Origin of the sequence: Streptomyces sp. NPDC001270 (assembly GCF_042896695.1) — a bacterium.
In the GTDB taxonomy this organism is placed as follows: Bacteria; Actinomycetota; Actinomycetes; order Streptomycetales; family Streptomycetaceae; genus Streptomyces.
In genome coordinates, this window is sequence record NZ_JBIAXM010000016.1 from 113599 (window position 1) to 170882 (window position 57284).

Sequence of the window (57284 nt, forward strand, 5' to 3'; positions counted from 1 at the left end):
TGCGCAGGTGGGGGAGGGCGGCGCGGTTGACGCGCTGGGTGGAGAGGACGTTCACGTTGTAGAGCTCGGCGAGCTGTTCGGGTGTGAATGCCTCGACGGGGCCGGTGACCATGTGGCCGGCGTTGTGGATCAGGACGTCGATCCGGCCGTGCTCGGCGATGACCCGGGCGACGGCGGCGTCGACGGACTGCTGGGAGTTCACGTCGAGTTCGATGGAGCGCAGATCGACGTCGTGTTCGCGGCTGTAGTCGGCGGCGGCCTGGACCTGGGCCGCGTTGCGGGTTGTGGTCCGGCGCATGCCGGCGTAGACGGTGTTGCCGCGATCGGCCAGGGCGCGGGCGGTGAGGGCGCCGAAGCCGCTGGAGGCGCCGGTGATCAGGACGACGTTACGCATGGAAGGCTCCTTGAGACGGTCGTGTGCAGGTATGAGTGGACGGGGGAGCGGTGGTCTTTGCACCGGTCGTTGACACGTACGTGCTCAGGCGATGCCGCCGTTGGCGAACAGGATCTGGCCGTTGAGCCAGCGGGCGGGGCCGGCGAGGAACGCGACGGTCTCGGCGATGTCGTCGGGTGTGCCCAGGCGCTCCAGCGGGGCGGCCTTGGCCAGGCTGTCGATCGCGGTCTGGTCCTTGCCGTCCAGGAACAACGGGGTGGCGGTCGGACCGGGGGCGACGGCGTTGACGGTGATGTCCCTGCCGCGCAGCTCCCTGGCGAGGATCATGGTCATGCCCTCGACCGCGGCCTTGCTGGCCACGTAGGCGCCGTAGGCGGGGAATTGCAGGCGGGTGACGGAGGTGGTGAAGTTGATCAGCGCGCCACCGCTGCGGAGGCGGCGGGCGGCCTGCTGGGAAACGACGAAGGCGCCGCGGATGTTGGTGCGGTGCATCCGGTCCAGGTCGTCGAGGTCGAGGGTGGCGATGGGGGAGAGCAGCATGATGCCGGCGGTGTTGATGACGACGTCGATGCCGCCGAACTCGCTCTCGACGGCGTCGAAGGCGGCCGCCATCTGATTCTCGTCGGCGACGTCGCCGACGACGAAGGTGGCCTTGGCGCCCAGTGCGGTGACAGCGGCGACGACCTCGTGGGCCCGGCTCTTGTTGCCGGCGTAGTGGACGGCGACCGCGTAGCCCTCGCGGGCGAGGCGCTCGCAGACGGCGCGGCCGATGCCACCGGAGCCGCCGGTGACCAGTGCGACGCGGTTCGTGGTGTCAGTCATGACAGATGTCCTTCGAATCGGTGAGGAAAAGGGGCCGGGGTTCTGTGGGGATGTGCACTACCGGACTGCATCGCATCGGTGCTCACCAATGCGATGCATCGACGCTAACACATCGGTGCTCACTGTCAACTGTTATCGTTGATGCATGACAGAGGCTGAAGTGATCCCCCAGCCGCGCGAGCGGATCCTGCAAGCGGCCGCCGACCTGCTCACCCAAGGGGGTAGGGAGGCGGTGTCCACGCGCGCTGTGAGCGCCGCGGCCGGGGTGCAGGCGCAGACGATCTACCGCCACTTCGGCGATATGCGAGGACTCCTCGACGCCGTCGCGAAGCGCGGTTATGCCGACTACCTTGCGGCCAAGCAGGCTCATATCGGTGCAGGCGACCCGGTGGAACAGGTGCGGGACGGCTGGGATCTCCACATCGCCTTCGCCCTCGCGAACCCCGCCGTCTACCGGCTTCTGTACGCCGACCCCCGGCCTGATGCGGAGTCCCCTCTGACCGGGGAGGCACACAAGGTCCTGCTGGGACTGGTGGAGGGCATCGCGAAGGCCGGCCGGTTGCGCACGAGTGTCGAGTCCGCGGCAGCGATGGTCCACTCATCCGGTGTCGGCGTCGCGCTCACACTCATCGCCGCACAGGCGGGGGGACAACTGTCCCCGTACGAAGGCTTGGCCGACAGCGTCCGCGATGCGGTGCTCGGCTCCGTCCTGGTGCAACCGCAGAGGGGCCAAGCCGGCGACCTGGCGAGCAAGGCGGCTGTCCACGCCATCGCGCTCAAAGCCCTGCTCAGCGACGGCGTGCGGCACCTCACCCCCGGTGAACGCATTCTGCTGGGCGAATGGCTGGACCGGATCGCCGACGATGGCAGTGCAGCTGAGACGACGGACTGAGCACATACCCATTGCCGGGGGAATGCTGCAGCCGCCCTCGGAGGTCCTCGCAAAGCCATGGGCTCACCCTTCATCCGCCCGGCGCCCGGTCGCGCCGGTGAGACAGGCATTCCGTTCGGTTGCGCCGCCAACATCCGGGAGGACACCGACGTCGCTGTTGGGCAGCACCTGCCTGCGGCCGTGGCCGCCCCGAGGAACCGCAGGTGGGCAGAGCCGGCACGGCGGCCCGTCCTGTGAACGCCGAGGCCATATCGGCGCCGAGGGAAGTGGGCATCCCTGGCCCTGGCCAACAGCGCTGTCGGCACACCCGAGGCGGTGAACCAGTGGCTGGTCGAACGCGGCCTGGCTCCGGTCGGCGTAAGGATCGACATGCGGGAGATGTGTGCCGCGCAACTGCGCTCACTGCGGGAACAGATCAGGTCCCTGCTGGCCTCGCGTATCGGCGCGTTGCCCGCCCTCCCCGCCGCCGTCGCCGCCCTCAATGACGCGATGACCAAAGTCCGGGCCAGGATCCGGATCATGCTGGTGAGCAGTGAGGACGCGGCTCGCAGCCGTTTGCTGTAGCCGGACTGCCGGGGCACGTAGGGGAACAGGCCGCGGAAGTCCCGGTCGACGCGGCGCAGCCAGCGCCGCTCGGAGGTGTAGCCGAGCAGCGCCGACATCACCGCGAGCGTGAGCAGTTCCGCGTCACTGAGAGTGGGCGCGATCCCGGTCTTCGGCCGCCAGGGGGCCAGCCACGGTGAAGCCTTCAACTCGTCGTCGGTTCGGGCATAGAGTGCCGTTGCGAGGGTGTCCAGGTCTTTCGTCACACATCGACAATGGGCGCCCTCGCGCCATGCCCGCAGGCGAACCCTTGGACTCATTCATCTAGCCGTCAACTCCTGCGCAGCTCACTGGCCGGTGACGCCGGGCCGGAGGGTGCCGGGCATCTGGCACGATGATCGCGTGATGGGTGAACAGGACGTGATCGCGGTACTCGACGAACTCACGGACGCGGCCGTGACGGCGTGGGTGGACGGCGGCTGGGGCGTCGAAGCCCTGCTGGGCACGGTGTCGCGGCCCCACTCGGATCTTGATCTGGTGGTGCTGCGCACGGAGTTGGACACGACCCGTGCGGCGCTGGCAGCCGCCGGATTCACCCGGGTGCTGCGAGACGTACTGCCGACCGCGCTGGCCCTCGCGGACCAGGCTGGACGGGAGGTGGATCTGCACCCGGTCGACGCGACGGAGGACGGCGGCGGGGACCAAGTGCTGCCCGACGGAGGCACGTTCCACTACCCGGCTCCGGTACCCGGCAGGATCGGCGGGCACACGGTCCTCTGCGTCGACACTGCCACCCAGTTGCGGGCCCACCAGGGCTACCCGCTCACGGACAAGGACCGAGGCGACATCGCCCGGCTGACGGCCCACACAGGAGTCCGTTGAGGCAGCCGTATTCCTCCCACGACGCCCGCCGACGGCGACGCAGGCGAGGCGGGCATCGGTGCCGTTGTCGCGACGTGCAGGGTGCTCCTGAGCGCGTAGGCACGCTGGAGGTCGTCGCCACGCGCGTAGTAGACGTCCAGGAACCGCCTGTCCACGATGTTGAAGAGGCGTGATGGGAAGTCGTAGGCCGCCCGCAGCAGCGGATCCCGGCGCTGACTCATCAAGTCCTGGTGCTCGGCGAGCCTCAGCTGATCTGTTCTCTGCCGTTCCAGCGTTGCTGCGAACAGTGTCTGGTTCCGGCTGAAGCGGGAGCTGAGCAGGACGCTTGAAAGGGCGACCGCCCCGGAGACCGAGGCCACCACCAGCTCGGTGTTCATGAGTCGTCAACCTATCGCGTACCGCGACTGGCTGGACAAGAGGCGGCGGGGGTGCCCGAACTCGGGCACGGTTGACGAGGCACGCCGTCGCCCGTACGGCAGCGTCAATCCGACCGAGCTGACAACACGCCGGCTCGCAGTCGGGCCGGCGTGCCGGTTGGGTGAGCCGCCCGGCGCGTATCGCGTCCATCCGCGGGGGGAGGCGGGAGTATGCCGGGGAATCGCTCCGACAGAGAGGCAATTGCCGTGCACCGTGCATTGATCGTCGTCGATGTGCAGAAGGACTTCTGTGAGGGCGGCAGCGTTCCGGTGAAGGGCGGCGCGGGGTGCGCCGTCGCCATCGCCGACTTGATCCGAAGTGGCGGAACCGGGTACGCGTACGTGGTGGCCACTCGCGACCACCACATCGATCCGGGTGGCCATTTCTCCGAACACCCCGACTTTCAGGACTCTTTTCCCGTGCATTGCGTCGCCGGCAGCGAGGGAAGCGGGTTTCATCCGGGCTTCGCCTCCGCGCAGGAAGCTCTCGACGAGGTCTTCTTCAAGGGCGCGCACTCGGCCTCGAAGAGCGGTTTCGAGGGCGCAGCCGCGGACGGGACCGCGCTGGCCGACTGGCTGCGTGCCCGCCAGGTCGGCGCCGTCGACATCGTTGGTATCGCCACCGACCACTGCGTGAAAGCGACGGCACTGGACGGCGTGCGCGCGGGCTTCGAGGTGCAGGTACTGCTCGACTACACCGCCGGTGTCGCCGCCGACACCACCGATACCGCAATCACGCAACTGCGTCAGGCAGGAGTCGAGCTGAGCGGCCAGCCGGTCGTCCTCACCTGAACCGACCTCCTGCCGTCCAGGGGCTGCTCCGGGTGGGGATCACGGATCGGTCATTTCGGCTTCAGGAGGGGGCGGCTGCGGTGGAAGGGTCGCGTGACTCGTGCTGATCTGACCGATGCGGAGGGGGAGTTGACCGGGCCGCACTTCCCGCAGGGAGGCGTTCGGATCGCGGCCGTGAGTCGCCAGTTCTGAGTTCCCGCGAGATTTACGCGTCAGACGTGTGGCCGAGCCGGGTTCCCCCTCCTCCGCCACCGCATTCCCCTCCGGTGATCGCCACGAGGGCAACCACCGATTACGCGACGAATCCATTGAATTGACACACCCGCAGGGGGGCACGCCCCCGTCACCGGTGCGCTGAGCACCGGGCCGTGGTGTCACCGGGTACACCCCGGATCCGCCAGCAGGCCCCGCTGCCAAGCCGGCCGCTCCCGCCTAGCGTCGAAAGCACAGCACCCAACCACAAGGGGGACAGCATGAGTTCGACAGGTTCGACAGGTTCGACAGGTTCGACAGGTTCGACAGGTACGACAGGTTCGGCAGGCAGGCCCGGCAGGCGCGCAGTCTTCCTCGCGGCGGCGGCCGCGGGCGCAGGGACGGCGCTGGCCCCCTCGGTGGCCTCGGCGGCGGTCCCGGGGGGCGGCGCGCCCACCGCGTGGCTACCTGAAGGTCCCCTTCGCGTCTCACCCGGGGACCCCCGCTACGCGTATCTGATCGCGCGGGGAGCGAGCAACCGTTTCCAAGGGACGCCGGAGCACGTCTATCTCGTCGGCTCGACAGGGGACGTCGTGCGTGCCGTGCGCGAGGCCGTGGCCTCCGGAGCACGACTCGCGGTCCGCAGCGGCGGGCACTGCTTCGAAGACTTCGTCGATCACCCTGGCATCACCACCGTCATCGACATGTCACCCATGCGGGAGGTGACCTACGACGAGCAGTACCGGGCGTACGCCGTCGACGCGGGAGCCACGCTGGGCGAGGTGTACCAGAAGCTCTACCTCGGCTGGGGGGTCACCCTGCCGGCCGGATACCACGCCGAGGTCGGCGCGGGCGGCCACATACCCGGCGGCGGATACGGGCCGCTATGCAGGCTGTTCGGGTTGGTCAGCGACTACCTCTACGCCGTCGAGGTCGTGGTCGTCGACCGCAAGGGCGGCGTTCGTTCTGTCGTCGCCACGCGGGAGCTGGACGACCCACACCGCGACCTCTGGTGGGCCCACACCGGAGGGGGAGGGGGCAACTTCGGCGTCGTCACCCGCTTCTGGTTCCGCTCGCTGCCCACTCCGCCGGCCACCGCGCTCACCTTCACCGCCGAGTGGAGCTGGGACGGCATGGACGAGGAGCACTTCACCCGCATGGTGCGCAACCACGGGCGGTGGGCGGAGCGCCACGCCACCGCCACCGACCCGAACGCGGCGCTCTACGCCGAATTCGCCCTGACGCGCCGCGCGGCCGGCGCCCACATGCTCCTCGGCCAGGTCGCGGACGAGCCCGGCCGGGACCACCGCCTGCTCGACGGGTTCGTCAACGCGGTGAGTGAAGGCACCAGCCGCCCCGCCCGTCTGACCACTCGGCGCCTACCTTGGCTGGACGCTGCCTTGCGCGGCTCCGGTGAAGCCGTCGGCGACTGGCACATCAAGATCAAGTCGGCGTTCCTGCGCCGGCGCCTCACCGACCGCCAGGCCGCCGTGGTCTACCGCCATCTGACCCGCCAGGACAGCGGTGTGCTCGCCGGCAGCGTCGTCCTCAACACCTACGGCGGAGCGGTCAACACCCTTCCGTCCGACGCCACGGCCATGCCCCACCGCAGTTCCGTGCTGAAGCTCTCCTGCCTCGCGTCCTGGGCGCAACCGGCGCAGGCGCCTGAGTATCTGGCCTGGATACGCGAGTGCTACCGCGACCTCTTCGCCGACACCGGCGGAGTCCCCGTCCCGGGCGAGATCGCCGACGGGGCCTTCATCAACTACCCCGACACCGACCTCGCCGACCCGCGCTGGAACACCTCGGGAACACCGTGGGAGATCCTGTACTACAAAGACAACCACGCCCGCCTGCAAGAGGCCAAACAACGCTGGGACCCACGCGGCATCTTCCGCCACGCTCTCTCCATCAGAAATGGACAGTAGTGGCGCGCACCCGGGTCGGACCGCGCTGGACGGCGGGGTGCTGTCGAGGACGCCCTGAAAACGGCCGAGCAGACCCGCGGCAGCCTCGCCGGCGCGGTGATGCACACACCGCCAGGTGTTCGGAGTCGGGCCGATCTGCCGAGTACCTGACCAGTCACGGACCGAAGATCGCGACGAGCACCTACCACGCGGCAAAGAATCGCATCCCCAGCACCCGGACAGTCTGCGACACCGAGCTGAAGAAGCAGATCAGCCGCGTCCACACGGACAACGTCAGCGTCTACGGCGTCCGGAGAGTCTGGCGGCAACTACAACGCGAAGGCATGCCGGTGGCTCGCTGTACCGTCGCACGGCTGATGCGCGACCTGGGCCTGGAGGGCGCTCGGCGAGGGAAGAAGATCCGTACCACTGTCCGGGACGCGGCCATGATCGGGCCGCCGACCTGCTCCAACGCTACGAGCGCTTCGATGGCCGGTCGAGCCCGGCCGCGAAGAAAGCTGATGCCGCCTTGAGGATCTCGTTCGCCCACCGCAGTTCGGCGTTCTCCGCCTTCAGGCGCTTGATCTCTGCGGCCTCGTCCGAGGTCACGCCCGGACGCTGGCCGGCGTCGACTCCGGCTTTGCGGACCCAGGTCCGCACCGTCTCAGCGGAATGCCGGAGGGGAGCCGATATGTGAGCAAGAGTATACAGTCTAGCTGCAGGTTCTGGCACGGTGGGGCCGGGGAGGCCCACAAGGAGGCGTGAATGGCAGAAGCGAGAGACAGCGGCTCGACGGGGTATCCGATGAGTCCAACGATGATCATGATCCTGCAGGCGCGATCTTTGGAAGCGCGAGTCGAGGAAGGGCTGAAGGCGATGGGCCTGTCCCTGCGCCGACTGGGTCTCCTTGGGCATCTGCGGGCGGATCCAGGAATTTCGTTCAGCGCGCTGGCACGGCGTGCAGGCATCAAAGTGCAGAGCCTGCACCCGATTGTCGAAGCGCTGATCGCCGAGGGCTATGTCGGCACGGTCGGTGGAGTGGGCCAAGGCCGTGCGGCGGTGATTGAGCTGACGGACCAAGGCGTCGAGGCGATAGAGCGCGCGAACCGACTCCTCGCCGAGTACGACCGCGACGAGTTCGCCGAGGATGAGTGGAAGGATCTCGGTGGTGCCCTCACTCGGCTTGGAGAGGCGTTGTGGCGTCAGCGCGTTGCCTCGTCTCGATCAGGAAACAAGTAGGCCCCTCACGGTCCGACGCCGCTCCCCCTCCGACACCGCAGCCCCCTTGCCTACGAGCAAACCCTCCGAACAACAGCAACTACGCCGGCCGAAGCCGCATGGCCCGTGTTCAGGATCAGGGGTCGGGGCTGGGGACCGCGATCGCGAAGTCCTCCGGATCACACCGGACCACGGCCAACTCCCCACCCATCATGCCCGGCTCAACGACCCACTCCGCGCGTGGTGGAGGTCGGCGCGGCTCACGCCGCCGTGCCGAACGACTTCCGGTACGCCAGCGGCGCCACCCGCGTGGCCCGCTTGAAGTGGATGCGGAAGTTCGCGGGGGAGCCCAGCCCCGAGCGGGCCGCGACCTCGTCCACCGGCAGATCCGTCGACTCCAGCAACTGCTTCGCGTACTCGACGCGTTGGGACTGCAGCCAGCGCAGGGGCGGCAGACCCGTCTGGGCCGTGAAGTGGCGGGCGAAGCCGCGCTCCGACATGCGCGCGTGCTCCGCCATCCGGGCCACCGTCAGCGGCTTGTGCAGCACAGACAGCATCCACGCGCGGGTCGCCGACAGGGCGTCCTCGCCGGACGGCGCGTCCGCGTACTCGATGAACTGGCGCTGCTCGCCCTCCCGCCGGGGCGCCGCGACGATGGACCGCGCCATGGCGTTCGCGACGGACGAGCCGTGGTCGCGGCGCAGGACGTGCAGGCACAGGTCGATGCCGGCCGCCACGCCCGCCGAGGTCAGTACGCGGCCCTCGTCCACGTACAGCACGTCCGGATCGACGGTCACCCGCGGGTACCTCTCGGCGAGTTCGGCGCACCTCTCCCAGTGCGTGGTGGCCCGCAGCCCGTCGAGCACCCCGGCCTGGGCGAGCGCGAACGCCCCACTGCAGATCGAGACCATGCGGGCAGCGCGGGCGTCCGCCGCGCGCAAGGCGCCGAGCACCTCCGGATCGAGCGGGGCGTCGGCGCGCGCGTAGCCCGGCACCATCACGGTGTCGGCGTCCCGGAGCGCGCCGAGGTCGTGGTCGGGGGTTACCGTCAGGCCCCCCGCCGCGCGGACCGGCCGCCCGCCGAGCGACGCGGTGGTCACCTCGTACTCGGGCAGGGTGGCACGCCCGAACACCTGGAGCGGAATCCCCGCGTCCAGCGGCAGGACGGGGTCGAGGAGCAGGACGGCGATGCGGTGTGGTCGTACCGGCGTGGCGGTCATGGCGGAATGCTAGCGAATGATGGCATTCCCGCCTCTCGTGGGGGCGGCCCCGCTCGGCCAGGGTGGAGCACATCCACTCCCGCCCGTTCGAGGAGAGCATCCGCGTGTCCCCCCGCCCCCCGCGCTCGGCCGCCGACCTGACCCGGCTGGTCGCGTCGCAGACGATCTACTACGGAGCGGTGAGCGTCGACCTGACCCTCACCTCTCTCGCCGGACTCCGCCTGGCGCCCACCCCGCTCCTGGCCACCCTGCCGCTCACGCTGATCACCGGCTTCGGCCTGCTCGCCTCGGTCGCGGCGGGGCTGCTGACGGCCCGCTACGGCTACCGCGCGGTGATGGCGATGGGCGGCGGCTGTGCGGTCGTCGGCGGGCTGCTGTCGATGATCGCCGTGTACGCGGACGCCTTCTGGCTGCTGTGCCTCGCCACGTCGCTGCTCGGCGCGTACCGCTCCACCGGTGGCTACATCCGCTACCTGGCAGCCGACCTCGCGCCCGACGGCCGCAAGGAGCGCTCGCTGTCGATCGTCATGTACGGCGGCCTCATCGCGGCGTTCCTCGGACCGTTCGCCGCGCTGGCAGCCTCGCGTGCCTTCGCGGTCGAGTTCGTCGGGTCGTACGCGCTGGTCGCGCTCCTCGGACTGGCGGCGGTGCCGCTGGCGCTCACCGTCTCACGCGAGCCCAGTGCCGCGGCCCCGCCGGCCGGTGCGAACGCCGGGGGAGCGGACGACGCAGCCGGGCCGGCCACCTTCCGCGAGGGCCGGGGCAACCCGAACTTCGTGGCGGCGCTCGTCCTGCTGCCGCTTTCCGGTGCCCTGATGACGCTGGTCATGGCGATCGGGCCGCTCGCCAGCGCCCACGCGCACCACTCGGCGGAGCTGGGGGCCGCATTGATCCAGTGGCACCTGGTCGGGATGTTCGCCCCGGCACTGATCAGTGGCGAGCTGATGCGCAGGATCGGCCCCTGGCACACCGCGCTCACCGGCATCGGGATCACACTGCTCGGCGGGGTCGCGGGGGCCTTCGGCGACGGCGCGGTCCCGATGATGACGGCGATGATCTGTGCGGGCGTGGGCTGGAACTTCACGTACCTGGCCGGAACGGCGTTCCTGGTGCGCAGCTACGCGACCGGCCGGGGCTCGCGCCTCCAGGCGGTCGTGGAGGGCGCCACCGGCGCCGCGTCCGTCGTCGCGTCCCTGCTGTCGGCCACCGCGTTCGACACCCTGGGGTGGCGGATGTCGAGCGTGCTGGTGCTCGCCGTCGCCGGACCGCTGCTGGTGTGGCAGCGGCGGTACGGAAGGCGGAACGCGACGGCGGCGGACGCGTTCGACCTGTCCGTGGTGTCCGCTCGCCCGGCGGCCGAGGATGCCTGAGGACCCGGGCACCCCGGGCCCGAGCCGGGCCGCGTTCCTCCAGCGCGAGACCCAGCTGTGCAGCGTCCCCGGACGCACCCCAGGTCCTCGGCGACCTCCTCACCTGCGGTCCCGGCGAGGACCTCGCCCGACGGTCGCGGCGCCCCGTCCTGCCCGCGCCGCGGTGTCGTATGCCTCGGCGCAGCTCCGCTCAGCGGCATCAGATATTTAGTACGATAATGAAGTAAAAAGAGTGATTCGTATTAATTTCACAAAGGGTGATCGGCGCTTGGAAGAGGGTTTCTGTGTCGGGGTCTCGGGGCGGACAGTGAGTCGGCCGAGCAGCGAAGAAGTACTGCGGGATCCGAGGCGGCTCGCGGCCGTGGAGTCGGTTCGCGCGGTCGACGGCCTGGCCGAGGACGCCTTCGACCGGACAGCGCGGCTAGCCCTCCGGCTGCTGAACGGCGCAGGAGCGCTGATCTGTGTGGTCGGTGACGGCGGCCAGACGCTCAAGTACCGGGCCGTACAGGCCGCGCTCGGGGAAAGGGGCTGGGAGCGCGCCGTCGGCTCGAAGCTGTGTGCCGAGGCAGTGGTCTCGGGGCGTCCGATCGTGATCGCCGACATGCACGACCATCCCGCACACGCCGACCCCGCGGTCGCCGGCAGCGATGTGAGAGCTTGCCTGGGGGCGCCGCTGCTGCTGGGCGAGCAGCCGATCGGCGCGCTGTGGGTCGTCGACGTCCGACCCCGGAGCTGGGACCAGGAGGAGCGGCGCTCCCTCGAACGGCTTGCCGTATCGCTGATGAACGAGATTCGGCTGCAGCTGTACATAGCCGAACGCAACCGGCTGTACGAGCAGGCCGCAGCGGCTGCCGTGGCTGAGCGCCGACGCTCACGGCAGTTGCGGGACCTGGCCCGCGCCAGCGTGCAGATCAACGCCGCACCCTCGCTGGAGCAGGCGCTGCAGGCGGTCACCGACCATGCCCGGGAGCTGGTCGGTGCACATCAGTCCCTGACCAGCTTCACCACCGACCCGGTTCGCAACTATGCGATGTCCGCCCTGTCGCTCTCGGACAGGTACGCCGCCTGGCGCCATGTGAAGGTCCCCGCGCAGGGAGAGGGGATCTTTCTCCTGGTGTGTCAGAACAACCGTGCGATGCGGATGACTCAAGAAGAGCTTGAAGCCCATCCGGCCTGGCGCGGCTTCGGCTCCTACGCGGGGAAACACCTGCCGATGCGCGGCTGGTTGGCCGTGCCGCTGATCGCTTCCGACGGTCAGAACCTCGGTGTGATCCAGCTCTCCGACAAGGAGGACGGCGGTGAGTTCACTGCCGACGACGAGGCGGTTCTCACCCAGCTCGCCCAACTGGCATCCGCGAGTATCGAGCGGGCTGCCAACCTGGAGAACCAGTATGAGATCGCCCGCACCCTCCAGCGGAATCTGCTGCCGCGAAGCCTTCCAAAGCAGTCGGCGGTGGAGTTTGCCTCGCGGTATCTGCCCGCGGCATCCCGGGCCGGGGTGGGCGGTGACTGGTTCGACGTGATCGGTTTGTCCGGCGGCCGGGTCGCGCTGGTGGTCGGCGACGTGGTCGGGCACGGCATACACGCTTCCGCGGCCATGGGGAGGCTGCGGACAGCCATCCGCACCCTCGCCGATGTCGATCCCACCCCCGACGAGCTGCTCACCCGGCTCGACGACATGGTCATCCAGATGTCCGCGGAGTCCGGTGCCGACGCACCCGACCAGACGGCGAGCGCACCGTCGGCGATATCGCGGGCCGGCCTCGACACCGTCGACGCGGGGCACGATGTCGAGGCAAACGTCGGTGCCACCTGTCTGTACGCGGTGTACGACCCGGTGTCCGGGCGCTGCTCGATGGCCCGCGCCGGGCATCCGCCACCCTTCTTCGTCGCCCCGGACGGAACCGCCGCCTTCCTTGACCTGCCGGCCGGACCGCCACTCGGCCTCGGCGGCCTGCCCTTCGAGTCGGTCGACGTGGAGCTGCCGGAGGGCAGCCTGCTCGCCCTCTACACCGATGGGCTGGTGGAGTCCCGCAAGCGCGACCTGGACGTCGGGCTGGAGACCCTGCGCAGTGTGCTGACCGAGCCCGTGGACTCCCTTGAGCGGCTGTGCGACCGCACCGTACAGGCGCTGCTGCCCGATCCACCTGCCGACGACGCCGCCCTGCTGCTGGTCCGGTCCCACACCCTGGACGACGAACGGGTCGCCAGCTGGACCGTGCCCGCAGATCCGGCCGCAGTGGCCGGAATCCGTACCGAGGCCGTCCGAACGCTCGTGGCATGGGGACTCGAGGAGCTTGAGTTCGTCACCGAGCTGGTGGTGAGCGAGCTGGTCACCAACGCCATCCGATACGGCAGCCCCCCGATCCAGCTGCGGCTGATCTACGACCGCACGCTGATCTGTGAGGTCTCCGACAGCAACAGCACCGCACCGCACCTGCGGCGGGCGCGGACCTTCGACGAGAACGGCCGCGGCCTGCTGCTCATCGCCCAACTGACCCAACGGTGGGGCACCCGGCAGACCACCACCGGCAAGACCATCTGGTGCGAGCAGGCCCTGCCCGCGACCAGCGAGCTGTCGCCGAAGGCCCACGCCGCCTAGGTGTTCTGTCCACAGAACTCCGACTCCGAGTCAGTCAGTTGCACTCGCGTCACGCAAGACGGTCTATCGGACCAGACCGTGCCACGAAGGCACATGTCGCACATTGATCACGACTCGATACACGCTCCAATCGCCGGGCTCTCTCCCGTACCTGGCAGCGTCGGAATTAGCAGGCCACCTGCATGGCGTCGCCGTCTCAGTGGCGCCTTGGCAACGTCCCGCACACCTCAGACTCTCTCCGCGTCATGGTGTACACGCACACGGGCTCGTCCTGCGGATGCCTGATCGCGGCTTCGGAGACAGCCAAGCGCAGTGGCCCGTCGTGCTGAATGGGGACGACAGATGTGGTGCAGGGCCCGGAAAGTGGTGCTCGCCCGGGCTGCGGAACGTGCTGGCAGCGAAGGGGTGCCTCAGCGCGCTCCACGGTGAGGGAAAGCCAACCAATGCTCGACCACGCGGCGAACTCGCCAGCCCGCACGTCCACCATGCACGTCGAGCTTGACAGCGTGGCGTTGTCAGGTTCGACGTGCGGAGCCGGGGAGCGCGGTCAGGTGTTGATGACGCCGGCGCCGGGGCGGGCGTTCTCGTCCGATTCCGCCTGCGAGCTCGTTGCTGCACGCTGCTCCAACAGGTGCGACACAGCGTTGCGGAGCTCGGTGTCGGGCTCGGCCATGAAGCGTGTGCGCAGTGCCACGATCTCGGGGCCGGCGCTCTCGGGTGATCCGGCGTTGAGCGGCGGCTCGGGGTCGTATTCCATGACGAGCTGGGCGAACTTCGCGGCCTTCTCGCCCAGGGTGTGAGCGACGATGGTGAGCCCGAAATCGATTCCTGCGGTCACACCGCCACCTGAGAACCTGTTGCGGTCGATGCACACACGTTCCGTCGATACTTCGACGCCCATCCGTGCCAGCTGGTCCCTGGACGCCCAGTGCGTGGCTACGCGGTAACCGTCGAGGAGTCCGGCTGCCGCAAGGACGAGCGGACCGTTGCACACCGCCGTGATGTACGAGGCAGTCGCACCGCGATCCGACAGCCATGCGATGGTGGCCGGGTCGAGCATCGGCTTGTACACCATCCCGCCACCAGGAACGAACAGGATGTCGAGCTGCTCAGGGCAGTCGTCGAAGGTGGTCGTGGGAGCGATGGTCATGCCGCCGTCGTCCGAGAGGACAGGGTCGAGGGTCTCGGCCACGAGGTGGACCTTCATGCCCGCCAGTACAAAAGTGGTGTATGGACCAACAAGGTCGAGCGCGGTGTGTCCCTCGTAGAGAAGGATGCCGACTTCCAGTGGCTGCGCATCGCCTGTCAGGTGGTCGGGCCAGTTCGTCGCGTGGTCCGTCATTTTGAAGCCTCCGAGATTCAAACGCTTGTAGTGTTTCTGCCGTGACGCTGTGAGGTCCCCGGGCTGGCGTACTCCCCACGCGGGTTCGATCCACCGCGTCGTCCGCCGACAACTGGAGCTTGCCTCATCTGCCAGTTACAGTCAAACTGAAACTCTCGTGATCGAATGAGGTCCCGTGACCATCCCGCCCCAGCCCACCAGTACCGCCTTCCTGCTCGCAGCCCTCGGCAGGCGCGTGCGCAGCGACGTCGAACACGCACTGAAACCGACCGGCTACACCCTGCGCCACCTCGCCGCGCTCGGGCATCTGCGTCGCGAACCCGGCCTGTCCTACAGCGAGTTGGGGCGCCGGGCAGGGATCACCGCCCAGAGCGCTCAGGCCACCGTCCGTCACCTTGAGGAAAGGGGGGCCGTCGAGCGGCGCACCGAAGCAGGTCGCGGCCGCACCGCCGAACTCCACGTCACCGAAGACGGCATGCGACTGCTCGTCGCCGGCCAGGATGCCTACGCCGCGGCCGACGCGGGCCTACAGGACGCACTCGGTCCTGACGCCTGCCGCGATCTCACCGGCCTGCTGCTCCAGGCGCTCTCCGCTCGCACCGGCTGACCCTGCGCGCGACATGCGGCGAGCCGTCACCGCGACGCTTGGTGGTTGAGGCGACGCACTCGGGCTGCTCAGAGTCATCTCAGGGGCAGTGCCGTGGATGCGAGTGCAGGGAACTGCTCGCGCTCGACCATCGACGGGCAGTCAAGCAGGGCGCTGGTGACCAGCTCCACCAGGCGCCCGCGCGCCGCGCGGCCAGGATCGCTCTCGCTCGTAGTGGGCGAGGGTGATGTCGGGCCAGGGCGGACGCGGCGCACCCGGTCGAACAGGGTGGGGTGGTCGGCCTTGACCTGGGTGATGTAGTGGGCGCCGCGTTCGGGGAACCAGGTGCCGCGGGCGTGCTGGGTGTGCAGGGCATCGGCGGTGATCACGGTGCCGATGACGTCGAGTGGGTCCAGCAGCGGGGCGAAGGCGGAGATCTCGTTGCTCTTGTCGGCGACCTGGTGCTGGGCGCGGACGGTGCCCGTGTGGTCCATCGCGGCGAGCAGGGTGACGTACGTGGTGGTGGCGGTGCGCGAGCCGCGCAGGGCTTTGCCGTCGACCTCGATCGCCTGCAGTCCGGGGCCCGTTTGCTTGCCGGCTACCGGCTACCGGCTACCGGCTTGGCACTTCATGGGATGGGATGAGGGGTTTACCGTCAGGTTTCATGACGTACCAGTTGCCGCCGTTCAGAAAGACGTCCTGTCCGCTGTGTTCGCCAGGTGTCGTATCGGCAGCGTACCGGTAGAGCGGCCAGCCGTGGTAAGTAACGACGTAACCGCTGGGGGGTTTGGGTAGAGTACCCAATTGGCTTCCGTCAACGCCGGCGCCAGCTGCCGGGGACGCGCCGTCGACGGCCATGAGCGGGGGCCAGATCGTCTCGCAGCCGAACGTGCAGCTGACTGTCGAGGCGTTGTCTGGCTCAAAGATATAAAGAACGCTTCCCTTGCCGTCGACGAGTATGTTGCCGAGATCTTTAGTGTCTAGAACTGCAATGGCTGACGCGCGAGCATCAGCTTTCGCCGAGTCGTGGCCTGTGCAGCCGACGAGTGTGGCGAAGAGGCCCACAGCTATTACGGCCGAGAACAAGCGGTGTGTAGACGCTGGCATGCCTACAGCCTTTCTGTCAGTTGCATGAGGGAAGAATCAGTGACCGTGGCCCAGGCCAAGAGGGTTAGTCGAGTGGGATAAACGGAACGCAGGCTCGCGGCGACGATCAGCTGACGGAGTTCAGATACGTCGAAGCCTAATCGGAAAGCCGCTTGGCGACACAGTCAACTGGGATTTATTCACCGAGGAGGGTTCTGGCAAGTAAGCTCATTCGTCTTGGGAGGAGCGACGCAATACTGAGTGCGTTACTTCGAAATTAACTCAGCAGGGATCGCCCATACCAGTCGTGCTTCCCGGTAACACCGGGCAGGATCGCGAATAGCGCACTGGATTTGGCCACTGTGAAGCGTGCGAGGGCATCTGATGTGGCCAGTCGTTGCTGTACCGGGATGAAACTGGTGAGGGGATCGGCCTGGTAGGAGACGAAGATCAGGCCGGCGTCCTCGTCGGCCGCGGTGCCACTTGCCTGCCCTATGGAGTAGGAATAAGATCGCCGGAGCATTTCTTCACCGCCTCGGCGGTGCGCCGCAAGGCGGATATGGGCATCCACCGGGATGGTCGGTGCTCCGGACGGGTCTGTAGCGTTCAGGTCGACCGGATCGGACTCTTTGCGCCCACCGAGCGGGGCTCCCGACGAGATGTATCGGCCTACCGCACGGTCCCGTGTTTTCGACCCGGCGCTTTCCCATGCACTCAAGAGCATGCGGAATCGGCGTACGACGACGTAGCTTCCGCCTGTCATCCATGCTGGCGAAGCCGCGTCGATCCAGACTGGTCCGCCGTTGGATGTACGACTGACGGTGATGTTGTTGGTGCCGTCGATCTGGCCCATGAGATTCCGGCCGTTGCTGCTACTGGTCGAGGAGGTAGCACCGCGGAAGCCATTCATCTGCCAGCGGGGCCGCAGGACACGCTTGGCAGCCGCGCGGACGGCACGCACAGCGCCTCCGAGATACAGGGCATCGTCCGAGCAAAGCTGCACGAAGACCGCGCCGTGTGAGGCTGCGACTTCGAGCTCGTCGCCGGGGAACAACGGCAGGTCGACGAGTGAAGGCGGGCGCTGTATGCCAAGTTGATCGAGGGCGGTGCCTCCGAGCCCGACGGTCATGGTGAACTTTCCTGGCGCTGAGCCGGTAGACACCAATGATGGGTCGACTGAGGTGTCCCCCCTCATCAGTGCCGCCGCAAGAGCCGTCCACGCGCGCATCACGTCCGCCAGGTCGGACTTCGCCGCCGAGGTTTTCAGGTCGAAGGCGAGGAAAGCCGCATTGCTCGGGGGCGGATCGGCGATGCCAGGCTGGTGGGCGCCGAAGAACGGAATGGTGGAGGGCGTATGGGGCGTCGGCGACGGCTCCGCTTGGCCTGTCCCATTGCGGGAGAGTTGCGTTCCGGCGGCAGTTCCGACTGCTGCAGCGCCCAGAGTGGCGGCGGCGCTGCCGGTCAAGAATCTGCGGCGGGTACGTTCTTGCTCGTTCATCAGTCAGATATTCCTGTTTGTGCGTAAATGGCCGTCGTGATCATGGCAGTATGCGTGACCCTGATGAGGTGGAGCGATAGGTGGTCTCAGGCATTTGTGTCTGCCGCCGGTATCTTGTCCAGCAGTTTGGTGAAAGTGGCCGAGAATCGCCAGGTAGTGTGATTCCACGGAAACAGTCGTGAGTTGACGAAGGACTGGTCATTTCGTGAGTCTCAGAGTCTGAGGAGTGGATCGACAGCTACTGCGGCGAACAGCAATGCGAGATACGCATTTGATGCTGCAAACATTCGCATTGGTCGAGGCGAAGCTGCCGCTCGACGGGCGGCAACCTGAAACCGAAGGGCCTCCCATACGAACCATCCCCCACCGGCTACAGCTATTGCTGAATAAATCCAATTCATTCCGGCAATGGGAATGAGGAGAATGGAGGTTACGGCGGTCGCGACGGCGTATGCGGTTACTTTTTTGGCCACGTACTCGATGCTTCGGACTGCGCCGAGCATGGGGACGTTGACACGGCGGTAGTCCTCGCCGTACTTGACGGACAGCGGCCAATAATGCGCCGGGGTCCAAAAGAAAATCACGAGAAAAAGCGTTACCGCCGGCCACGACACGGTCCCTGTCTCCGATGCCCAGCCAATGATCACAGGGAAGCAGCCGGCGATTCCGCCCCACACGATGTTTTGCTCGGTGCGGCGCTTGAGGGTCATGGTGTACACGACGACATACCATAGAATCGCGCAGACAGACAGTACAGCGGCCAGGTAATTTACCAGGAAACAGAACCAGACCGTCGAGGAGATTGCCAGGAGCCAGGCGAAGATCAGGCCGGACCGCGGTGTCACCTCTCCGGTTACCAAAGGGCGGCCAGATGTGCGTTTCATCCGGGCATCCATGTCTCGGTCCAGGTACATATTGAAAGCCGAGGCGCTGCCTGAGCTTGCCGCTCCACCGATGAGCGTCACTACGACGAGCGACAAATTTGGCAAGCCGCGATGAGCCAGAACCATGGTCGGCGCAGTCGTGACAAGCAGGAGTTCCATCACTCGCGGCTTTGTCATGACAACGTAGGCGCGGATACGTAGAAATATCCTATGCGCAATTGCGACTGACGTATCGCGGGCGAGCTGGGATGCGAGTGGTTTGCCCCGGTCTTCTGCTTTTCGAACCTCCGTTGGCACACCACTTTGTCGAGTCTCTCCGCCGCTCACAACGGCCTACCTTTCCGGCGTAGGGCAGCAAGCCTCGCGGCTGCTCCCGCGTCGGCTCTCGATCTGCGCAACTTGCAGTCTAGCTGTAGGTGTGACGGGTCATGGACGGGGGCCGATGATCCGTGCTGTCACGGCCGACAAGCAGAGCGCTGAGACAGGGCCGTTGCCGCCGCCCGGTACGCGCGGAGTGGGCTCCATCCCGATCATCCCGATCGCGAGCCGACTGACGTCAGAGGACGGACGGCGTGGAGGACCTTCGTGATGCCGGTCGCTTTGAGCGGCGTCGCCTGGATGATCTGTTCCAAGGGGTCAGTGATCGAACGCGGTCAGCGACCGTAGGACTTGCTGTCCTGTGTGGGCGTTGTGCCATATCGCCGCGGTCAGGGCGAGGATGCGCTGCATGACACGGGTGACGACGCCGGCGGGCGTGCGTCCGCGGTGACGTTCGAGGTCGAGTCGGCCCTTGAAGGTCTCGTTGACCGACTCGATGACCTGCCGCAGTGGCTTGAAGAGATGTGCGCCGGGTCGCCCCCGTTCGCCTTTGTGTGTCGGCCGCAGCAACTGGGCGCCTTGTTCGGCGAGTTCGCGTTCGAGGGGGACGCCGAGTAGTTCTTGTCGCCGGTCAGTGTCTGGCCGGGACGGTGGTGGAGGAGGTCGGGTTCGGCGGCGAGGAGGTCGAGCAACGGCTACGACTACGACCACCTGCGGAAATGGCTTCGCGAGCGTCGCATCCGTCGCCGTATCGCCCGCAAGGGCATCGAGCCGTCCACACGGCTCGGCCGCCACCGCTGGGTCGTCGAAGGGACGGTGTCCTGGCCGGCGGGATGCCGCCGCCTGCTCCGCCGCTGCGAACGCAAGGCCGAGCGCTTCCGGGCCTTCGTCGGCATAGCCGCAACCCTCGTCGCCCATCGTCGACTCACCAGGTGAAACAACGTCTTAGCCCGCTGCCTGTGGATCTGACGACGCTGACAGCACGGCGGGGAGCGGCTCAGGTCGCTCATGCACCAAGTAGTTCGTACAGCTCGTAGAGCTCAATTCGCCGACCTGTAAAGAACGGTGTTTCTTCACGCACATGCAACCGTGCCCGTGTGGCGCGGAGTGTCCGCATCATGTCCACGAGGTCAATCGGATCGTCAGCTTCAAGCGGAAGGATCCACTCGTAGTCGCCGAGGGCGAACGCCGAGACTGTGTTCGTCAGCACCGAGCGGTACGCCGCCCCAGCACGACCATGCTCGGCAAGGAGGTCACGTCGCTCTTCCTCAGGAAGCAAGTACCACTCATAACTCCGGTTGAACGGGTACACAGTGAGCCACCTGGCCGGCGGAACACCCCTTATGAAGGCTGGTACATGGTTCCGATTGAACTCGGCCTCGCGATGGACCCCCATCGCGTGCCATACCGGCTTCAGTCCCGTGAACACTTGCTCCTGTCGCAGTACGCGCGCAGCCGACTGCAGTCGTTCCGGGTCTGCCCCGTGCAGCCAGATCATCAAGTCTGCTCCAGCTCGCAGACCTGATACGTCATACATGCCTCGCAGGACCACGCCGTCCGAGGAGACGGCGTCCAAGACGGACGAAAGGCTGCCCATCGCCCTCTCGTCGACCACAGGGCGCTCGTCCCCGACGCTGTAGACGTTCCACAGCGTGAAGGCAGGCCCAGCTGTTTCGTTGTCGCTCACGAGAATCTCCTTGGTCCAGATGAGGGGGCGCCGGCTGCGCGGTGCCGGCGGTGGTCTCTGGCCGTACCACTTCGAGGCGCGTGCCGCGGGCGGACGGGGAAGCAGGCGCCTCAAGTGTGCCTGCGTCCAGACGCCAACCTACAGCATGCCTGAAAGTACCCCTGGGTGGCCTCCGGGGCTGCGGTAGGTGCTATGTTTCAGGTGGGCTGCAAGTTGCTTAGGGGTGGCGTCTGGGCGCCGGGAACGCCGTCATCTCTTCTGGTCAGCCTCATCGTGTCGACCCACCCGTAGGACGACAAGCGTTTCTCACTTCACACCGGAGGCCGGCTTCCCGCGGAAATTTCGGTGGTCTGAGTAATAGGAGCGGCAATGTTCATCGTGCACAACGTTCGATCCGCAAAGCACGCCGAATCATGACCAAGATCCTTCTTTCCCTCCATGTCCTGGCTGCCATCATCGCGATCGGCCCTGTATCCGTTGCCGCCAGTATGTTCCCGCCAACTGCCCGCCGTGCCGGGGCGAGCGAGTCGGCCGCTTCCGCAGCGGCTACAGCCCAACTCCTTCACCGCATCTGCCGGGTCTACGCCGGCCTCGGGCTGGCTGTCCCGGTATTGGGGTTCGCCACTGCCTCGTACATGGGCATCCTCGGGAGCGGATGGTTGATCGCATCGATCATCTTGACCGCGGCGGCGGCCGGCCTCCTCGTCATCCTCGTACTGCCCAGCCAGGAAAAGCTCCTCGGCCACATCAGCACCAACGGCACCATCGAGCGATCACATACTGCGCAACTAGCCATGTATACGGGCTTTTTCAACCTGTTGTGGGCGGCGGTCACTGTCTTGATGGTCGTCCGTCCCGGCTCCACTACGGGGGCATGAACATGGTCCGCAATCGCACGCCTCTCAAGATTGCGGCCTTGGTCGAACTCATCTCCCTAGCGGTTCTTCTGGTAAATCTCGCCATGGTGCACAATGCGTCCGTTGCATCCTTGACAGGTCCAGTCCATGGATGTGCGTATTTGGTGGCGATCGGCAGCGTGTTCCGCGATCCGCTGAAGCGAGGTGCAATCGTTGCTCTGGCTTTCGTTCCCGGGGTAGGTGCCACACTCGCTCTGAGGCAGCTCTCCTCTGTCGAGAAACCCGTCGCATCCATCGGGGGCTGAGTGTGCAGCAGCAGCCCTGTCACCGTATGGGCTCTGTGCGGACCTTGCGGTGCGAGGTGTTGTGTTCCTCCTTGCACGTCGGCAGAGCAATAGTCAAGACCTGTGGATCAAGCCCGTGGCGAGCCCCCAGCCTCATTGAGCGGTGTACATCGTGAAGTCGCAGGTCACGGGTCTGGTGTGAATGGTGAATTGGGTACTCGTGCCGGTCGGCGGCCGATGACCATGGCGTAGATCATCGGGCAGGTCTGGCTCCGGCGGGATGCAGGGTTCGGCTGCGCCCACGACCGGCCCCCGGCTACGATCCGTCATCAGGTCGACACGCCGTGAGAAGGCGGGAGGGCGCGGGGGATGCAGGAGCGGCAGTGGATCACCGCCCGCCGGAGCGAACTGGACGCTCTCGCCGATGAGTTGGCCAAGCAGCTCCAGGAGGTCCAGGCCGAGCGGGATGAACTGGCGATCGCGGAGCGGGTGCTGAACCGCGGCCGCGGCGTTGGACCAGGCCGTCAAGCTCACCGGCGACAGCAAGACCGACACCACCAACCGGGCCCTGCAGATTACGCCCACCTGGAGAAAGTCATCCAGGACGGCCGCACCCTGTACACCCGGCCGGCCGGCAGCGACGAGCTCGAGCGCCTCTTCTTCGTTTGAACGCCTTACCGCGGTTCTGTGGTCACGTACCGCCTGGCCGCCACCCCGCCCCGGCGGCCTGGCTCCACACGAGCCGGTCGCCGGGGCGTTCGCCATCGTGACGGCACAAGGGCATGGTCAGCCCTGACCCGGCTGGGTGGTCACCGTGCCGTCATCGGCTCCGGTGCGCTGTGAGCGCGACGGTAGGCCAGGGGTGACAGGCCCAGGTACGTGTGGAAGTGCTTGCGCAGGGCGACGGGGTCGCCGAAGCCGCAGACGGTGGCGATCCGCGCGACGGTCAGGTCGGTGGATTCCAGCAGCAGGCGCGCGTGCGCCAGCCGCTGCTGCGCCAGCCACTTCAGCGGGCTGCTGCCCACCTCACTGCGGAACCGCCGGGTGAAGGTGCGCACGCTCATGTGCGCGTGCCGGGCCATGTCCTCCAGTGTGACCGGCTCGGCCAGCCGGTCCAGCGCCCACTGGCGGGTCGCCGAAGTGGAACGGTCGGTGTCCTGCGGAACCGGGTGCTCGATGAACTGGGCCTGCCCGCCCTCGCGCCACGGCGCCACGACGCAGCGCCGCGCGGCGGCCGAGGCCACCGCCGCCCCGTGGTCCAGACGGACCAGGTGCAGGCACAGATCGATGCCGGCCGCTCCGCCGGCGGACGTCAGGATGCGTCCGTTGTCGACGAACAATACGTCCGGATCGACCTCGACGTCGGGGAACAGCCGCGCCAGCGCGTCACACAGCGCCCAGTGGGTGGTGGCCCGCTGGCCGTCCAGCAGACCGGCCGCCGCGAGCAGGAAGGCCGAGGTGCACAGGCTGACGATGCGGGTTTGCGGCCCTATCCGGTCCAGCGCCGCGGCGAGTTCCTCGGGGAGCGCGCCGGTCGCGAGCAACTGCTCGCTGGGCTCCTGTGTGGCGAGAACGACGGTGTCCGCGGTCTCCAGCGCAGACTCGTCGTGGTCGACGAGGATCCGGTAGTCCTCGCGCGTGCGCACCGGCCGGCCGCCGAGGGAACAGGTGCTGACGGAGTACAGACGGGTCCCATCCGGTTCACAGGCCTCGTTGAACACCCGGGCCGGGATGCCCAGGTCCAGCGGCTGGACTCCGTCGAGGGCGAGAACGACAACACGATGTGTCATGGCCAGAATGGTACGACAGATGTCCTCCCGGCCACTCACCCGCCTCTGCGGGCACACGCCACTGTTTCTTGTGCCGGGACCGCGGTCCCGGCGAAAGAAAGCGTGAGACGGACATGAGCGAGGACAACATGAGTGAGCACACCATGCGGGCAGTCACCATCAGCGAGTTCGGCGGAGCGGAGGTGCTGACCGTCGAGGAGGTCGCGCGCCCCGAGCCGCTGCCGACCGAGGTGCTGGTACGGGTGCACGCCGCCGGGATCAACCCGGTGGACTGGAAGACCCGCGAGGGCCAGGGCATGGCGGGGCTGCAGACGCTCCCGCTGATCCTCGGCTGGGACGTGTCCGGTGTCGTCGAGGAGGTCGGCTTCGGCGTCACCACCCTGAAGGTCGGCGACGAGGTGTACGGCATGCCGTGGTTCCCGCGCGCCGCCGGCGGCTACGCCGAGTACGTGACCGCACCGGCCCGCCAGTGGGCCCGCAAGCCGGCCACCCTCGACCACGCGCACGCGGCCGCCGTGCCGCTGGCGGCGCTGACCGCCTGGCAGACCGTGGTCGGCACCGCCCACGTCCAGGCCGGCCAGCGCGTCCTGATCACGGCCGCCGCCGGCGGAGTGGGCCACTTCGCGGTCCAGTTCGCCCGGCACCTGGGCGCCCACGTGATCGCCACCGCCAGCGAAGCACGCCACCGCTGGCTCAAGGAACTCGGCGCCGACGAGATCATCGACTACACCACCACCCGCTTCGAGGACGTCGTCAAGGACGTCGACGTCGTCATCGACCTGGTGGGCGACGCCCACGACCAGACCAGCACCCGCTCGCTGAAGGTCCTGCGCCCCGGTGGCCTGCTGGTCGCCATCCCGGCCGGTGTCTCCCCGGACCTGGCCCAGGCTGCCGAGGCAGCCGGCGTGCGCGTCACTGCGTACCTGGTCGAGCCGGACGGTCCCGCGCTGGCCACGATCGCAGACCTGATCGAGGAGGGCGAGGTCGCCGTCGAGGTGGAGAAGACCTTCCCGCTGGAGCAGGCCGGCGCGGCCCACGCCCGCGTCGAGGCCGGCCGCACCCGCGGCAAGGTCGTCCTCACCGTGACCGACTGACCTTACCTGCAAACAGTCAGGAGCAGCACCGTGTACTACGAGATCCGCCGCTACCAGGCGCAGCCCGGACGCCGCGAGGAGTGGGTGCGCTACATGGAGGACGTGGTCATCCCGTTCCAGGCCTCGCTGGGCATGGACGTGACCGCCTCCTTCGTCGACGCCGAGGACGAGGACGGCTACGTGTGGATCCGCCGGTTCGAGGACGAAGCCCAGAGCGAGGCCCTGTACACAGCCGTGTACGAGCACGACCGCTGGAAGAACGAGATCGGCCCGGTCGTCTACGACCTGCTGATCCCCGAGAAGTCCGTCGTCACCCGTGTGGTCCCCACCCCGGCCTCACCCCTGCGATGACCTGGCTTGCGGCCGCTTCATCCGCCACCGCACCGCACAGCGCAGCACAACAGCGAAGAGAAGGAACCCAACCCATGAGCAAGAAACTCAACCTCGCTGCGGCCGTAGCTGCCGCAGCGGCCGTCTTCGTGTCGGCCCCCTACGCGTCGGCCGCCGCGGGGCGGGAACACCCCAAGCCCGTCGTCACGGACGTCAAGACCGTGGCCTCGTTCGACTGGTCCGCCGGGGAGGTACCGGAGAACATCACCGTCAACCCGGACAGCACCCTGACGGTCTCGATGCTGGGCAGCTACGCCGGCAAGCGGCCGGAGCTGGTGCGGGTGAGCGCCAACGGGCAGCACAAGACTGTGCTGGTGACCGGCGTCCTTGGTGACGGCTTCACCGGGAACACCCGGGGCAGCGACGGGACCATCTACTACAACGTGTGGTCCAAGGACGCCTCGCGCGCAGGAGTGTGGAAGCTGCCCCCGGGCGGCCACCCCAGCCGCCTCGCGGCCCTGCCCGCGGACGGCCTGCCGAACGGGCTAGCGATCGACCCTTCCGGGCACATACTCTACGTCTCCGACAGCTACAAGGGCACGATCTGGGCCGTCCCGGTCGCAGGGGGCCAAGTCAGAACGTGGCTGACCGACCAGGCTCTCGCGCCGGTCCCGACGGCTTCGATACCGATAGGCGTCAACGGGCTGCGCTACCACAACGGGGCGGTATGGGTCACAAACTTCAACAAAAGCACCCTGCTGCGGGTTCCCGTGACCGCTGCCGGGAAGCCGGGCCGCATCCACCAGGTGACCGGTGGTGAGGTGGGCATTGACGACTTCAACTTCCTCTCTGCCCGCTCCGACATTGTGTTCACCGCGCTGAACACGCAGAACATGGTGGACGTGGTCTACCCGAACGGCACGAAGGTCACCGTGCTCACTGCGGCCGACGGGCTGGCCAGCCCCACCGCCACCGCCGTGCGCGGCCACGAGCTGTACATCACCGACGCCTCGCTTGCCGCCCCGCACCACGCGCAGCTGCAGGGCGGCCGGATCAACCTCGCGGGGTTGCAGGGCAGCTGACCGTGCAGCGCCGGAGCCACGGCCTCACACTTCGCCGCTCCCCGGCCTCGCCGGGGGGCGGCGCCGGCGTGCCGTCCGCACGCCGACCGAGCGCGGCAGTTGTCGCAGTGATCGGCGGTCGCCTGCAGTTGAGGCTGGCAAACTCGTTCGTCGGCCATGGTTCGGTCTTCGGTCATGGGCCAGGTCTCCCAGACCAAGTCCAGGCGCCGGTACGCGTCGTCGAACAGGCGTCGGCCAGTGGGACGGTGACCGTCACCGTCGTCAGGGACATGGAATAGTCCTTGATCGTGACCTGGCACCGGTCGTCGTCTTCGTCGAGCTCGATGAACAGCCACGGAGCGCGTTTTCCCTCGCGCCAGGCGATGTCCTGGCCCGCGTCGAGCGAGTCCAGGGCTTGCTGCCACTGCCGCAGGTCCTTGGGGAAGATCCAGGTCTTGAGGGTGCCACCGACGAAGGGCGTATCGACCACGAACTCTCCGACCAGGACATCGGCCTCGGTGGGACGCTTCCGCTCCTCCTTCCCCGTGACCCGGAGAATGACGCTATTGCCATCCCCCTCCAGGCGGATCAGATCGATCGGATCCTCAGCCATGACTGCCCCTCCCGACTCGCGCATGTTGCCGAAAACTAATCGTCGGCACGGACACAGGGTCGGCTGAGGTGTGTCAGGCCGCGTGGGCTTCGAGGCGTTCGACGAGGTGTCCGCGTTCGAAGCGGGATCCGGCGCGGACGAGGGCGACGAGGTGGGGCGCACTCACGGACCGCCACCGCTGCTGGGCGGACTCGATGAGTTTGAAGACCATGGCCAGGGCGGCGGTGCGGGAGCCGGCGCCGCGGGTGACCTTGGTCCGCAGCCGGACGGTGGAGAAAGTCGACTCAATGGGGTTCGTGGTGCGCAGGTGGATCCAGTGCTCGGCCGGGAAGTCGTAGAACGCCAGCAGCTGATCCTGGTCTTCGGTGATCTTTTTGACCGCCTTGGGGAACTTCGCGCCGTAGAGCTGGGCGAACGTCTCGATCGCCGCCTCGGCATGGTCGCGGTGCTCGGCATTGCAGATGTCCTGCATGGCCTTCTTCGCGCCCGGCTGCGCGGACTTCGGCATCGAGTCGAGGACATTGGCCGTTTGGTGAACCCAGCACCTCTGCTCGCGGGTTTCGGGGAACACCTCGCCCAGCGCCTTCCAAAAGCCCAGGGCGCCGTCCCCGACCGCGAGCACCGGGGCGCGCATACCCCGGCGGGCGCAGTCCCGCAGCAGGTCAGCCCACGACTCGCCCGATTCACGGTAGCCGTCCTTGAGGGCGACCAGTTCCTTGGAGCCGTCGGCGCGGACCCCGATGAGCACCAGAACGCAGGCTTTGGCCTCCTCCAGGCGGACGTTGAGGTGGATGCCGTCGGCCCACACGTAGACGTAGTCGACCTCCGCGAGGTCGCGGTCCATGAAGGCGGCGTGGTCGGCCTGCCACTGCGTCGTCAGCCGGGTGACCGTCGCCGCCGAGAGCCCGGCGGACGAGCCGAGGAACTGCTCCAGGGCGGGTACGAAGTCGCCAGAGGACAGGCCGTGCAGGTAGAGCAGCGGCAGCACCTCGCTGATCTTCGGGGACTTGCGGCACCACGGCGGCAGGATCGCGGACGAGAACCGCTTGCGCTCGCCCGTGGCTTCGTCAACGCGCTTGTCGTTCACCCGAGGCGCCCTCACCTCGACCGCGCCGGCCGCGGTGGTGACCTGCCGGGACTGGTGATAGCCGTTGCGGACCACCAGGCAGCGCCCCTTGTCGTCGCACTCATCCGCCAACTCGGCTATGTAGGCGTTTACTTCGGCCTCCAGCGCGGCGGCCAGCATCCGCCGTGCACCTTCCCGGACGATCTCATCCAGCAGCGAACTGCCGCTTGGCGTGGTGCCGTCCTCGTTGACTGCCGTAAGCACGGGCGTGTCTTCCCGACCGACGCGGCAACGTCGGCCTTGCTCGATCACCTATCGATCGATCCATCGGGAAGGTACGCCTCCTTCCGTCAGGAGTGATCCACAGGTACTGAGCATTGCTCCACGTCCTCGCAATTTGTTCTGGCCGGGCTCGTGGTGGTGCGGGGTGACACGGCCGGTGCCCCGGTAGCCACCGTCGGCGATGGCGGTGGTCGTGCCGACGGCAGCTTTGGCCCCGGATTCCTCCCAGGCCCGGCAGTCGTTTCGGGTTGCCGGGCAAGGGCCGGCCGACAACGACGACCAGGCGGGTGTCCGCGTCACTACCGACGGAACCCGCACATGGGAAGCAGACGATCCGGCAACGACGACCGCAGCCGGCGCAACAGATCCCACCTGGCTTCAGCTTCAGGCCGCCATCAGCACGGCGCAGGTCCAGAGGGAAGCCGACCGACGCGCCACGCCGCCTGCGACGGCGCGGCCACATCCCTGAAGATGCCGGCCGAAATCGCAGCAAAACTGTGTGATCCACCTCGTGGTCACGGGTGCCCCGAAGATACTTCTGTGGCTGCTGACGGCACCGCGCCCGCCCCCGTCACGCGTCGGTGGCGATCAGTTTCGGCAGGGCGTTCATGTCCCCGAAGACGCGGACTCGTTGGGAACACCGGATCTCCTCGCGGCGGTCCGGCCGGTACCAGTAGACCCGGAGACCGGCGTCGTGGGCGGAGCGCACTCCCACCTCGCTGTCCTCGACCGCGACGACGGTCTCGGGGTCCACTGCCAGCAGTTCCACCGCTTGCCGGTACAGCCCGGGGTCCGGCTTCCAAGTCCCCAGTTCGTACGCCGAGAAGTGGGAGCCGTTGAAGAAGCCGGCGAGTCCGGTCCGGCGCAGGCGGTCCTCGATCATGCTCAGGGGCGAGTTCGATACGACGTACCGGGGTGCCGTGATCTCCCGCAGTGCCTTTGCCATCCCGGGCGTGGCGCGCAGCCGGGTCCCCAGGTACCGCTCGGCGATCTCCCTCACCTGTGCCACCGCGTCGTCCGGCAGTGGGGTGTCCGTGTACTGTCCGATGATGCCGACCGACTCGCTCATGCGGCGGCCCGCGACCAGTTCGGCGAAGCCCACGGCCGGGACCCGGGCGTGCACGCTCTCGGCGAAGTCGAGCAGAGCCCGCACTTCGGCGTCCTGGCTGTCGACGAGCACGCCGTCGAGGTCGAACAGCACGGTCTGCGCGGTCATGCGCCGAGACCATGCCGGCGCAGGAAGGCGTCGTAGCGTTCGGCGAGTTCCGTCGCCGCGGCGCGTGAGTCGGTGACCTTCAGCTCCGAGCAGTGGTAGCCCAGCATGTTCCGCATGACCGCCATGCGTTCGTCGGTGAAGTGGACGGTGCCGTTGGCTGCCACGCGCTCGATTCCGTCCAGCTTCTGGCACTGCCGGTTGACGGCCTCTGCCGCCGAGGGGCCGATGCCGGGTGGCAGGTCGAGCCGTACGCCGTCGCGCGACACACGTACCGGGTAGCCGCCGACCATTCCGCCCGGTGCGGGTGCGTGCAGGGAGCACTCGCTGTGGGACAGCAGTGCGAGGAGAAGGCGTGCAGCGGACGTGGCCGTCAGCTGCTGGCCTTCTTTGCCGCCCTGGCGCCGCAGTCCGCCGGCCAGCCGCGCGTACGCCGCGTCGGCGTCGATGTTTGCCTTCGTCTCCCCGACGGACACGTCGAGCAGGTGCGGAATGCCGTGCGCCTCGCCGAAGCGGTGCACATGGTGGCTGAAGTAGTGGTGTCCGACGGCCTTCACGTCGACCTCGGCCGGGGACACGCCCAGTTCCTCGGCGGCCGCCCAGGTGATGCCGGGCACGATGTTGCCGATGTTGCCGATGCCGACGTCGGGTGCGAGGCCGATGGTCGCCAGCGCAGGGCCGACCGCGTCGGGGTAGGCGCCGTTGACGACGACGGCTTCCGACTCCGCGACCCGCACGGCCTGCATCAATTCGTGGGCGAGCGTGAGGTGCATCGGCAGCCACGGGCCGAGCTGCGCTTCGTCCAGGCGTCTGAACAACTCGCCGGGCAGGTCCATGATGGCGCGGGCCGCCTGGACGGACGCGCCCAGGAAGATGATCGTCGGCTGGATGCGCCGGAGTTCCTCCGCGGTGCGGTCCACGTCGGCCATGTCGAGCGCGACCGCCTCGACCTCACGCGTGCGACCGAGGTTGCCGGCCGCCAGCTTCGTCAGGTTCGCGAAGCGGGTGGCTCGCTCCAGTGAGCGGCTCGCCAGGACGATCCGCGTCTCCGGTTCCGCGCTCGCGAGCAGATGACCCAACCGTATGGTGAGATCACCAGCACCGATGAGGAGAATCTTCGGTTCCTCACCGGTCGTGGTGCCTGACATGTCTCCTCCGGAACGAGTCGAAGTGGTGGTGGGTGTGGGCGCCCCGGCCGGGTGCTCGCCGCTCAGCCCGGTGCCTGCTCCGGGTCGGGGGCGGGGAGCGACCGGCGGTCGATCTTCCCGTTGGCATTGAGCGGGAACGCCTCCTGGTGCAGGAAGCGGCTCGGCAGCATATAGAGCGGGAGCCGGTCACGGAGGAATCCCGTGAGTTCGGCGGGTGCGGTGACAGCACCCGTGTAGTGGGCCACCAGCGTCGCCTCCGCCCCGGCCCGGTGGGCGACCACGACCGCTTCGCGGACCGCGGGATGGCACGTCAGCTGCGCCTCGACCTCGCCCACCTCGATGCGGTGGCCGCGAACCTTGACCTGGTCGTCCAGCCTTCCCAGGAAGACCAGGCCGTCGCCCTCTTCGCGGACCAGGTCGCCGGTCCGGTACCAGTCCGTGTCGCGGACCGTCTCGCCGGCCGGCAGAACGAACGCGGCCGCACCGGATCGTCGGCGCAGGAAACGGCTGTCGTTGTCGGCCGGGTCGAGATAACCAGCGAACCGCTGCGACCCGCGCAGACACAACTCGCCGGTCGGCGCGGGCCGACCGTCCGCCCCCAGGATGATGCTGTCCAGGTGCGGCAGGACCTCGCCGATGGGCATCGTGCCGTTGGAGCCGGCGGCGACGAGCCGGCCGTTGCCGCCCAGGTTCTTGTGCACGCACACAACGCTCATCTCGGTCGGTCCGTACATGTTGTGCAGTTCGGCGTTGGGCGCGGCCTCGGCCCACTGCCGCGCCTGTTCCGCGGTGAGCCGCTCCCCGCCCAGCATGACCTTGGTGAGGGTCGGCATGGAGCCCGGGGCGAGCGAGCCGGTGCGTTCGGCGATGCTGCCGAGGGACGGGACGCAGAACCAGTGCGTGATCCGCCGGTCGTTGACGAACCGGGAGGGCCGCAGTACGTCGTTGGCGCGGGGCACGACCAGGGCGGCCCCGGCGGCCCAGGTCACGAACATCTCGTAGACGGCCACGTCGAAGGAGAACTCGACGTTCTGGGAGGTGCGGTCCTCGGGGCCGAGACCGCAGGCGTCAACGGCCCAGTCGATGAAGGGCACGATGTTGGCGTGCCGGATGGGCACACCACGCGGCGTGCCGGTGGAGCCGGAGGTGTACAGGATGTAGGCGGTGTCGTCGGGTCCGGGCGCGGTGGTCCCCGTGCCCTGGCGATCCTCGCCGACGCCGACGTCGCTGCCCCGGCCGACGCCGACCGTGCCGTTCCGGCCGGCGTCGGGCCCCGGGCCGCCCTCACCACCCGTGCCGTCCTCGTCCGGCGCACCGGCCGCGCTGCCGGTCAGGCGTGCGAGCGACGCCTCGTCGACGAGCAGGAACCGTACGCCGACGTCCGGCGACGCCTCCGCCCTGGCCTGCCCTCGCAAGGAGTCGCCGACGACCACGTCGAGCGCCCCGTCCTTGACGACGGCCAAGTGCCGGGCGGGCGGGTGCGCGGGGTTCAGCGGAACCGCAGCCGCGCCGAGACGCAGCGCGGCCAGATAACCCGCGTAGGCCGTGAGGCTGCGGGCGGCCAGCAGTCCCACTCGCTCCGGGCGGTGGCCGACGTGGCGCAGGATCCTTTCGGCCAGCCGGTCCGACAGCCGGTCCAGCTCCGCGTAGGTGAGTTCCCGGCCGCCCACTTCCAGCGCGATGCGGTTCGGGTGGCGTACGGCGGAGGAGGCGAACATCTCGTGGAGTGTCGAGGCGGCGGCTTCGGCCACGGGCGACTCCTTTCGTTGCGTCCCGGTGGCCGTCACGCCAGCTCCTCGACGGTCCGCAGGACGGTCGGCCAGGACTCGGTGAGGTACATGTGGCCGCCGGGCAGTTCGACGGTCCGGAAGGCCGCCGAGGTGTAGGCCGCCCAGTCCTGCCAGTCGGCGACCGGTACGGTGGCGTCGTCGGCGCCGCGGATCGCCGTGAGTGCGATCGGCAGCGGTCGTCGTGGCTGCGGGTGGTATCCGTCGAGCAGGGCGATGTCCGCGCGCAGGGCGGGCAGCAGGAGGTCGCGGAGTTCCGGGTCGGCGAAGGCTTCCACCTGCCCGGTCAGCTCGCGCAATTGGGCGATGGCCCGCTCCGGATCGGCGGACAGCTGCTGGGTTCGGCGCCGTCGTGGGCTCACCGAGCCGCTGACCACCAGGTGCCGGGGCAGGGGGCCACCGGTTTCCCACAGGTACCGGGTCGCCTCGTAGGCGAGGACGGCGCCGAGGCTGTGGCCGAAGATCATGAAGGGAGTTCCGCCGGCGTCCCTGACGACCCGTCCGGCGACGTCCTCGGCGGCCTTCTGGACGGTGCGGTGGAACGGGACGGTGAACTCCTCTTCACGCCCCGGGAATTGGACGGGTATCACGTCGAGGACCGCGCCGGGTGCCTGCCGCCATCCCCGGTACACGCCGGCGCCCGCCCCCGCATAGGGGACGCACATCATCCGTACCGGGCGTGGGGCGGCCGGTTCAGGGAAGGGCATGTCTTCCGCGACGTGCGGAGCGGACACGGGGTTCCTCCGATCGCGGATCTTCTTTTCCTGGGCCCGATGGCGAGACATTCAGCGGGTGTCGGGCATGGACTTCAGGAGGTCACTTATGGCGTGGACGTTCTTGCTTTCCAGGATGTCGAGGAAGTCTATCTCGATGCCCGTTTCCTCATGGATCATGGTGGAGAGGGTAAGGGCCTGGAAAGAATCCCCACCGTTCTCCAGGAAACCCAGGTTCAGTTCGGATTCAGCTCCGAGGACTTTGGTCCACAACGCCTGAAGGCGGTCCGCTCCGTTTTCCGGGTCCGGAGGCTGGTTCATCTGGGCTCCTCATCTCATCTCGCGCACGACGATTCCGGGACCGGCTCACGCACGACGATTCCGGGTCCGGCGCGATCAATGGATGGAACTGGGCTGTCGACCTTTATGAATGTGGTCGGTGCCGCAGGTGGCGAAACTCGACGACAGCGAATGTGACGCACCTCACTCGCTAATCCCGCTGACTGCACGGATTGTTCGCGCGCGCGAAGGATTGCCGGGCGGTGCGATGAAATCAGCCGAGAGTGCTGGCCGAAAACCGACGATTGCCGAGGTTGATGTCAGTGGCTAGGATCAATTCGCCTCTCATGCGCCTGGGTGCCTTTCTCGTCCTTATGGACGGGGGAGGGGAACCGTCGATCACTTGGGAAGGACTGACCACTTGAGCGATTCACCGGTACTCCTCGCCGTCTACGATGTCGGAAGCCTCGCTCCGCTCCGATTGTCCCAGGTCGCCCGGGCCAATGGCTGTAATGTCGCTTTCGTGGTCGCCGACACGGAACATGCGCAGCAGATGATTCCGGTTCTGAAAAGGCTGGGCCGGGTGGTGAACACGGCGGGGCGGACCGAGGCATCGGTCGTCGACGAATTGCGCGGATTCGGACCCGCCGGAATCATCACGTTCAGCGAATTCCGCATCGCCGACACCGTCCGGCTGGCCGCCGCCCTCGGCCTGCCCTATCACGCGCCGTCCCTACAGGAGGCCGTCACCAGCAAGGACCGTCAGCGGGAACGTTTCGCCGAAGTGGGCCTGGACACCCTCCGGTTCTGCACCGTGACCGCTGTCGACCAGGTGGACGAGGCCATCGCGCGGGTGGGTCTGCCCGCGATCGTCAAACCGGTCGTCGGCGCGTCGAGCCGTAACACGACCGCCGTCGCCACGGCGGACGAGTGCCGTGCGGTGGTTGCGGCGGCGCTCGGCGGCATCGGCGGGCCGGCCGAAACCTCGGTCGTACTGGAGGAGTTGCTGGTCGGCCGGCCGGTCGACGCCCCCTGGGGCGACTACATGGCGGTGGACTGCGTCGCCCGCGGTGACGACGTCCGTCCGGTCTTCGTCAGCAGCAAGTTCGCGCTCGCCGAACCGTTCCGGGAACGCGGCGCCTACGGCGGGCAGTCGGTGGTGCCGGACGACCTGGTCCGGGAGGTGTCCGACCTGGCGTGCCGGGCGGTGGGCGCCCTCGGCGTCCACGGGGTCGCGGACGTCGAGATCAAGCTGACTCCCGACGGTCCGCGCGTGATCGAGGTCAACGGCCGCCTGGGAGCCTGGGTCGACGACCTGGGCGTGCGCGCCGGCGCCACCGTCCCGGCCGACATCGCGGTCAAGGCGGCTCTGGGACGCCCGTACACCACCGCCGATCCGGTGGGGCGCGGCCCCGCCGTCTTCCACTATCTGATCGTGCCGCCGATGGGAGCCTGCCGGGTCAAGTCCGTGCGTGGCCTGAGCGGGCTGCGCCAACTGCCCCACGTGGACCGGGTGGTGCCGCTGGCCGAGCCGGGCGCGAACGTCGACTGGCGCATTGGCGCGGCCGGCAACGTGGCCGCAGTGAGCGGAGCCGCGCCCGATCCCGCGGCGCTCGCGGAGACGGTGGCCGCGATCGAGGCCACGGACTGGATCGACTATGAGTGATCCGGTCCCCGCCGGGCCGGTAGCGGTCCCCACGGGGCCGGTCGCGCGGGGTGCCTGCGCCCACCACGGTGGTCGCGCCCGCGCCCGCCGCCTGCGAGTGCCCTGCCGGCCTTCCCCGCCGGCGCACCGCACTGCCGCCCGCCACGGGGCCCACTCCGTCACTGCCCGCACACGCATCGACCGGAGGCAAGCCGTGATTGACCGCACAGACGGGTTCGGGGTCCGGGGCGCGGGCGCCTCGGGGCGAACGGGGTCCCAGGGACCGGCGCCCCGGGGGAACGCCGGGTCGCGCGCCGTGTGCCGGGCGCGGACGACGGCCGAGGCGGTGGCCCGGTGACCGCGGACCGGCCGTCCGCGGCCCGCTGGCCGCTGGCGCCCAACCAGGTCGGCGTTCACCTCGCCGACGCCCTGGCCGAACGGCACGGACTGCACACCGTGGTCGCCGCCTACCGCCTCACCGGCACGTTCGACAGCGAGCTGATCGCAGAGCGCTTCCGTACCCTGGTGCGCAGGCATCCGGCCCTGTCCTCGCGCCTCGTCGACGACGGCCCGGCACTCGGAATGACCCGGTCGGACACCACCCCGGAATGGCGTGACGAGACCCTCCCTCCCTCGGCCGGGAACGACACCGGCGCGATGCGGCGGCTGGAGGAGTGCCTGCGCCCGATCGACACCCGGCACGGGCCGCTGATGAGAGGCGCGCTGTTGCACCACCCGGACGGCGGCGCCGATCTCGTCCTGACCGCCAGTCACCTCGTGGTCGACGACCTCGCCATGGAGACGGCCGTGACCGAGGTGCTCAGCGGTGACAGCACGAGGACCCCGGGCGACTATCCGGCCTGGGCGGCGGCAGCGGCCGAGGCCGCGCTGCGCGGCGCCGACCGGGCGGCCGACCGCCGCGCGGAACTGTCCGCCCTCCCGCTCGTCACGGAACCGGAATGGGGATGCGGCGCCGGCGACGCGGCGGAGGCCGACGGCGGAGAGACGCGGTTCACCGTCCCGGACGACGTGTGGCGGAAACTGGCCGACACCGCCCGTGCGCTGGGCATCACCCGCTACTCGGCGCTGACCGCCGCGGTGGGGCTGGTCCTCGCGCGCAACGGCGGCACGGACGCCTCGCTCGTCGGCAGCTTCGTCAGCCGCCGGCCGGCCGCGCAACGGCACACCATCGGCTACTTCAGCAACACCGTCCCCATCCCGGTGCGGGTCACGGAGGACGCCACCGTGGCCGACTTCCTGCGCGCCTGCCACCGCCAGAGCCTCGCCGCCTACCGCGACGCCGACCTGCCGCTCTTCGACGTCCTGCCCGTCGGCCACCAGAGCCCCGGCGCCGGCACGCTGACCGCGGCCGTCGCCCCCCTGTGGAACCCGCCGCCCCTGCACCTGCCGGGGCTGACCGCCGTACCGCTCCCGCACCCCTTCCCGGGCGCCGCGAAGTTCCCGCTCCTCTGCTATGTCGACATGGCGGCCGAGGGCGCCGCGCAGGGACTGCTCCAGTTCCGTCACCGATGGTTCTCACCCGGCGGGGCCGCACAGTTCACCCGCCAGCTCGTGGCCGTCCTGCGCGACTTCGCCGAGCACCCCGACGCGCCCCTGTCGACCGTGACCGCCCTCGGGGACGCGGACCGGCGGCGCGTCATGGACGTTGCCCGCGGCGCCGCCACCGACCCCGAGGAACTGTCCCTGCCCGCGCTGTTCGCCCAGCGCGCCGCGCTCTCGCCCGACCGCATCGCCGTGAACGACGGGAAGACGGCACTGCGCTACGCCGAGGTCGACGAGCGTTCCGACGCGGTGGCCCGTGCGCTGGCCGAAGCAGGGGTACGGGCCGGGAACCGGGTGGGCGTGCGCATGGAACGCTCCTGTGACCTTGTCGTCGCCCTGCTGGGCGTGCTGAAGACGGGAGCATCGTACGTACCGCTGGACCCCTCCTACCCCGAGGCGCGGCTGGCCTTCATCGTCGGCGACGCGGACGTGCGGGTCGTCGTCGGCGACGCGGAGTCCCGCCCGGCGGACCTGCCGGAGCACATCCGCTGGCTTTCGGTGACCGAACGGCCACGGGATCCGGCACGACCGCTGCCCGCCGTCGCCCCGGACGTCCCGTGCTACGTCATCTACACGTCCGGGTCCACCGGCCGGCCCAAAGGCGTGCTCGTGACGCACAGAAACGTCACGGCGCTGCTCACCGCGACGCGCGACGACTTCGGCCTCGGCCCCGGTGACGTGTGGTCGCTCTTCCACTCGTTCGCCTTCGACTTCTCCGCCTGGGAGATCTGGGGCTGCCTGCTCACCGGCGGGCGGCTGGTGATCGTGCCCCGAGCGGTCTCCCGCAACGCCGAGGAGTTCCACCGGCTGCTGGAGGACGAGGAGGTGACCGTCCTGAGCCAGACCCCGACCGCGTTCGGGCTGCTGCTCGGCACCGACCGCCTGGCACACGGACTCCTCTCGGTGCGCCTGGTGATCTTCGGCGGTGAGCCGCTGGACACCCGCACCCTGCTGCCCTGGTTCCAGTGGTATCCCGCGGTGCGCGTGGAGAACATGTACGGCATCACCGAGACGACCGTGCACAGCACCACCCACACGGTCACACCCGACGACGCCCGTACCGGCAGCCGCGTGGTCGGCCGTCCACTGCCCGGCTGGGACGTGTACGTCCTGGACGCGTACGGCCGCCCGGTGGCTCCCGGCGTCGCGGGAGAGATCTACGTCGGCGGTGCGGGCGTGGCGCAAGGCTACGTCAACCGGCCCGAGTTGACCGCCGAGCGCTTCACCCGCGACCGTCACCCGGACGTGCCCGGCGGCCTGCTGTACCGCAGCGGCGACAAGGCCCGCTATCTGCCGAACGGGGAGCTGGAACACCTGGGACGACTGGACGCCCAGGTGAAGGTGCGCGGTTACCGCATCGAACTCGGCGAAGTCCGCGACACCCTGCTGCGGGACCCCGCCGTCACCGCCGCGGCGGTCGTCGTCCACGGCACCGGTACCGCCGAAGCCCGCCTCGACGCCTACGCGGTGCTCGCGCCGGGACACTCCACCAGCGGGCTGCTCCAGCGCGCGGCGGCCCGCCTGCCCGAATACATGGTCCCGCAGACGGTCACCGCACTCACGGCCCTCCCCCTCACCGCCAACGGCAAGCTCGACCCCACGCTCCTGCCGGCCCCGGACCTGGACGCCGACGCCCGCACCGCCCCGGGTGACGCTCCCGGCGCCGCCGGCGACGTCCTCGACCGGGTCATCGGCGTCTGGCGCGACATGCTGGAGACACCCGTCGCCCCGGACGACAACTTCTTCGAACTCGGCGGCACTTCCCTGCTCGCCCTGCGTCTCAAAACGGCGCTGCGCAGCGCCGGCCTGCCCGAACTGGCTCTCAAGGAGGTCATCCGCCACCCCACCCCGGCGGCCATGACCGCACTGCTGCGCTCCAGGACCGCCGCCGAGCGGGAGAACGCCGGATGAGCCGCCCCGCCACCCCCGGTCAGCTGCGCTTCTTCCTGCTGGACCAGCAGGACGGCGGCGCCGCCCGCACCCTCGTCAAACGGATCACCGCGGACGGGACGGCCGACCCCGAACGGCTGCGCAACGCCCTGCGCGCGGTCGTCACCGCCCACCCGGCGCTGCGCACCTCGCTCCACCTCGACGCCGCCGGACTCCTCCAGCAGGTTCACGAGCCGGACGCGGTGGACACGGTGATCCGGCAGACCGCCGATCCGGACGCCCTGGTGGAGGCGGAATCCACCGCGCTGGCCGTGCCCTTCGCACACGGCCGCGGGCCGCTGTGCCGGATCCGGGCGCTGGTCGGCCCGCAGCGCACCCACTGCCTGATCGCCGTGCACCACGCGGTCTTCGACGACGATTCCACGGCCCTCCTGCTGTCGGCCCTCACCCACGCCTACGCCGACCCCGGCACGTCCGGGCCACCCGCCGCCGGACCGGGCGACGACGACCAGGCACCGCACACGGACCGGGACCGGCTGCGCGCCTTCTGGCGGCGGTACCTGGACGGCAGCCCGCAGCGGACCGAACTGCCCTGGACGCGACCGGCGACCAGCCGGCGCAAACGGACCACCACCCTGGACCTGCCACCGGAGATCTGCGACCGCCTGAGGCGACGCACGCGGACCACCGGCGCCAGTCCCTTCGCCCAGTTCCTCGGCGCCGTCGCCGCCGTGGCGGCCTGGTACCTGGACCGGGACGACGTCGTCCTCGCGGTCCCGGTGAGCGGCCGGAAGGACGGCGGCGCCCAGCGCATCGGCTGTCTGCAGAACACCGTCCCGGTGCGCGTCGGCCTGGCCGGGACGGACACCTCGACAGTGGTGGACCGGGCGATGGACGCGCTGCTGGACGCGCTGGACCACGCGGAACTGCCCTTCGAGGAGATCCTGACCGGCGTGCACGCCGTCCGGGAGCACGGCCGCAAGCCGCTCGCCCAGATCCTGTGCACCGAGACCGTACCGGTGCCGCCGGCCGAGGCGGGCGGCCTGCGCTGGACGATCGGCGAGACGAGCACCGGGGAGGCGGAGTACGACTGCTGTCTGGCCCTGTGCCATCTGCCCGACGGCGGGATGCGGCTGGAACTCGTCCACCGCGACGGCGCCCTGCCCCCGGAACGCGCCCGCACCACCCTGGACCATGTCGCCCGTCTCCTCGGGCACCTCACCGAGGACCCGGTACGCCCGCTCGCCGACGTCGAACTCCTCGGTGAGACGGAGTCGGCCGAACTGGCCGTTCTCGACGGCGGCGTCCTCGTCCCCGACCCGCGGCCCGTGCACGAACTCGTCTTCCGCCATGCCCGCAGCGCCCCCCACGCCATCGCCGTGACCGCTGGTGGCCGCACGCTCGACTACGCGGCCCTGGCGCGGCGATCCCGCACAGTGGCCCGTGCACTTGAGGAGCACGGTGTGCGGCCCGGGGACCGGGTGGGCATCTGCCTGCCGCGGGGCACGGACCTGGTGGTGGCCGTACTCGCCACGTGGCAGGCAGGCGCGATGTACGTGCCGCTGGATCCGGAGTACCCGGCCGACCGGCTGCGCTTCATCGTCGAGGACACCACGCCCGCCGCGGTCCTGAGCGACCGACACCTGCCGCAGACGCTGCGGCAAACGCCCGGCGTCCTGCCCCTGGACATGGACGCGCTGCTTGCCGTCGCGCCCGGGACCGGCGACGCACAACCGGAATCCGGTGCCGCCGGCCCGGAAACAGGGGCCGAGGGCACCGCCCCGTCGGACCCCGCCGGGCGCGCGTACGTCGTCCACACCTCCGGCTCGACCGGTCGGCCCAAGGGCGTCGTCGTGGGCCACGCCCAGCTGACCGGGTTCTTCGACGCCTGCGACCGGGCCCTGCCCGAGGCGCCGGTGACCGTCGCGGGCACCAGTCTGTCCTTCGACATCAGCGTCCTGGAACTGCTGTGGCCGCTCACCCGGGGGCGCACCGTCCTGGTGACCGGACACCGGCAGGCAGCCGAACAGGACGTGCCGGTCGGCGCGCTGTACCAGTGCACGCCCACCGTCGCCCGGCTGCTGCTCGCCGACCCGGCGGGCCGCGCCCTGCTCGGCCGGCTGGGCGCCCTGCTGATCGGCGGCGAACCCCTCGCGCCCGACCTGGCGAACGAGCTGGCCGCCACCGTCCCGGGGCCCGTGGTCAACTGCTACGGCCCCACGGAGACCACCGTGTGGTCCACCACCTGGCGGGTCACCCGGGGCACGGCCGTCCGGATCGGGCTGCCCCTGCCGGGGGAGTCCTGCCATGTGCTGGACGCACTGGGCCGCCGGCTCCCGCCGGGGTGCCCCGGCCGGCTGGTCATCGGCGGCCTGGGCGTCGCCGAGGGGTACTGGCACCGCCAGGAGCTGACCGCCGAGCGCTTCGTGTCGCTCGGCGCGGGCCGCGAACGGGGCTACGACACCGGGGATCTGGTCGTGCTCGACGGCCCGGACGGACTGCGTTTCCTCGGCCGGCGGGACGGACAGTGCAAGATCCTCGGCCAGCGGATCGAGGTGGCAGAGGTGGAGGCGGCCCTGCGCGCGGGGGGCGCTCAGGGGGCCGCCGTGGCCCCGAACGCCGACTCCACCCAGCTGGTGGCGTTCGTGGCGGACGGTGCGCACGCGGACGGCGGACCGCCGGATGCCGACGAGCCCCCCAGCCCGCTGGCCCCCGGCCCGCTGCGGGAGTTGCGTGCCCACGCCGAGGCGTGGCTTCCGCCGGCCGTGGTCCCCGCCGTATGGCTGCGCGTCCCCGCGCTGCCGCAGTTGCCGAACGGCAAACTCGACCGCCACGCCCTGGCGCGATGGGCGGCCGGCCACCGGCCGCAGCAACACGTCGGAGCGCCGCCCCCGGCGGCCGGATCCACCGCGGCACGCCTCTGCCAGGTGTGGGAGACGATCCTGGGCCGGCCCGTCGGGGACCACGACGCGACCTTCTTCGAACTCGGCGGCACATCGCACGGGGTGCTGCGGGTCCTGGCCGCGCTGCGGGCCGGCCATCCCGGTCTCACCGCGGGCGAACTGTTCCGCCACACCACCGTGCGCACCCTCGCGGCACACCTCGACGGTGCTGCCGAGGCCGGCGGACCCGCGGCTCAGGGCGCGCCCCGGGGCCGTGACCGCTCCCGCGCCCTGAGCGGCTGGCGCGCCGGCCGACGGCCCTCATCGACCCTCTAGGTACCAGGAATCGAGGCGGACGCAGATGCGCACACCCGAGAACGCGGTGGCGGTGGTCGGAGTGGCCCTCCGAGTGCCCGGAGCCGCGGACGCCGACACCTTCTGGGACAACGTGATTCGCGGGCACGTGGCGCTGCCGGGAGTCCTGGACGACGGCACCCTGGGCGTCGGCGGGATCGACCGCGTCGACCGTTTCGACGCGGAGCTGTTCGGCATGAGCCCCACCCAGGCGGCGGTGACCGACCCCCAGCAGCGCGTCATCACCGAAGTCGCCTGGCAGGCGCTGGAGGACGCGGGCGTCGACACCGAGCGCGATCCAGGCAGGGTCGGAGTCTTCCTCGGCTGCGGCGACAGCGGCTATCAGCACCGCTACGTCGAGACCGATCCCACGCTGAGCCGTGCCGCGGGCCGCCAGCAGATCTCCCTCGGCAATGACAAGGACTACCTCGCCACCTCCCTCGCCTTCCGGCTGGGCTTCACCGGCCCGGCACTGACGGTCCAGACCGCCTGTTCCACCTCGCTGGTCGCCGTCCACGTCGCCATCCGCAGCCTGCTCACCTACGAGTGCGACCTCGCGATCGCGGGCGGTGTCACCGTCCAGTTGCCGCCGGGCGCGGGCTACACCTACCAGGAGGGCGACGTGGTCTCCCCGGACGGCCGCTGCCGGCCCTTCACCCGGGGCAGCCGTGGCACGGTGCCCTCCAGCGGCGCCGGAGTGGTGGTGCTGCGCCGGGCCGAGGAAGCCGGGCGCGGCACCCGGGCGGTGCTGCTCGGCAGCGCGGTCAACAACGACGGCGCGGACCGGATGAGCCTGGTCGCGCCCAGCCCCCGGGGCCAGGCGGCGGTCCTGGAGGAGGCACTGGAGGTCGCCGGCCGCAAACCGGAGGACATCGGTTTCATCGAGACGCACGGCACCGGCACGGAACTCGGCGACCAGGTCGAACTGGCGGCGCTGGCCCAGGTCTACGGCGACGCGGCGGATCCGTGCGCGCTGGGAGCGGTCAAGGCCGGCATCGGGCACACCGACACCGCCTCGGGCGTGGTCGGTCTGATCAAGACGGTGCTCGCCGTCCAGCACGCGGTGATCCCGCCGGTCCCCGCGCAGCCCGGGGACGGTCCCGACGTATCCCTGGGGTCGGACCGGTTCCGCCTCCCGCGACAGGCCGAGCCCTGGCCCGGCGAGCGCACCCGGTACGCGGCGGTCAGCTCCTTCGGACTGGGCGGCACCAACGCCCACGTGATCCTTGCCGAACCTCCCGGGGCTCCCGAGCCGGCCGCAGCCTGGTCCGGGCGCGGGCTGGCGGTGCTCTCCGCCGCCGGCCCGGACGCGCTGGAGCGCACCGCGGCCAGGCTCGCCACCGTGGTGCGCGCGGGGACGGTGCCGGTGAGCGAGGTCCTCGGCACGCTCTGGCACAGCCGTCGCCGACTGCCCCACCGCTGGGTCTGCCCGGTCGAGGCGGTCGACGAGGCGTCGGCGCGCGGGGTGCTGGCGGACGCGCTGGAGTCGGCGTCGGCCGTGGCGAAGGCGGTGCCCGACCCGTCCGTCGCCGTACTGCTGCCCGGCCAGGGAGTCGCCCTGGCCGGTACCGGACGGGGGCTGCTCGCCGCCGATGCCGACTTCGCCGGCGAATGGGGATACACGCGGGCCCTGGTGCGCGCGTGCGGCGGCCCGGACCTGGAGGGCTGTTGGACCTGGCCGGCCGGCGACCCGCGCTGGCTGCGCACCGACACCGTCCAGCCGCTGCTGTTCAGCGTGGAGCTGGCCCTGCTCCACGGGCTGCGGCGCCGCGGTGTCACGCCGTCGGTCCTCCTCGGCCACAGCATCGGCGAACTGGTCGCCGCCACCTGGGCGGGTGTTTTCTCCGAGGCGGACGGGGCGGCCGCGGCGGTCGAACGCGGCCGGCTGATGAGCCGCGCGCCGGCCGGTGTGATGACCGCGGTCCTGGCCGGTGAGGACACGGCGAGGGAGCTGGCAGAGGGGCTGCCGGTCGACGTCTGCGCGGTGAATGCCGCCGACACCGTGGTCCTCGGCGGGGAGGCGGAGCACATCGCGGAGGTGGAGCGCCGCTGCCGTGCCAAGGGCGTGAAGGTCCGCCGCCTGCACACCGCGCACGCCTTCCACTCCCGCTCCATGACCGAGGCGGCCGAGGCGTTCACCGACGTGGTGAGCACCCTCACGCTGCACGCGCCCCGGGAGCAGGTGCTGTCCGGCGTCACCGGAGCACCGCTCGAAGCGGCGCAGGCCACCGACCCCGCCTACTGGGGCCGCCAGCTGCGCAACCCCGTCCGCTTCGCCGACGGGGTGGAGGCCCTCCTGCGCGCATCACCGGGCGTCGTACTGGAGGCCGGTCCGGGACGTACCTTCGCCGCTCAACTGCGGCGCGCCACCCGGGGAGCACGGCACCGTCCCGTCATAGCCGAGCTGCTCGGCGACGGCACCCGCGACGAGGCGACGGCGTACCTGGCCGCCCTCGGCTCCGCCTGGGCGGCCGGCTGCGCGACCGACGTCCTCGTCGCCCCGCCCGCAGGCACGGCCCGGATCCCGGGCTACGCGTTCGCCGACACCCGCCACTGGACGGCCACCGGACCGGACGGCCACGCAGCCCGGCCGGCTGCGCCCCAGCCCGCCACCGCCCGGCCGGAGCAGGCGGGGCGCGCCGCCGCCGGCGCGTCCGCCGCCGGGCCCGCGCCGGACGGTTCCGAGACGGGAGAGACGCCGGCCCTGCTGGCCACCCTGTGGCAGGAGTCGTTCGGCGGTCCGGCGATCCGCCCGGACGACAACTTCTTCGAACTGGGCGGCACCTCGCTCCAGGCGGCGCAGCTCATCTCCGTCGTCAACGACCAGTTGCTGGTCGAGGTGCGCCTGCAGGACCTGTACGAGCACTCCACGTTCGGCGACTTCGCAGCGCGCGTGGACGAGCTCCTCGACGGGCGCGACGACGCCCAGCTGCTGGAACTGCTGGCCGAGATCGAGACACAGGGCGAAGGGGAAGGACAGGCATGAGCGGCATCGACGAACGACTCGGACAGCTGACCCCCGAGCAGCGCGAAGCTCTCCGGCTCCGGCTGCGGGAACGCGCCCGGCACGCCCCGGACGTTCCCGGATCGCCGGGCGAGGTGCCACCGGTCCGGCTCAGCCTGTACTTCTTCCCCCAGGCCCGCGCCCTCGCGGTCCCCGACTACTACGCCATGATGCTGCGAGCCTGCGAGTTCGCCGACGAGCGGGGCTTCCACGCAGCGTGGTTCCCGGAACGGCACTTCGTGGACTTCGGCGGATCGCATCCCAACCCCTCCGTCGTCGCCTCCGCGGTGGCGGTCAGGACCCGGCGGCTGCGGCTGCGGGCCGGCAGCGTCGCCGCCCCGCTGCACCATCCGGTGCGCATCGCCGAGGAGTGGGCGGTGGTGGACAACCTCTCCGGCGGCCGGGTCGGCGTCTCCTTCGCCAGTGGCTGGCACCCGGACGACTTCGTGCTGGCCCAGGAGCCCTACGACGAGCGCAAGAAGACGTTGATGCGCACCGTCGAGCAGGTACGGCGGCTCTGGACGGGCGAGCGGTTGACCTTCCCGGGCACCACCGGCGCACCGTCGCAGGTGGTCGCCCAGCCGCGCCCGGTGCAGCCCGAGCTGCCGGTGTGGATCACGGCGGCCGGGAATCCGGAGACCTTCCAGGCGGCGGGCACGGCCGGGTACGGCGTGATGACCGCGCTGCTGGGGCAGACTCTGCGGCAGCTGCGCGACAACGTGGCCAGGTACCGGGCCGCCTGGCAGGACGCCGGGCATCCCGGCCGGGGCGACGTCGTGGTGATGACCCACGCGCACGTCAGCGACGAGCAGGATCTGGAGGCGAAGCTGCGGCCCGCGCTCCACACCTACCTGTCCTCCTACCGGGCGCAGACCGGCGGCGGCGACGAACGCGTCCTGCTGGAGGCCGCCTTCCAGGACTATCTGGCGGGCCCCTCGCTCCTGGGCACACCGGCCAAGGCCGCCGCGGTGCTGGCGAGGCTCGCCGAGGCGGGCGCGGACGAGGTGGGCTGCCTCATCGACTTCGGGCTGCCGGCCCAGGATGTGCTGGACGGCCTCCCCGCGCTGGCCGCGCTGCTGCCCGCCGTCCGACCCGCATCCGCCGACAGCGACAGGAGCCAGTGACCGTGACCCGACCGCGCACCGTCGCAGACCGGCTGGCCCGGCTGACCCCCCAGCAGCGGGCTGCCCTGCAGCGCAGGCTGCGGGCGGGGGAGGAGGGCCCCGCCACCGAGCCGGTTCTCACCCGGCGCACCGGCGACCGCTCCGTCTCCCCCCTGGGCCTGGACCAGGAGCGCATCTGGATCCTCGACCAGCTCGATCCCGGCCGGCACACGTACAACATCAGCACCGGCCTGCGATTCAAGGGCGCCTTCGACGAAGAGGCGTTCCGCGAGGCCGTCGCGACACTGGTCGGCCGCCACGAACTGCTCCGCTCCCGAATCGAGGTCCGCGACGACCTGCCGGTGCTGCGGGTGAGCGACGAGTTCGAAACGCCCGTGGAATTCTTCGACCTGCGAGCCGAACCGGACGGCGTCGAGGAGACCGTACGCACGCTGGTGCGGCGGCCGTTCGACCTCGCCGCCGGGGGACTGCTACGGGTCGTCGTCGTACGGGTCGCCGACGACGACCATCAGGTGATCGAGACGATGCACCACTCGGTCACCGACCAGTGGTCGTTCGTGCGCCTCAACCGCGAACTCCTCGAACACTACACGGCTGCCCGGGAGGGCCGCCGTTCGCGGGCTCCCGAACTCGCCGTGCAGTACGGGGACTTCGCCGTCTGGCAGCGCCGGCTTTTCACCGGCATCCGCCAAAAGGAGCAGCGCGACTTCTGGCGCACGTACCTCGACGGCGTGCCCCCGCACCTCCCGCTGCCCTACGACGCACCCCTGCAGGACAGCGGGCACGACGGCAGGCACCACTACTTCCGGCTCGACGACGAGCTGAGCGCCGCCTTCCTGGCGATGTGCCGCACCCGGCGGCTGACCCTGTCCGACGCGCTCCTCGCCGTCTACGTGAGCCTGCTGCACGAGGAGACCGGATCGCGTGACATCGTCGTCGGCCTGCCGAGCGCGACCCGCGGCCGGCCCGAGACCCATGACCTGATCGGCTTCCTGCTGACCAACGTCCCGCTCCGCGCCGAGCTTCCCGCCGACCCGACACCGGCGCAGATCCTTCGAGTGGTACGGCAGGCATCGGCCGCCGTCGCCGACCACCGCGAAGTGCCCTTCAGCGAGATCGTCGACGCGGCGTCGCCGGAGCGCAGCCTCGACCGCTATCCGCTGCTGCAGACCATGCACCTCGTCCTGGACTTCGACGATACCGTGGTCCAGGTACCCGACGCCGAGGTCCACGGCATCGAGGTGGAGGACGGCGTCTCGCCCATGGACATCACGGTCGGCTGGTGGCGGGCGGGGGAGCGGCTGTACGGGCGGTTCGAGTACCGCACCGAGCTGTTCACCGCCGCCACCGTCGACCGGCTCGTCAACCGCCTGCTGGAGCTGGTGCGGGTCTTCGTGGAGCGGCCCGGCGAACCGCTGCGCACCCGCGCGGCGGCGCCCGCCCCCGCCCCGGCCGTCACCGTGGCTCCTCCGGCAGCCGGTCCGGCCGACCCGCCGCCCGCGGAACTGCACCGGATCAGAGAGGTCTGGCGGGAGGTGCTGGTGACCGAGCCGGGACCGGACGACAACTTCTTCGAGTGCGGCGGCACGTCCCTGACGGCGATCAGGCTGTCCCACGCGCTGCGCCGGGCCGGGTTCGCCATCAACGCCCGCCAGGTGTTCCGTGCCCCCACCATGCGCGGTCAACTGGCCCTGGTCCGGCCGAAGCAGTCCGACGTCCCCGACGGCACGCCGAAGGCGGCGGGCGCGGTCAGCCCCGAGCAGGAGGACCTGCTGGAGGGCGGCCTGCCGCACCCGGAGCTGTGGGCGCACAGCCTCGTCCTCACCGCGCGCCGGCCCATGGATCCCGAGTGGCTGCGCGTGGTCGTCAAACGGGTGGCGGCCGCCCACCCGGGCCTGGGCTCGACGTTCCGGCGCACCGACTCCGGCTGGCGCTCGGACGCCACCGGCAGCCGGCTGTGGAGCGTCGAAGCACCGGGCACGGATCCGGCCCGGGTGGCGGCCGCCCACCGAGCCGCCTTCGACCTGCGCGACGGGCCGCTGTTCGCGGCGTCCCTGATCCCCGGCCGGCCGGACCGGATCGTACTGACCGCGCATCACCTGGTCGTGGACGGCCTGTCCTGGCAGATCCTGGTGGACGACTTCGACCGGACCTACCGGGGCACCCGGCCGATCGCCGAGACCTCGCATCCGTCGGTGTACGCGGCCGCATGGCGCGACCACGACGTGCTGGGGCAACGCGACCACTGGCAAAGCCAGTTGGCGGGCGTCGTGCCGCTCGGCTGCCGCACCGGCCGGCCGGACCGGATCGGCGGCGAGACCACGCATCGGGTCAGGGCGGCGATCCCGCCGGGTGCCGACGCCGCGGACCGGCAGGCCGAGGCGCTGACAGCGGTCGCCCGGGCTGCCCGGCCCTGGTTCGGCGGCGGGGACGTCGTACTCGACCTCATCGGCCCGGGACGCGAACTGCCGCTCGTGGACGGCTGGGACCCGGCACGCGCCGTGGGCTTCTACGCCACGGCCCACCCGGTCCGCCTCGCTTTCGCCGAGGATCCCGGCCACCACCTCCGACAGGTCGGCCGAGCCCTGGACGCCGTACCGGGCGGGGGCAACGGCTACCTGGCGCTGCGCTGGTCCGCCGACCCGGCCGTCCGCCGCACGGTCGCGGGGTGGGGACGGGCCGAGCTGTCCTTCAACTACCTGGGCGCGCTGCTGACCAGCGGGCCGGACGCGGATGACGGCCCGCTGTTCACCGTTGCCGAGCAGATCGGCCCGTCGGGCAACGACGACGCCACGCGGTACCACGCCGTCGCCGTCCTCTTCGAGTACGACGGCGAAGGGGCCGTGTTCACCTGGAAGTTCAACCCCGACGCGGTCGACGGGACGGCCGTACGGGCCGTGGCGGCCACGGCCGCGGAGGAGTTCACCCGGCTGGTCCGGCAGCGCGGCTCCCAGCCGCCCTCGACGGCAGGCATGTCCCTGCACGAAGTGAACCGCATGCTCGCGGAACTGACCCGAGAGAAGAAGAGCCACAGCGCATGACATCGACGACCGCCCGTGACAGGCGGCCCCTGACCGCACTGGTGACGGCGAACTATCTGTCCTGGATCGGCAACACCATGACCTTGGTCGCGGTGCCGCTCTACGTGTTGCAGATCTCCTCCAGCGCCACACAGGCCGGAGCGGCGGGGTTCGCGAACGCGCTGCCCATGATCGTGGCCGGGCTCGCCGGGGGAGTGATCGCCGACCGGGTCGGTCCGAAGCGCACCAGCGTGGTCGCCGACCTGGCCGCCGGGGCGTGCATGGCCGCTGTGCCGTTGCTGCACGGCACGGTCGGTCTCGCCCTGCCGGCGCTGATGGCGCTGCTGTTCCTGCGCACCCTCGCCGACGCGCCGGGCGCCGCGGCCCGGCTGGCCCTGCTGCCACGGGTGACCGCCCGCGGTCAGGTGCGGCCGGAGACCGCCAACGCGCTGTTCGCCTCCGCCCAGCGCGTGGCGTTCGTGGTCGGCCCGCCGGCGGCGGCGTTGATGGCGGGCCTGACCGGCCCGACCGCCGTGCTCTACGTCGACGCGGGCACGTTCCTCGCCTCGGCGTTGCTCATCATGGCGGTGCCGGACGGCGGGTCGGCGCGGCAGGACAAAGCGGCGGAGGCCGGTGAGGCGGAGGCCGGCGCGGCCGTGGCTCGTCCGGGCCTGGTGCGGGAGGCCACCGAGGGGGCGCGCTACATCCTGCGGACCCCCGTACTCGCCGCCATCATCAGCGTGGTGGTGTGCACCAACTTCCTGGACGACGCGCTGACTCCGGTGGTGCTGCCCGTCTACAGCCGCGAACTGCTGGGCGGGGAACGGGCGGTGGGACTGCTGCTGGCGGCCAACGGCATCGGAGCGGTCGTCGGATCGTTCGCCTACGCTCCGGCGAGCCGCCGGCTGCTGTCCAACCGCTGGGGGACCTTCGTCGGCTGCTTCGCGCTGATCTGCGCCGCCCGGCTGGTCATGGTCGCCGAACCCGGGTTGTGGATCATGCTGGTGGTCTCGTTCGCCATCGGGCTGGCCAGCGGTCCGGTCAACCCGCTCGTCACGGGCGTCGTCGAGCGGTCCACCCCGCCGGACATGCTCGGCAGGGTCTGGGGCGCCGTGATGGCCATGGCTTTCGCCGCCGCGCCGGTCGGCATCTTCGCCACGGGCTGGCTTGCGCAGAACATCGGCCTGCGCGCCACGCTGGGGATCTTCGGCGGCCTGTACGTGGTCCTCATCTGCTACGTCCTCATGAACGGCCCGCTGCGCGGCCTGGCCCGGCCCGCCGACACGGAGACACCGGTCCCGGAGGACGCGGCCACAGCACGCTGACCCACCACCGTGGGCGTGGACGGTTTCGCCGTACGCGCAATTGTCTCCGCCCGTCCGGCCCCGCGCTTAGCCTTCTGACATGCAGTCACCGATCGTTTCCGTGCAGGCCCAGCCGCGGGACGCCGCCTCCTGGACCGCTCTGGCCCGGCGCGCCGAGGCAGGGGGGTACGACGCGCTGCTCGTGGCCGACCACCCGGGAACCGCCGCCTCCCCGTTCGTCGCGTTGGCCGCCGCGGCGGCGGTCACCGAACGCCTCGGCGTGGGCTCCTATGTCTCCCACGCAGGCGTCCGCGAGCCGCTGCTGCTCGCGTCGGACATCGCCACCCTGGATCTGGTCTCCGGCGGACGCGCGCGTCTGGCCCTGGGCGCCGGCCACACCCCGGCCGAATGGGACATGCTGGGCGGGAAGCGGCCCGACAACGCGGGGCGTGTGCGGCGTTTCCGGGTCGTGGCCGAGGCATGCCGCGCGCTCCTCGCGGGTGAGACGGTCACCCTCGACGGCCCCGAGGCACGAGCCCGCGAGGCCCGGCTCAGCAGCCCACGCCCGGTCCAGCACCGGGTGCCGTTCACCTTCGGCGGCGGCAACACCGCCCTGCTGCGCTGGGCCGGGGCGCACGCGGACGTGGTGGGGCTGAGCGGGCTGGGGCGCACCCTGCCCGACGGCCGCACCCACGAGGTGCGCTGGAACGGCGGGGACATCGATCGCCAGGTCGCCCTGATCGAAGAGGGCGCCTCGGCCCGAGCCGCCGCCCCGGCCCGCGAAGCGCTGATCCAGATGGTGGAGATCACCGACGACGCCGAGGCCGCGGCGCACGGGATCGCCGGGCGCCTCCAGTGCGACCCGGCCGACGTGCTCGCCTCGCCCTACGCCTGGATCGGCACGGTGCAGGAGATCGCAGCCGCGATGGCCGAGCACCAGCGCCGCTGGGGAATCACCCGCTACGTCGTCCGCGAGGCGCACCTGGACGCGGCGGACAAGGTACGCGCCCACCTCACGCATGTCACCCGGTGAGCCTGCCTGGCCACGTACGCGCGTCATGATTCTGGCTCAACCCATGTGACGTGGGCGCTGGGAGCGACGGAAGCAGCATGATCTCCACTGCCCCGGTGACCAGTTCGGTCCCCAGGTGGCCGGCGATCGGCCACCCCGCGAGCCCACGCTTGTGGCTGACGCCGACCCCGGCGCGCAGGCGCATCTGGCCGGCCGGTCGGGCTAACCGGCCATGAGGCTTTCGATCTGGGTCGCAGGGCGGCCGGTGTGGAGGCTGAGCAGCTGAGCGAGGAGGTCGTCGAGCGCGGGCCAGGGCAGGTTGCCGTGGCTGTTGTACAGCGATACGAGACCGTGCATCCCGGTCCAGAGGATGAGTCCCGCCTGCCACTGCTCGTCGGCTGTGGACGGTTCGCCGTCTTGCCGCCCGGCGGCCGTGAGTACACGTACGAGGGCGTTCATCAGTTCCTCGCCGGCGCCGTGAGCGTTGAGCGGCGCAAGCTGCTCGGGCATCCCGCCGCCGATGATGGTGCGGTACTCGCCGGGATGCCCGACACCCCAGTGCACGTATGCGGTGCATCTGGCGACGAGTTCCGCGAGCGGGCTCGTGGTCGTGGCCGCGGCGTCGTTCATCAGGCAGCCGAGTTCGTCGTAGCGGAGCTTCAGGACGTGCTCGACGAGCGCTGTGAGGTCGGCGAAGTGACTGTAGATGCTGGCGGGTGCGACGCCGACCTCGCGGGCGACCTGGCGCAGGGTGAGCGTCTCGGGCCGGTCCATCGTCGCCAGCAGGCGTGCTGTCGCCTCGATCAGCTGTTCGCGTAGCACCTGGCCTTGCCCGCGCGGGTTCCGCCGTCGCGTGGCCTGTTCCACAAGCCGCTCCTTCCGTGCGCTCGCCAACGACTGTTCAGCCGACTGTCCAGTCTAACGACCCGCCCCTGGCCGCACCCCGGGGGAAGCGTCCTTGACAGAGATAACCAACACTTGTTTACTCAAGTCACCAACACTTGTTCAGTCAAAGGGGTTGTCCATGCGTATCGCGGTCCTCGGTGCCACCGGCAAGGTCGGGCACTTGATCGTCGAACAGGCCGTGCAGCGCGGCCACGAAGTCGTCGCACTCGTGCGCAGGCCGGAGGTGTATGCCGCGCCCGGACAGGGCACCGTCGAGGTCCGGGAGGCCGATGTCACCAAGCCCGCGTCGTTCCCGGACCTCAGCGATGCGGACGTGGTGATGTCCGCGCTCGGAATCAGCAAGGGCGACGGGCCGGGAACGCTGATCGCCGGTGCGCGGGTGCTGGCCGGGTTGCCGGTGCGCACTCTGTCACTCGGTGCGCTCGGGTCCGGAGTCTCGACCGGGGCCGGTGGCGGGATGTACCAGGCGGTCATGAAGATGGTCATCGGCAAACAGCTCCAGGAGAAGGCCGACGCCGACAGGATCGTGCTCGACGGCGGCGCGACCGTGTTCCACGCCCCGGATCTACAGGTCGGCGGTATCAGCACCACCCGCCGCAACATCCCGCTGGACAGCTACCCGAAGCCGTTCCTGCCGCCGCGCGTGTCCCGCGCCACCGTCGCCGCGCTCATGCTCGACGAAGCCGGGCACCCGACGCACGACGCGAAGATCCTCGTCCCGGTCGGCAAAGCGTGATGGGCGGGTACATCGCCGTCGAAGAGGCCGTCGCCATCCCCGGTCTCGCCGAACGCCGGCCGCCCGTTCCGATGCCGGACAACACCGACCCGGAGTTCTTCGACCACGTGATGGCGCGGCTGCCCGACGTCGCGGACCTCCGGTTGCCGGACATGGACGCGGGCGGGATCACGATGCAGGTGCTCTCCCTCACCGTCCCCGGCATCGAAGCCGACCCCGATCCGCAGCGTGCCGTCGACAACGCCCGGTTCGTGAACAATTCCCTCGCCGCGATCGTCGACGCCCACCCGACCCGGTTCGCGGCGTTCGCCGCGCTCCCGCTCCAGGACCCGGACGCCGCCGTGACCGAGTTGCGCCGTGCCGTTGAACGACTCGGGTTCAAGGGCGCCCTGGTCAACGATCACATCCAGGGCAGATACCTGGATGACCCGGTCTTCGATCGGGTATGGGCGACCCTGGCCGAACTCGACGTCCCCCTGTATCTGCACCCGGGTATGCCGCCGGCGGACCGCTGGCACGTACTCGACGGTCACCCTGAGCTGGACGGTGCCTTGTGGAGCTGGCAGGCCACGACCGGCGGCCACGCGATGCGCGTCGTGATGTCCGGGGTGTTCGACCGCCACCCGGCCGCCCGGATGATCCTGGGGCACGGCGGCGAGTTCTTGCCGTTCCAGTTGTCCCGGTTCGATTCCCGGTACGCGACCGTCACCGTTCGGCAGCCGCTGCGACGTCGGCCGTCCGAGTATTTCGGCACGAACATCTTCGCCACCACCAGCGGCGTCCTGTCTCCCGCCGCCGTCGAGGCGCTGGTGCATGTGATCGGCGCGGACGCGGTGCTGTTCGCCGTCGACTACCCCTACGAGAACACCGGCGCCGCGGTCGCCGCACTCGCACACACGGCCCTCCCGGATGCCGACAAGCAGAAGATCGCCCACGGCAACGCCCGTCGGCTGCTGCGTCTTTGACACCCCGGGCACCAGTGTTCTCGAACATGAGAGGTTCGTCATGAAGGTATTTGTCACAGGTGCGTCCGGGCACATCGGCCAGGCGCTCGTCCCCGAACTACTCGCCCGCGGCCACAGGGTCGCCGGGCTTGCCCGTTCCGATGCAGCGGCGGACACCCTCGACGGCATGGGGGCGGAGGCGGTGCGCGGCACCCTCTCCGATCTCGACACGATCCGGGAGGGAGCCGCCGCTGCCGACGGGGTGATCCACCTTGCGTTCATCCACGACTTCGCCGACTTCGCCCAAGCCGTCGACACGGACCGCCGCGCGATCGACGCGATCGGGTCCGCACTGGCTGGAACGGACAGGCCGCTGATCGCCGCCGCGACCATTCCGGCCGTCCCGGGCCGGGCCGCCACCGAGGAGGACGACGGCGACACGGCCGGAGGACTCGACGGGCGCGCGGCCAACGCCCGCGCCGTGCTGGAACTGGCCGGACAGGGAGTGCGATCCGCGATCGTAAGACTGCCGCACACCGTCCATGCCGCAGGCGGACGCGGCGGCTTCGCCGGGTCGCTGTTCCGGATCGCTCAGCGAGCCGGAGTGTCCGGATACGTCGGGGACGGGTCCGCGCGCTGGCCGGCGGTCCACGTCGATGACACCGCGAGGCTGTTCCGTATCGCGCTCGAAACCGCACCCGCCGTACACGTGCTTCACGCCGTCGGTGAGGAAGGCGTGGCGATTCTCGACACAGCCACGGCGATCGGCCGCGAACTGAACGTGCCGGTACGGGCCGTCGACCCGGACGCACTCGGATTCCTCGGACGCCTTGCCACCATCGACAAGCCCGCGTCGAGCACCCTCACCCGGCAACGTTTCGGCTGGACACCGACCGGCCCCGGCCTGCTCGAAGACCTGAACCCCTCCTGATGGTCCCAGCCCGCGGACTCCTGATGAGGGTCGCGCGGCCCGTTCCCCGATCGCGGGAGCAGCCGAACGCCGGCCAGCAGCTTTACCGCCGAGGCGGCTGATTCCCCACAGTTGAAGTACTGCCGGTACTCGACCGGCCGCCAGATCGTCATCGACCTCGCAGGACGCTCAGTCGAGACAGAACTCGTTGCCCTCGATGTCCTGCATCACGACTGGAGCGGTTCGAGACCGATGTACTGTCCGGGTTCGTCCTGGCACGGGCCTCAGCAGGGCTGGCGGACGGCACCATCCGCGGGGACGTCGGTCACCTGGATCAGATCAGGACCTGGTTCGCCCGGCCCTGGTGGGACATGGAGCCCGCTGACGCGGCCGTGTACTTCGGGAAGGTGCTGCGGCACTCGCCCAGCGGCACCCGGCTGGGCCGGTCGCAGGCGTTGAGCATGTACTTCATGTTCCTGGAGCAGCGGCACAAGGTCGAAATCCACCGGATGACCAGCCGCGTGGCCGAGTGCCCGATCGACGAGATGAGCCGGCCGCGTGGGGCCAAGGACGCCCAACTGCGGATCCCGCCGACTGAGCCGGAGATGGCGCCGTCCGTCGATTCCGCTGATCTCCACATCGACCTGCACCTAGAATGCAGAAGAGTAGCTGGTGAAACACTCGCAGACATGGTGGAAACGAGGTCGGCGTTTCGATGCAGGTAGCAGTCGAGCATCCCGATATGTCGGAGGAAGCACGCTTGGCTGCCTACAGCGCTGTTTCCACCTCACTCGCCCTGCGAAGTGATCACCGGCTGGCCGAGCTTGTGGACGCCGCCGTGCGGCTCGGCTCCGGAATCGGCGGCAAGTCCGCGCTGATGGAGGTCGACGGAAAGACGGTCTTCGTGAAACGGGTGCCGCTCACGGACATGGAGCGGTTGCCGGAGCACGTACGGTCCACGGCCAACCTGTTCGGGCTTCCCACCTACTGTCAATACGGCGTCGGTGGGCCTAGTTTCGGTACATGGCGGGAGCTCGCTGTTAACACCATGACGACGAACTGGGTGCTCGGAGGGCAGTACCAGGGGTTTCCGGTGATGTACCACTGGCGCGTGCTGCCGGACACGACCGCTCTTCCCGAAGAACTCGCGGACGTGGAACGGGCCGTGGCCTATTGGGGAGGCCGCCCCGAGGTACGCCGTCGTATCGAGGCCCTTCAGCGGTCCTCTGCGAGCCTCGTGCTGTTCCTGGAGTACATCCCTCAGACGCTCCATGAGTGGCTCACCGAGCAGGTGCAGGCTGGTGAAGATTCTGCCGACCGGGCTCTCTCCCTGGTGGAGTGGGAACTGGAAGCCGGCACGTCCTTCATGAACGCTCGCGGGCTCCTGCACTTCGACGCCCATTTTCAGAACATCCTGACCGACGGCCGACGCCTCTACTTCACGGACTATGGCCTTGCCCTCTCCTCCCGATTCGATCTGTCACCGTCCGAGAAACAGTTCTTCGAACTGCACCGGACCTACGATCGCTGCTACACGGTCAGCTGGCTGGTCAACTGGCTGATCACTGCTCTATACGGATACGAGCGGAATGAACGTGTGGCACTCATTCACGCATGTGCCGATGGGAAGAAACCGCCGAACGGATCGCCAAAGGCCAAAGCGATCCTCTCCCGCCATGCACCGCTCGCCGCAGTGCTGACGGACTTCTACCTCAAGATCCAGGAGGAGAGCAGGGAGAGCCCGTACCCCTTGAGGGAGCTTCTCCGGGTCCTCGAAGCGGACAGGTCAGGTAGTCGCTGAGCAGAGCCCGTTTTACTGGCGCAGAGCACTTAGAGGATGTCTCATGTGGTGAGTTTCGCGAGCTTCTTGTAGCAGGTGAGGGTGGCTGCGAGGCCGAGGAAGGCGAGGAAGTGGGAGCCTTTTCGCTCGTACCGGACGGTGAGCCGGCGGTAGCCGAACAGCCAGGCGATCGACCGCTCGATCTTCCAGCGGTGCCGTCCGAGCCTCTCGCTCGATTCGATCCCGGGACGTGCGATGCGCGGTGAGGGTCTCCGCAAGGCCGCCATGCAACTCGACAACCCCGGCCCGCAGAAATGAGCTGACCAGCCGCAGGACCCTGCGGTCCTTGATGCGCTCGGCCACCAGGCCCCATGAGGACGTGGTGGTCGAGTCGGCGAAGCTCTTCCCGGCCTTCGCGAGCGCGCGCTCCACGGCTTGGACCGAGGCGAGCCCGCAGTACTGCGGGTCGGTGGCACTGACGCCGGTGGCGGAGATCCGGACGAGAGATTCGCGGCCGGTGGCCCTGAGACCCTCCTCGTCCACCAGGAGCAGGGCCGCCGCCCCGTCGTTGAGGGGCGAGGCATTGCCCGCGGTGACCGTACCGGTGTCCTTGCGGAAGGACGGCTTGAGTCTGGCCATCGCAGCGAGGGAGGTATCCGTCCGTACACACTCGTCGGCCGGGTAGACGACCGGGTCGCCCGTCAGCTGCGGGATCGTCACCGGAGCCAGTTCGGCATCGAACAGCCCCTCGGCCTGGGCCATGGCCGTCTTCCGGTGGGAGGCAAGGACGAGCTCGTCCTGCTGCTCACGGCTGAACTCGCGCTTGGCGGCGATGAGTTCGGCGGACTCGCCCAGCGCGACGGTCCACTGCGGGTCCATCCTCGGGTTGACCATGCGCCATCCGAGGGTGGTGGAGTACAACTCGGCGTGTCCGGCCGGGAACGGCCTGTCCGCCTTGTGCAGGACGTAGGGGGGCCCGGGTCATGGACTCCACACCGTCGGCCACGGCGTTCGAGGCGTCGCCGACGGCGATGGCACGGGC

The 57284-nt window shown here is 69.7% G+C and carries 47 protein-coding genes and 8 pseudogenes (2 of these 55 only partly in view); 29 read left to right on the forward strand and 26 right to left on the reverse strand.

Translation table 11 applies throughout. The features are described 5' to 3' along the window. Both ACFY2B_RS26290 and ACFY2B_RS26295 read right to left on the reverse strand, forming a co-directional pair. On the reverse strand, positions 1 to 394 hold the 5' end (the start) of the coding sequence (locus tag ACFY2B_RS26290) for an SDR family oxidoreductase (RefSeq protein ID WP_390765537.1). The gene continues 506 nt to the left of window position 1, outside the view; only the first 394 of its 900 coding nucleotides appear in the window; its start codon is at positions 392 to 394; its stop codon lies beyond the left edge, outside the window. Between the two features lie 84 nt (positions 395 to 478). Beyond that, a complete protein-coding gene (locus ACFY2B_RS26295) occupies positions 479 to 1216 on the reverse strand; it encodes an SDR family oxidoreductase (protein ID WP_390765538.1) in 738 nt (245 codons plus the stop codon). A 145-nt stretch (positions 1217 to 1361) separates the two neighbouring features. On the opposite strand from ACFY2B_RS26295, the gene ACFY2B_RS26300 reads away from it, so the two are divergent. Together ACFY2B_RS26300 and ACFY2B_RS26305 are read left to right on the forward strand one after the other, a co-directional pair. Beyond that, the gene (locus ACFY2B_RS26300; RefSeq protein ID WP_390765539.1) at positions 1362 to 2108 is read left to right on the forward strand and encodes a TetR/AcrR family transcriptional regulator; all 747 of its coding nucleotides are present in this window, start codon (positions 1362 to 1364) and stop codon (positions 2106 to 2108) included. 315 nt (positions 2109 to 2423) lie between these two features. Beyond that, positions 2424 to 2672 (forward strand): ABATE domain-containing protein, encoded by a 249-nt coding sequence (locus ACFY2B_RS26305; RefSeq protein WP_390765540.1) that lies wholly within the window; start codon positions 2424 to 2426, stop codon positions 2670 to 2672. Here ACFY2B_RS26305 and ACFY2B_RS26310 read toward each other — a convergent pair. Continuing rightward, positions 2612 to 2917, reverse strand: a pseudogene (locus tag ACFY2B_RS26310) (IS982 family transposase); the annotation flags it as partial. The gene ACFY2B_RS26305 and the pseudogene ACFY2B_RS26310 overlap by 61 nt on opposite strands. Positions 2918 to 3056: 139 nt before the next feature. Between ACFY2B_RS26310 and ACFY2B_RS26315 the strand changes: the two are divergent. Continuing rightward, positions 3057 to 3533 (forward strand): nucleotidyltransferase domain-containing protein, encoded by a 477-nt coding sequence (locus ACFY2B_RS26315; protein WP_390765541.1) that lies wholly within the window; start codon positions 3057 to 3059, stop codon positions 3531 to 3533. On the opposite strand, the gene ACFY2B_RS26320 is transcribed toward ACFY2B_RS26315, so the two are convergent. Continuing rightward, positions 3467 to 3910 carry a hypothetical protein gene (locus ACFY2B_RS26320; RefSeq protein WP_390765542.1) on the reverse strand — a complete coding sequence of 148 codons (444 nt, stop codon included), beginning with the start codon at positions 3908 to 3910 and terminating at the stop codon, positions 3467 to 3469. The genes ACFY2B_RS26315 and ACFY2B_RS26320 overlap by 67 nt on opposite strands. 246 nt (positions 3911 to 4156) lie before the next feature. Here ACFY2B_RS26320 and ACFY2B_RS26325 point away from each other — a divergent pair, with 246 nt between their 5' ends. From ACFY2B_RS26325 to ACFY2B_RS26335, 3 genes and pseudogenes are all read left to right on the forward strand, one after another. After that, positions 4157 to 4741, forward strand: coding sequence for an isochorismatase family protein (locus ACFY2B_RS26325; protein WP_390765628.1), 585 nt, complete (start codon positions 4157 to 4159; stop codon positions 4739 to 4741). Positions 4742 to 5214: 473 nt separating this feature from the next. Beyond that, the gene (locus ACFY2B_RS26330; protein ID WP_390765543.1) at positions 5215 to 6861 is read left to right on the forward strand and encodes an FAD-binding oxidoreductase; all 1647 of its coding nucleotides are present in this window, start codon (positions 5215 to 5217) and stop codon (positions 6859 to 6861) included. 155 nt (positions 6862 to 7016) lie between these two features. Next, positions 7017 to 7274: pseudogene (locus ACFY2B_RS26335) on the forward strand (IS3 family transposase); the annotation flags it as partial. A 41-nt stretch (positions 7275 to 7315) separates the two neighbouring features. Here ACFY2B_RS26335 and ACFY2B_RS26340 read toward each other — a convergent pair. Beyond that, positions 7316 to 7506 (reverse strand): annotated as a pseudogene (locus ACFY2B_RS26340) (IS3 family transposase); the annotation flags it as partial. Positions 7507 to 7605: 99 nt separating this feature from the next. Here ACFY2B_RS26340 and ACFY2B_RS26345 point away from each other — a divergent pair. Further along, the gene (locus tag ACFY2B_RS26345) at positions 7606 to 8079 is read left to right on the forward strand and encodes a MarR family transcriptional regulator (protein ID WP_390765544.1); all 474 of its coding nucleotides are present in this window, start codon (positions 7606 to 7608) and stop codon (positions 8077 to 8079) included. A gap of 239 nt (positions 8080 to 8318) precedes the next feature. On the opposite strand, the gene ACFY2B_RS26350 is transcribed toward ACFY2B_RS26345, so the two are convergent. Continuing rightward, the gene (locus ACFY2B_RS26350; RefSeq protein ID WP_390765545.1) at positions 8319 to 9278 is read right to left on the reverse strand and encodes a GlxA family transcriptional regulator; all 960 of its coding nucleotides are present in this window, start codon (positions 9276 to 9278) and stop codon (positions 8319 to 8321) included. 104 nt (positions 9279 to 9382) lie between these two features. On the opposite strand from ACFY2B_RS26350, the gene ACFY2B_RS26355 reads away from it, so the two are divergent. Beyond that, positions 9383 to 10648 carry an MFS transporter gene (locus ACFY2B_RS26355; protein ID WP_390765546.1) on the forward strand — a complete coding sequence of 422 codons (1266 nt, stop codon included), beginning with the start codon at positions 9383 to 9385 and terminating at the stop codon, positions 10646 to 10648. A 361-nt stretch (positions 10649 to 11009) separates the two neighbouring features. Continuing rightward, a complete protein-coding gene (locus tag ACFY2B_RS26360; protein WP_390765547.1) occupies positions 11010 to 13250 on the forward strand; it encodes a SpoIIE family protein phosphatase in 2241 nt (746 codons plus the stop codon). Positions 13251 to 13797: 547 nt separating this feature from the next. Here ACFY2B_RS26360 and ACFY2B_RS26365 read toward each other — a convergent pair. Beyond that, positions 13798 to 14592 (reverse strand): DJ-1/PfpI family protein, encoded by a 795-nt coding sequence (locus ACFY2B_RS26365; protein WP_390765548.1) that lies wholly within the window; start codon positions 14590 to 14592, stop codon positions 13798 to 13800. A gap of 175 nt (positions 14593 to 14767) precedes the next feature. Here ACFY2B_RS26365 and ACFY2B_RS26370 point away from each other — a divergent pair, with 175 nt between their 5' ends. Then, complete coding sequence (locus ACFY2B_RS26370) at positions 14768 to 15199, forward strand: MarR family winged helix-turn-helix transcriptional regulator (protein WP_390765549.1); 432 nt, start codon at positions 14768 to 14770, stop codon at positions 15197 to 15199. Between the two features lie 74 nt (positions 15200 to 15273). Here the strand turns inward: ACFY2B_RS26370 and ACFY2B_RS26375 are convergent, their stop codons facing one another. The 5 genes and pseudogenes from ACFY2B_RS26375 to ACFY2B_RS26395 all read right to left on the reverse strand — a co-directional run. Further along, complete coding sequence (locus ACFY2B_RS26375; RefSeq protein WP_390765629.1) at positions 15274 to 15753, reverse strand: ISAs1 family transposase; 480 nt, start codon at positions 15751 to 15753, stop codon at positions 15274 to 15276. Between the two features lie 37 nt (positions 15754 to 15790). Next, positions 15791 to 16264 carry a hypothetical protein gene (locus tag ACFY2B_RS26380; protein WP_390765550.1) on the reverse strand — a complete coding sequence of 158 codons (474 nt, stop codon included), beginning with the start codon at positions 16262 to 16264 and terminating at the stop codon, positions 15791 to 15793. A 277-nt stretch (positions 16265 to 16541) separates the two neighbouring features. Continuing rightward, positions 16542 to 17762 (reverse strand): Dyp-type peroxidase, encoded by a 1221-nt coding sequence (locus tag ACFY2B_RS26385; protein ID WP_390765551.1) that lies wholly within the window; start codon positions 17760 to 17762, stop codon positions 16542 to 16544. A 212-nt stretch (positions 17763 to 17974) separates the two neighbouring features. Further along, a complete protein-coding gene (locus ACFY2B_RS26390) occupies positions 17975 to 18865 on the reverse strand; it encodes a heme o synthase (protein WP_390765630.1) in 891 nt (296 codons plus the stop codon). 417 nt (positions 18866 to 19282) lie between these two features. Then, positions 19283 to 19656: pseudogene (locus tag ACFY2B_RS26395) on the reverse strand (transposase); the annotation flags it as partial. On the opposite strand from ACFY2B_RS26395, the pseudogene ACFY2B_RS26400 reads away from it, so the two are divergent. Next, positions 19655 to 19900: pseudogene (locus tag ACFY2B_RS26400) on the forward strand (IS5/IS1182 family transposase); the annotation flags it as partial. The pseudogenes ACFY2B_RS26395 and ACFY2B_RS26400 sit on opposite strands and share 2 nt — an antisense overlap. A 70-nt stretch (positions 19901 to 19970) precedes the next feature. On the opposite strand, the gene hemQ reads toward ACFY2B_RS26400, so the two are convergent. Then, a complete protein-coding gene (gene hemQ / locus ACFY2B_RS26405; RefSeq protein ID WP_390765552.1) occupies positions 19971 to 20651 on the reverse strand; it encodes a hydrogen peroxide-dependent heme synthase in 681 nt (226 codons plus the stop codon). A gap of 413 nt (positions 20652 to 21064) precedes the next feature. Between hemQ and ACFY2B_RS26410 the strand changes: the two genes are divergently transcribed. Further along, complete coding sequence (locus ACFY2B_RS26410) at positions 21065 to 21529, forward strand: hypothetical protein (RefSeq protein WP_390765553.1); 465 nt, start codon at positions 21065 to 21067, stop codon at positions 21527 to 21529. A 632-nt stretch (positions 21530 to 22161) separates the two neighbouring features. Beyond that, on the forward strand, positions 22162 to 22461 hold the full coding sequence (locus ACFY2B_RS26415; RefSeq protein ID WP_329536203.1) for a hypothetical protein: 300 nt from the start codon (positions 22162 to 22164) through the stop codon (positions 22459 to 22461). A gap of 140 nt (positions 22462 to 22601) precedes the next feature. Here the strand turns inward: ACFY2B_RS26415 and ACFY2B_RS26420 are convergent, their stop codons facing one another. After that, the gene (locus tag ACFY2B_RS26420; RefSeq protein WP_390765554.1) at positions 22602 to 23582 is read right to left on the reverse strand and encodes a GlxA family transcriptional regulator; all 981 of its coding nucleotides are present in this window, start codon (positions 23580 to 23582) and stop codon (positions 22602 to 22604) included. 128 nt (positions 23583 to 23710) lie between these two features. On the opposite strand from ACFY2B_RS26420, the gene ACFY2B_RS26425 reads away from it, so the two are divergent. The 3 genes from ACFY2B_RS26425 (at position 23711) to ACFY2B_RS26435 (ending at position 26088) form a co-directional block, all read left to right on the forward strand. Further along, a complete protein-coding gene (locus ACFY2B_RS26425; protein ID WP_390765631.1) occupies positions 23711 to 24676 on the forward strand; it encodes an NADP-dependent oxidoreductase in 966 nt (321 codons plus the stop codon). A gap of 30 nt (positions 24677 to 24706) precedes the next feature. Further along, positions 24707 to 25027 (forward strand): NIPSNAP family protein, encoded by a 321-nt coding sequence (locus ACFY2B_RS26430; RefSeq protein ID WP_390765555.1) that lies wholly within the window; start codon positions 24707 to 24709, stop codon positions 25025 to 25027. Between the two features lie 74 nt (positions 25028 to 25101). Further along, positions 25102 to 26088 carry an SMP-30/gluconolactonase/LRE family protein gene (locus ACFY2B_RS26435; protein ID WP_390765556.1) on the forward strand — a complete coding sequence of 329 codons (987 nt, stop codon included), beginning with the start codon at positions 25102 to 25104 and terminating at the stop codon, positions 26086 to 26088. A gap of 172 nt (positions 26089 to 26260) precedes the next feature. Here the strand turns inward: ACFY2B_RS26435 and ACFY2B_RS26440 are convergent, their stop codons facing one another. The 8 genes and pseudogenes from ACFY2B_RS26440 to ACFY2B_RS26475 form a co-directional block, all read right to left on the reverse strand. Continuing rightward, positions 26261 to 26680, reverse strand: coding sequence for a DUF5959 family protein (locus tag ACFY2B_RS26440; protein ID WP_390765557.1), 420 nt, complete (start codon positions 26678 to 26680; stop codon positions 26261 to 26263). A 73-nt stretch (positions 26681 to 26753) separates the two neighbouring features. Continuing rightward, entirely contained in the window at positions 26754 to 28010 is a 1257-nt protein-coding gene (locus ACFY2B_RS26445; protein WP_390765558.1) for an IS256 family transposase, read from the reverse strand. 129 nt (positions 28011 to 28139) lie between these two features. Further along, positions 28140 to 28326, reverse strand: a pseudogene (locus ACFY2B_RS26450) (IS5/IS1182 family transposase); the annotation flags it as partial. 273 nt (positions 28327 to 28599) lie between these two features. Further along, positions 28600 to 29244 carry an HAD family hydrolase gene (locus ACFY2B_RS26455; protein ID WP_390765559.1) on the reverse strand — a complete coding sequence of 215 codons (645 nt, stop codon included), beginning with the start codon at positions 29242 to 29244 and terminating at the stop codon, positions 28600 to 28602. Beyond that, the gene (locus ACFY2B_RS26460) at positions 29241 to 30389 is read right to left on the reverse strand and encodes a hypothetical protein (protein WP_390765560.1); all 1149 of its coding nucleotides are present in this window, start codon (positions 30387 to 30389) and stop codon (positions 29241 to 29243) included. Before ACFY2B_RS26460 ends, ACFY2B_RS26455 begins: the two co-directional genes overlap by 4 nt. 62 nt (positions 30390 to 30451) lie before the next feature. Beyond that, positions 30452 to 32140 carry an amino acid adenylation domain-containing protein gene (locus ACFY2B_RS26465; RefSeq protein ID WP_390765561.1) on the reverse strand — a complete coding sequence of 563 codons (1689 nt, stop codon included), beginning with the start codon at positions 32138 to 32140 and terminating at the stop codon, positions 30452 to 30454. Positions 32141 to 32172: 32 nt separating this feature from the next. Continuing rightward, a complete protein-coding gene (locus ACFY2B_RS26470; protein WP_390765562.1) occupies positions 32173 to 32910 on the reverse strand; it encodes a thioesterase II family protein in 738 nt (245 codons plus the stop codon). Positions 32911 to 32961: 51 nt separating this feature from the next. Beyond that, the gene (locus tag ACFY2B_RS26475; protein ID WP_390765563.1) at positions 32962 to 33210 is read right to left on the reverse strand and encodes an acyl carrier protein; all 249 of its coding nucleotides are present in this window, start codon (positions 33208 to 33210) and stop codon (positions 32962 to 32964) included. 379 nt (positions 33211 to 33589) lie between these two features. On the opposite strand from ACFY2B_RS26475, the gene ACFY2B_RS26480 reads away from it, so the two are divergent. From ACFY2B_RS26480 to ACFY2B_RS26515, 8 genes are all read left to right on the forward strand, one after another. After that, positions 33590 to 34834, forward strand: coding sequence for an acetyl-CoA carboxylase biotin carboxylase subunit family protein (locus ACFY2B_RS26480; protein ID WP_390765564.1), 1245 nt, complete (start codon positions 33590 to 33592; stop codon positions 34832 to 34834). Positions 34835 to 35167: 333 nt separating this feature from the next. Then, positions 35168 to 38287 carry an amino acid adenylation domain-containing protein gene (locus ACFY2B_RS26485; protein WP_390765565.1) on the forward strand — a complete coding sequence of 1040 codons (3120 nt, stop codon included), beginning with the start codon at positions 35168 to 35170 and terminating at the stop codon, positions 38285 to 38287. Continuing rightward, entirely contained in the window at positions 38284 to 41484 is a 3201-nt protein-coding gene (locus ACFY2B_RS26490; RefSeq protein WP_390765566.1) for an amino acid adenylation domain-containing protein, read from the forward strand. Before ACFY2B_RS26485 ends, ACFY2B_RS26490 begins: the two co-directional genes overlap by 4 nt. Before the next feature lie 25 nt (positions 41485 to 41509). Then, the gene (locus tag ACFY2B_RS26495) at positions 41510 to 44488 is read left to right on the forward strand and encodes a type I polyketide synthase (RefSeq protein WP_390765567.1); all 2979 of its coding nucleotides are present in this window, start codon (positions 41510 to 41512) and stop codon (positions 44486 to 44488) included. Beyond that, a complete protein-coding gene (locus ACFY2B_RS26500; RefSeq protein ID WP_390765568.1) occupies positions 44485 to 45630 on the forward strand; it encodes a MupA/Atu3671 family FMN-dependent luciferase-like monooxygenase in 1146 nt (381 codons plus the stop codon). Before ACFY2B_RS26495 ends, ACFY2B_RS26500 begins: the two co-directional genes overlap by 4 nt. Positions 45631 to 45632: 2 nt before the next feature. After that, positions 45633 to 48671, forward strand: coding sequence for a condensation domain-containing protein (locus ACFY2B_RS26505; RefSeq protein WP_390765569.1), 3039 nt, complete (start codon positions 45633 to 45635; stop codon positions 48669 to 48671). Continuing rightward, complete coding sequence (locus tag ACFY2B_RS26510; RefSeq protein ID WP_390765570.1) at positions 48668 to 49975, forward strand: MFS transporter; 1308 nt, start codon at positions 48668 to 48670, stop codon at positions 49973 to 49975. Before ACFY2B_RS26505 ends, ACFY2B_RS26510 begins: the two co-directional genes overlap by 4 nt. A gap of 79 nt (positions 49976 to 50054) precedes the next feature. Then, positions 50055 to 50987: an LLM class flavin-dependent oxidoreductase gene (locus ACFY2B_RS26515; protein ID WP_390765571.1), complete on the forward strand. Its 933-nt coding sequence runs from the start codon at positions 50055 to 50057 to the stop codon at positions 50985 to 50987. A 201-nt stretch (positions 50988 to 51188) separates the two neighbouring features. On the opposite strand, the gene ACFY2B_RS26520 is transcribed toward ACFY2B_RS26515, so the two are convergent. Continuing rightward, positions 51189 to 51833: a TetR/AcrR family transcriptional regulator gene (locus ACFY2B_RS26520; RefSeq protein WP_390765572.1), complete on the reverse strand. Its 645-nt coding sequence runs from the start codon at positions 51831 to 51833 to the stop codon at positions 51189 to 51191. 157 nt (positions 51834 to 51990) lie between these two features. On the opposite strand from ACFY2B_RS26520, the gene ACFY2B_RS26525 reads away from it, so the two are divergent. The 3 genes from ACFY2B_RS26525 to ACFY2B_RS26535 are packed head-to-tail and all read left to right on the forward strand — an operon-like array spanning position 51991 to position 54483. Then, positions 51991 to 52608, forward strand: a complete 618-nt coding sequence (locus tag ACFY2B_RS26525) for an NAD(P)-dependent oxidoreductase (RefSeq protein ID WP_390765573.1) — start codon at positions 51991 to 51993, stop codon at positions 52606 to 52608. Next, positions 52608 to 53573 carry an amidohydrolase family protein gene (locus tag ACFY2B_RS26530; protein WP_390765574.1) on the forward strand — a complete coding sequence of 322 codons (966 nt, stop codon included), beginning with the start codon at positions 52608 to 52610 and terminating at the stop codon, positions 53571 to 53573. The genes ACFY2B_RS26525 and ACFY2B_RS26530 overlap by 1 nt, the downstream gene beginning before the upstream one ends. Positions 53574 to 53613: 40 nt before the next feature. Then, positions 53614 to 54483 (forward strand): SDR family oxidoreductase, encoded by an 870-nt coding sequence (locus tag ACFY2B_RS26535; RefSeq protein ID WP_390765575.1) that lies wholly within the window; start codon positions 53614 to 53616, stop codon positions 54481 to 54483. A gap of 313 nt (positions 54484 to 54796) precedes the next feature. Here ACFY2B_RS26535 and ACFY2B_RS26540 read toward each other — a convergent pair whose 3' ends face one another. Next, a complete protein-coding gene (locus tag ACFY2B_RS26540; RefSeq protein ID WP_390765576.1) occupies positions 54797 to 54934 on the reverse strand; it encodes a hypothetical protein in 138 nt (45 codons plus the stop codon). On the opposite strand from ACFY2B_RS26540, the gene ACFY2B_RS26545 reads away from it, so the two are divergent. Beyond that, positions 54933 to 55187: a hypothetical protein gene (locus ACFY2B_RS26545; RefSeq protein ID WP_390765577.1), complete on the forward strand. Its 255-nt coding sequence runs from the start codon at positions 54933 to 54935 to the stop codon at positions 55185 to 55187. The two genes, ACFY2B_RS26540 and ACFY2B_RS26545, sit on opposite strands and share 2 nt — an antisense overlap. A 17-nt stretch (positions 55188 to 55204) precedes the next feature. Beyond that, the gene (locus ACFY2B_RS26550; RefSeq protein WP_390765632.1) at positions 55205 to 56263 is read left to right on the forward strand and encodes a protein kinase family protein; all 1059 of its coding nucleotides are present in this window, start codon (positions 55205 to 55207) and stop codon (positions 56261 to 56263) included. Positions 56264 to 56304: 41 nt separating this feature from the next. Here the strand turns inward: ACFY2B_RS26550 and ACFY2B_RS26555 are convergent. Continuing rightward, positions 56305 to 56517, reverse strand: a pseudogene (locus ACFY2B_RS26555) (transposase); the annotation flags it as partial. A gap of 115 nt (positions 56518 to 56632) precedes the next feature. Further along, positions 56633 to 57284: pseudogene (locus tag ACFY2B_RS26560) on the reverse strand (thiolase family protein); its annotated part runs 301 nt beyond the window's last position; the annotation flags it as partial.

Bases quoted from the DNA above. Each gene is read 5' to 3' on its own strand.
- ACFY2B_RS26295 (WP_390765538.1), bottom strand. From the start codon at position 1,216: ATGACTGACACCACGAACCGCGTCGCACTGGTCACCGGCGGCTCCGGT.
- ACFY2B_RS26300 (WP_390765539.1), top strand. From the start codon at position 1,362: ATGACAGAGGCTGAAGTGATCCCCCAGCCGCGCGAGCGGATCCTGCAA.
- ACFY2B_RS26315 (WP_390765541.1), top strand. From the start codon at position 3,057: ATGGGTGAACAGGACGTGATCGCGGTACTCGACGAACTCACGGACGCG.
- ACFY2B_RS26320 (WP_390765542.1), bottom strand. From the start codon at position 3,910: ATGAACACCGAGCTGGTGGTGGCCTCGGTCTCCGGGGCGGTCGCCCTT.
- ACFY2B_RS26330 (WP_390765543.1), top strand. From the start codon at position 5,215: ATGAGTTCGACAGGTTCGACAGGTTCGACAGGTTCGACAGGTTCGACA.
- ACFY2B_RS26345 (WP_390765544.1), top strand. From the start codon at position 7,606: ATGGCAGAAGCGAGAGACAGCGGCTCGACGGGGTATCCGATGAGTCCA.
- ACFY2B_RS26350 (WP_390765545.1), bottom strand. From the start codon at position 9,278: ATGACCGCCACGCCGGTACGACCACACCGCATCGCCGTCCTGCTCCTC.
- ACFY2B_RS26365 (WP_390765548.1), bottom strand. From the start codon at position 14,592: ATGACGGACCACGCGACGAACTGGCCCGACCACCTGACAGGCGATGCG.
- ACFY2B_RS26385 (WP_390765551.1), bottom strand. From the start codon at position 17,762: ATGAACGAGCAAGAACGTACCCGCCGCAGATTCTTGACCGGCAGCGCC.
- ACFY2B_RS26410 (WP_390765553.1), top strand. From the start codon at position 21,065: ATGACCAAGATCCTTCTTTCCCTCCATGTCCTGGCTGCCATCATCGCG.
- ACFY2B_RS26415 (WP_329536203.1), top strand. From the start codon at position 22,162: ATGCAGGAGCGGCAGTGGATCACCGCCCGCCGGAGCGAACTGGACGCT.
- ACFY2B_RS26420 (WP_390765554.1), bottom strand. From the start codon at position 23,582: ATGACACATCGTGTTGTCGTTCTCGCCCTCGACGGAGTCCAGCCGCTG.
- ACFY2B_RS26425 (WP_390765631.1), top strand. From the start codon at position 23,711: ATGAGTGAGCACACCATGCGGGCAGTCACCATCAGCGAGTTCGGCGGA.
- ACFY2B_RS26435 (WP_390765556.1), top strand. From the start codon at position 25,102: ATGAGCAAGAAACTCAACCTCGCTGCGGCCGTAGCTGCCGCAGCGGCC.
- ACFY2B_RS26440 (WP_390765557.1), bottom strand. From the start codon at position 26,680: ATGGCTGAGGATCCGATCGATCTGATCCGCCTGGAGGGGGATGGCAAT.
- ACFY2B_RS26455 (WP_390765559.1), bottom strand. From the start codon at position 29,244: ATGACCGCGCAGACCGTGCTGTTCGACCTCGACGGCGTGCTCGTCGAC.
- ACFY2B_RS26460 (WP_390765560.1), bottom strand. From the start codon at position 30,389: ATGTCAGGCACCACGACCGGTGAGGAACCGAAGATTCTCCTCATCGGT.
- ACFY2B_RS26475 (WP_390765563.1), bottom strand. From the start codon at position 33,210: ATGAACCAGCCTCCGGACCCGGAAAACGGAGCGGACCGCCTTCAGGCG.
- ACFY2B_RS26490 (WP_390765566.1), top strand. From the start codon at position 38,284: ATGAGCCGCCCCGCCACCCCCGGTCAGCTGCGCTTCTTCCTGCTGGAC.
- ACFY2B_RS26495 (WP_390765567.1), top strand. From the start codon at position 41,510: ATGCGCACACCCGAGAACGCGGTGGCGGTGGTCGGAGTGGCCCTCCGA.
- ACFY2B_RS26500 (WP_390765568.1), top strand. From the start codon at position 44,485: ATGAGCGGCATCGACGAACGACTCGGACAGCTGACCCCCGAGCAGCGC.
- ACFY2B_RS26510 (WP_390765570.1), top strand. From the start codon at position 48,668: ATGACATCGACGACCGCCCGTGACAGGCGGCCCCTGACCGCACTGGTG.
- ACFY2B_RS26515 (WP_390765571.1), top strand. From the start codon at position 50,055: ATGCAGTCACCGATCGTTTCCGTGCAGGCCCAGCCGCGGGACGCCGCC.
- ACFY2B_RS26525 (WP_390765573.1), top strand. From the start codon at position 51,991: ATGCGTATCGCGGTCCTCGGTGCCACCGGCAAGGTCGGGCACTTGATC.
- ACFY2B_RS26530 (WP_390765574.1), top strand. From the start codon at position 52,608: ATGGGCGGGTACATCGCCGTCGAAGAGGCCGTCGCCATCCCCGGTCTC.
- ACFY2B_RS26535 (WP_390765575.1), top strand. From the start codon at position 53,614: ATGAAGGTATTTGTCACAGGTGCGTCCGGGCACATCGGCCAGGCGCTC.
- ACFY2B_RS26545 (WP_390765577.1), top strand. From the start codon at position 54,933: ATGTTCCTGGAGCAGCGGCACAAGGTCGAAATCCACCGGATGACCAGC.
- ACFY2B_RS26540 (WP_390765576.1), bottom strand. From the start codon at position 54,934: ATGAAGTACATGCTCAACGCCTGCGACCGGCCCAGCCGGGTGCCGCTG.
- ACFY2B_RS26550 (WP_390765632.1), top strand. From the start codon at position 55,205: ATGTCGGAGGAAGCACGCTTGGCTGCCTACAGCGCTGTTTCCACCTCA.